Origin of the sequence: Collinsella sp. AF28-5AC, from assembly GCF_003457875.1 — a bacterium.
GTDB lineage: Bacteria > Actinomycetota > Coriobacteriia > Coriobacteriales > Coriobacteriaceae > Collinsella.
Map to the genome: position 1 here is coordinate 1 of NZ_QRTA01000014.1, position 52,674 is coordinate 52,674.

A 52,674-nucleotide genomic window follows, 5' to 3' on the forward strand; every position below is an offset into this window, starting at 1 on the left:
GCGAAAAGCTCATTTGTGCCGCAAGTGTACGGCTAACAACGAAAATCAACCATCGATGTTTTGGCATTGCAGCTCTAAAACGTTTGCAGCGCTTGGCAAACCGCGTAACTACAAAAGCTCGATTTTGCCGTCCTTCACAGTGAGTCCCATGTTGCCCGAGAGCAGATCGTCCAGGCGCGAGCCCACAAGCTCAAAGCGCCAGCCTTCGCGCAAGGGGCTCTGCTCGGGATGCTCAATATAGTCGGCCAGGTCATCGCGCGAGGCAATGACCGAGGTCGCCACTCCCGAGCGTTCGGCAACCAGGCGGATAAGCGCGTACATGAGATCCGTCACGCTCTCCAGCTCCGGAGAGATCTGGCGATGCCCGCGCACCATGAGCGGCAGGCGATCGTGCGGGCAGCTTGCGCCGCGCTTGATGGCCATGAGCGCACCGTCCACGTCGCGCTCCCCCAACTGATCGGTACCGCGAATGCTACGGAACTCCTCAACGCGCACGGGATTGCGCTTGACGAGCGCAAGCAGCGTGTCGTCGGACATGACCCACTTGCGCGGGATGTTACGGCGCTCGGCGCGGTCCTCGCGCCAGGCGGCGAGCTCGCGCGCGATGCCCAGCTGGTGGCGGCTGCACGAGTTGATGCGCTTGACCTTGCGGAATGCCTCGTGACGGTCGGCGCGATAGTGCGACTCGTCAGCCAGCGGGCGTAGCTCGTCGAGCACCCAGTCCACACGGCCCAGCTCGCGCAGGCGACTCATCATCTCGGTATAGGCGACGATCAGGTACTTGACGTCATCAATCGCGTACTCAATCTGCTTATCGGTCAGCGGGCGACGCGACCAGTCGGTCAGCGACTCGGTCTTGGGCAGCGAGACGCCGCAAAACGTCTGAACAAGCGCGCCATACGAAATCTGCTGGCGCTCGCCCAAAAAGGCAGCGGCGACCTGCGTATCGAAAATCGGTCGTGGCAGCACGCCCACGGTATGGAGCATAACCTCCATATCCTGCGAGCAGGCGTGGAAGACCTTAGTCACGCTCTCGTCTGCCATAAGCTCGGCCAGCGGCGATAGGTCGTCGATCACCAGGGGATCGACCGCGACGCTCTCGGCAGGGGTGGCAATCTGAACCAAGCACAGGCGCGGATGGAACGTGCGCTCGCGCAAAAACTCGGTATCGACGGCAATCGCGTCGAACTCACGGGCGCGCTGGCAAAAGTCGAGTAGAGCCTGATGTGTGGAAATGTACATATCAACCCATCGAATAAGGTTAGGCCCGAAAAACACGGGTAGGATATCGGCATTGCCTTACAACTATACTCGGTTAGTCACAGAACGGGAACGTAAGTATGCGCTGCCTTATCATCCACAACCCGGCATCGGGCCCCAGCTCAGATGAAATCTTCGCATTCACGCACGCCCTTGCACAGGGCGGCGACGAGGTCGTGATGCGCTTTATCGGCGATGGCATGGAACCCGAGGACGCCGTGGCAGACGTGCGCGAGTTTGATCGCGTGGTCGTTTCGGGCGGTGATGGCACTGTCTCCAACGTGCTCGACCAGATGCGCGGATGCGGTGTCCCCACGCTCGTCTTCCCCTCCGGTACGGCCTGCCTGTTCTTCAACAACATCGGCAATGCCCCCGAGGCGGCGGCGCTTGCCAAGGCTTGCCGCGCCGGTCGCACGGTCAAAGTAGACATGGGCGAGCTCTTTTGGCTCGACGAAGACGGCAACGAGAAGCGCCACGGCTTTATCATCATCGCCGGCTCGGGCTTCGACGCCGAGATCATGATGAAGGCCGCCCCCACCAAAAACGACATCGGCGAGATCGCCTACTTCCTCTCTGCGCTCGCCACGCCCAACCCTACGGTAGCGCACTTTACGATTGAGCATGACGGCATTGTCGAGGAGCTCGATGGCATCTGCTGCATGGCCGGCAACACCTCGGTCATTCAAAACGACATCAACCTGTTCCCCGATTGCCGCATGAACGACGGCATGGTCGACATCGCGGTCATCGAGCCCGTAAAAACCGTCCAGCTGCTCCCGACCGTGATCACCGCCGCGCTCGACCCCGCCGGCAAGTTGCTCGGCCGTCCGCAGTTCAAGATCATCCAGACCAAGGAAGCCAAGATCACCTGCACGCCGTCGCTGGGCATGCAGTTCGATGGCGAGATCATCTCCAGCAACTCGGGCGTCTTTGGTGCCCGCGCGCTTCCGCAATGCCTCGACCTCATCGTCGACGAATTCTCACCGCTCGGAAAATAGGAGGACCCCATGAACGACAATCCCCTGATCGGCTTTATTGTCATCGTCTTGGCCATGCTCGTCGGTTACGCCATCAACGTGATTCACCGCCGAAAGAAGTAAATCTACATTGGTATGATATTCATCCAATTATCGTCTCCCCTGCCGTTTATGCATTTGCCAAACAGCAGGGGATTTTCATTTCGGGCATTCCCAGCTACTTTATTCGACTACAGTAATTACAGGGCGTCTTTATTAAAGTAAAGCTATAAACTGAGTACAATTAACCGCTCATCGCATATTTCATTACGCTTATCGAGTAAGTTTCTTTCATAGATGAATATTGTTTCCAGTTCGTTACGCTAATGGGGTGTCTTTATTGGCTGAAGCCCTCTGGCAACGGAGGGCTTTCGCACGCTGGGAGGGAAAATGAGGAAAACTCACCCCGTCAACGCGCTCAAAAAGCTTGGCATAGGCCTCGCCTTTGGAGCTGCAACCATCATGTCCATGCCGACATCTGCGCTCGCCTGCACGCAGATGTACATGGGCAAGAACCTTACGGCCGACGGTAACACGTACTATGGCCGCACCGAGGACATTGGCACTCGTTACCTCAAACACTATGGCATCGAGCCCTCTTATGGCCCTGGTCATACCTACAGCTCGAACGAGTCCGGATTCTCCTACACCTCGACCAAGACTACGTATCGTTACAGCTACGTGCGCGACCATCCTGCTGAGTGGGACGGACGCTGGGATGCCTACTCCGAGGCCGGCATCAATGAGAAGGGCGTCTCCTGCTCCGCAACACTGAGCACCTCCTACAACGACGATGCCAAGGCAGCGGATCCCACGACCGAGCATGCCCACAAAGCAAATCCCGAGGTCAAAAATACCGGCATCGGCGAGTACAGCTACGCGGGCGTCATCTTGGGCGAGAGCGCAACGGCCCGCGAGGGCGTCGAGCTTATCGGCAGTCTAATTGACGAGCAGGGCGTCTGCTCCAACGACCAGATTGTCATCGCCGACAACACCGAAACTTGGCTGTTCGCCGCGCTTTCCGGCCACCAGTGGATCGCTATGAAGCTGACCGACGACGTCGCTTCGGTCAACCCCAACATTAGTAACCTCAATTTCCAGGTCAATCTTGACGATCCTGAGAACTGCCTCCACTCTGAGGGGATCAAGACTATGCCCGAAGAGAAGGGCTTCGCCAAGTACTTTGAAGACGGACAGTTCGATGTTGCCCAGACCTACGGTGTATCTATCAACAATACGGGCATGGGCTCTTGGGCGCGTTATATCCAGGGCCGTGACTACTTTATGGCTCCGCTGACCGAGGGCACCGACTACGAGATCGTCAAGGACAAGGACAAGAATGACGTCACGCTCGGTGCCATGGTTCATGAGATGCAGCCGCTGTTCTTCCAGCCCAGCAAGTCCGACTGGAACACGTTTGAGCTGATTCGCGCCTTCGGCAACCGCGGTGAAAAAGTCCCCGGCCTTAATGCCAATACTGACGGTGTCAGCAGCATCGGTTCCGACCGCAACGCCGAGGCCAACCTCTTCCAGATTCGAAAGGGCTATGACCCCGAGGTTGCAACCATCCAGTGGGAGATGCTCTCCTGCGCCGAGTTCTCCGTCGCTATCCCGCTATACTCCGCTCTGATGACCGAAGTCAGCCCCTACTTCAGCGACCAGACCGTTGATTATGGTCACTGCAGCGAGACGGACATCGTGAACAACGAGGAGCCCGAGAACTCCATTAACTACGTCCTGATGGACATCAACTCGCTTTGCTTCGCGAACCGCGCACAATTCGCCACCAGCGTCCGCACCTACCTCGATGCGCTCCAGAACGAGCTCATCGAGCAGAACAAGGAAGTCGACACCGCCATGCTGGCCGAGACGACCACCGAGGGCCGCACTGCCCTGGCCAACAAGGCCGGCAAGGCTGCTACCGAGAACACCTACAAGAAGTGCAAGGCACTGCTCCAGGAGATGCGCGCCTATCAGAAGGCCGAAAACTTCGACCAGCCCTTCACCCCAAGCGACCTGAACACCGAGACCAACGGCCTCAAGGTGTCCATCACCTACGCCAAGGATGCTCTTGCCACCGATCCGGTCACCCCGGATCAGCCCGGCACTCCCGAGCAGCCTGGTACTCCTGAGCAGCCCGGTACCCCCGAGCAGCCCGCTAAGCCCGAGCAGCCAGCCGCCAAGCCTGAGAAGCCTAGCAAGTCCGACACCACGACCACGGTAACCACTAACAAGACGAACACCAAGGGCGGCCTGCCCACCACTGGCGATCGTTTTGATGGCCGCATGGTGGCCGCATTCGCCATCGCTGGCGTTGCCGTCATCTCCGCGGGCGGTTACTTCCTCTACCGTCGCAATAAGGAGTAACGTCTTAGCTGGGCGGGCAAGGCAGCAATGGCAGCCTCGCCCGCCCAGCCCGCTCTTTTGACCGGCGGGAAACCCGCCTGAAATCTTTTCAAAAAAGATTTCCCCGCACGCACTTCGCTGTGCTATAGTGCAGCGCAACAGCAACTAGGTGCGACCGTGCCACGGTATCACGAAAGGAGCCACCAACATGAAGAACACGATGAAGTCTCTCAACAACTGGTGGTGGCGTGATGCGAATACGATCGGTCGACAGTGAGTCCCTCACGCCTGTTTTTGCGCTCTAGGTGATTGGAAGGCCTCCGGTTTCGACCGGGGGCCTTTTTCTATCTCGAGCCCGATCGCATTCGCATCACGCGCCTCCGCTTTTCTCTTGCACCCCCATTCCGAAAGGATTTTCACCATGTCTCAGAACACCACCGCCGCCCAGCCCCGCACCGTCCAGACCGCCGACCGCGGCAAACTCGACGTCCGTGCTCTCGTCCTGCTCGCCATCCTGCTCGCTGCCGGCTTCATCCTCAACTTCACCGTCGGCAAGGCCATCTCGGGCATCTCGGGCGGCATGATCAGCCCCGAGTTCATCATCTCGGCCTTCTGCCTCACCATCCTGGTCGTTCGCCCCAACATCGGCCAGGCGCTCGTCATTGGCCTCATCTCGGCTGCCGTAATCCAGATCACCACCGCTTCGCCGTTCGTCGATTTTGCCGCTGAGGGCATCGCCGCCATGCTCATGGCCGGCATCGTCAACGCCGCCGGCAAGAACGGTCAGGTCAAGCCCGCGATCGCCATTGTCGCAACCTTCCTGACCACCTTTGTCTCCGGCGTCATCTTCATGGTCATCAAGATGGCCATGCTCGGCGTGGTCGGCGAGCTCGCCGCCGCCATGTTGCCCGTCGTCGCCATGACCGCCGTCTTTAACGCCATTCTGGTCGGCGCCCTCTACTTGCCCATCCAGAAGGCCCTTAGGCTCAACTAACCCACAGTGCCCCATCGGTAAAGACTGTCCCAAACAACGAGCTCTTGGGGACGTTCTTAAACGACTGGTCATTTAAGAACGTCCCCAATGACTATGAAAGGTATCCATGGAAACGATCATCAACGTCGACGATGTCTCGTTCTCCTATGGCACGCAGACCGAGCAGGCGCTCAGCCACATCTCGCTCAGCGTGAACAAGGGAGATTTCATCGGCATCATCGGGCCCTCGGGCGCCGGCAAGTCCACGCTTGCCGCCTGCCTGTCGGGTGCCGTGCCCCACCACTACACCGGCACGTTCTTTGGGTCCGTCATGGTTGACGGCCACGACACCTGCGAGGTCTCGCTGACCGACGTGTCGCAAATCGTCGGCAGTGTGCTGCAGGATATCGACACGCAGATGGTCGCCTCGGTCGTCGAGGACGAGATGCTCTTTGGCCTCGAGAACTTTGGCGTTCCCCACGACCAGATCGAGCGGCGCGTGAGCGAAACGCTCGAGACCGTCGGCATCAGCGACCTGCGCGACCGCGAGATCGCCACCCTCTCGGGCGGACAGAAGCAAAAGGTAGCCATCGCCGCCATCCTCGCCATGCGTCCGCGCGTCTTGGTTCTCGACGAGCCCACCGCGGCACTCGACCCCGCTAGCTCCACGTTGGTCTTCGAGACGCTGCGTGAGGCAAACCGCGCACTTGGAATCACCATCGTCGTCGTTGAGCAAAAGGTCGCCCTGCTCTCGGAGTACTGCAACCGCGTGCTCGTGCTCAACCATGGCGAAATCGCGCTGCAGGGCGAGCCACACGAGGTCTTCGCGCATACCGACGAGCTCCGTGCCATCGGCGTCGACTGCCCTCGCGTCACGCGTATCTTCAATAGCCTCGAGGCCGATGGCCTGGTAAGCGGCACCCCCTGCTTGGATGTCGATGAGGCCGAGCGCCTGATTTCGGGCATCGTCGACCCCGCACACGCGGCTATCGAAGCCCAGGCGCCCGCCGGTTCCCCGCATGCACCGTCGTTGCGTCCTCATGCCAAGGACGCCGAACCCGTACTCACCTTCGACCATGTTGAGTTTGCCTATCCCAATGGCGGAGCCGCCGTACGCGACCTTAGCCTGACGCTCTATCCTGGCGAGCTCGTGGGCATCGTCGGCCAAAACGGCGCCGGCAAGACCACGCTCACCAAACTGCTCATAGGCCTGCTTAAGCCCGCCTCGGGCAGCGTGCGCGTCACGGGACTGGATACCGCAGCCGTTCCCACGAGCCGCATCGCTCGCGAGGTCGCGACCCTCTTCCAAAACCCCGACCGCCAGATCTGCAAGGACACCGTGCTCGACGAGGTCGCCTTTGGCCTGGAGCTTGGCGGCATGGACCGTGCCGAGGCTCTGCGTCGTGCCCAACTCGTCATCGACCGCTTTGGCCTGCCTGCCGATGAGGCGCCGTTCTCGCTTTCGCGTGGCCAGCGACAAATGGTGGCGCTTGCCTCCGTCGTAGTGGTTGAGCCCAAGATCGTCGTACTCGATGAGCCCACGAGCGGCCTTGATTACCGCGAGTGCATGACCGTCATGGAAACGGTGCGCACCATGGCCGAGCGCGGTTGCGCCGTTATCATGGTCTGCCACGATATGGAAGTCGTCTCGGATTTTGCCGAGCGCATTGTGGTGATGGCCGACGGTCGCATCCTCGACCGCGGCCGCACGCACGAGCTATTCTCGAACATCGAACTCATGCAGCATGCCTACGTGGAGCCTCCCCAGGTTATTGAACTCTCGCGCCGTCTGGCATCTTCCGTCTCGCCCGCTTTTGCGCAGGTGAGCGAGGTCACCGATGTCGTTCGAATTACCAAGGAGATGGTCCACCGTGGTTAACGTCATCGACTACATGCCGGGCGATACGCTGCTGCATCGCCTGAACCCCGTCGTCAAACTGGGCCTCGCCGCTGCCATCATCGTCGGCATCTTCTTGTCCGACACCTACGTAGCGCTGCTGGGCTTTTTGGCACTCACCCTTGCACTGGGTGCCTATGCCGGCGTCGTCGACCGTCTGTTCTCGCTGCTCAAGTTGCTGATTCCGCTCGCGCTTATCATGCTGGTGCTCCAGCTGGCCTTTATGCGCGATGGCAACGTGGTGTGGGGTTTTATCACCGACACGGGCCTCATCACAGGATCGAAGGCCTGCCTGCGCCTGCTGGGTGTGGCGTTACCACTCATCCTCATGCTCATGGTGACCAAGCTCAACGACCTTGCCAACGCCTGCGTCGAGGTGCTGCACGTGCCGTATCGCTATGCCTTCACCTTTACCACGGCGCTGCGCTTTGTGCCGGTGTTTGGTCAGGAGATGAATGCCATCATGGAGGCGCAGACCGCACGCGGCGTCGAGTACGACACCAAGAACCCCATCAAGAAGCTTAAGCTCATGTTGCCACTGTGCGTGCCGCTGCTCATCTCAAGCGTGGGCAAGACCGATGCCACAGCCTTGGCGGCAGAACAGCGCGGCTTCTATCTGCGTACGCGCGCCAGCTCGTACAAGCGCTACCCCATCAAGGGCCTGGACATCGCCGTGCTCATCGTCAGCATCGCCCTCATCGCCATCGGCTTCCTGTTCTAGTTCACCACCGACAGCAACCGCCCAACGCAAAAGGCCTCGGCTCGCACCAAACGAGCCGAGGCCTTTACTGTTTCACCAGATAAAACCTACCAAAATTAACCTGTCCCTTTTTGGCGGGTCGGAAGCTAGAGGCGGTAGGGGGCGCCGCTGCGGATGATGGATTCGCGCACCAGGACATCCATGGCGTCGAGGGTGATCTCGGGCATCTCTCGGTACTTTTGCAGCACCGAGAGCTCGGTGCAGGCCAGAATGACGCGGTCGCAGCCGCTACGGGCGAACTCCCACATCACGCGGTCGAACTTATCCATATCGGGCTCACGTCCGGCCTTCACATCATCGTAGATAAGCGACATCACATCGTTCTGACGTTTCTCGCTGGGATAGACGACCTCAACACCCGCAGCCTTACATTCGCGGCCGTAGACGCCCGCGCCCACGGTTCCGTCGGTGCCCATGATGCCAATCTTGTGCACCGGCTCGGCCGGCATACTCAGGTTGGGGTCGAACTCGCACTCCCCCATCACCGCACCGGCCAGAGCATAGCGCACCGACTCACGCGGCATGTGGATAATCGGCACCTTCGTAAACGACTGGATCTGATCGTAGAAGTAGTGTGACGTGTTGCAGGGAATGGCAATGTGCGCGCAGCCCAGCGACTCGAGTGCCTGGGCACACTCTTTCATGGTCGCCAGCAGCTTGGCATGCTCGCCGGTCTTAATGGCCAACGTGCGGTCGGGCATGGTCGACTTGGAGAGCACCACCATGTCGATATGTTCCTGATCGCAGGCAGCAGCCGTGTGGCGCACCACCTGGTCGTAGTAATACGACGTGGCCTCGGCGCCCATGCCGCCGATAACTCCCAGCTTTTCCATCGCCGCCTCCTTGGTGACGCTTGCGCAATTGCGCGTATCATACCCGCGCCCGCCCGATGCAAACCGGACGGGCGCCGCGCTCATCTACTTGTAATACGTCTTGAACAGCTTGAAGTGGCGCAGCTTGGTGTGCCACATGCGCAGCCAGCGGTTAAAGACAAAGTCGCCCTTCATAAACGAAGGGTCGGCGCCCTTGCCCTCCTTGTCCAGACGATGCACCTTAGCGCGCAGCTCGGGATCCTTGACGTACTTGTCGACGACGCCCATGGGGACGACCATCCACAGGGCCTCGTCCTGAGCCGTCACAAACTCCGGCTCAAATGGACGGTTGAACACATACTCGTCCACCACATACTTGGCAACGTTAAAGCCACTGTTAGTGACGTAGTAGTTGCTGCGGCCCTGGCGCGTGTTGAAATCGAAGAACTTAAACGAGCCGTCGCGCTCGTCGTACTTAACGTCAAAGTTGGAATAGCCCACAAAGTGAAGGTCCTCGAGCAACTTGCGCACGCCGTCCATGAGCTCGTCGTTGGGCTCGGTAATGATACAGGCATGGTTGCCGACACCGTGGGGCTGATGCTCCTCGAGCAGCACATGGCCCAGGCACATCATGCGCACCTTGCCGTTGCGGTCGGAATAGCTGGTGAGCACGCGCATGTACTCGTCGTTACCGGGCACGCGGTCCTGCAAGATCAGGTCGTCAGTGTAGCCGCTGGCATACGAATCGCGAATGACCTGTTCCAGCTCGGCGCGGTCGGCAATCTCATAGGCCTTCTTCTGGCCCTCGAACTCGTGCTGCCACCACATGATGCCGTCAGAAGGCTTCAGAATCATCGGGTAAGGAAAATCGATCTGGTCGAGCACCTCGGCAGGTGCCTCGCCTTGGTCGTTCAGCATCGCCATGGTGAAGGTAAAGGTATGCGGATAAGGCACGCCATGCTTCTCGCACAGCTCGTAGAAGATCTCCTTCTTCTGGCACTGCTCGAGCATGCTGTAGGGAGCGTAAGGCGCGACGATGTTATCCGCCAACTCATGGGCATCCTTGGCCTGAGCCACGAGGGCAACATAGTTATCGCCACAGCCCACAAGGACAATCGTCTTATCGGCATGCGCTTGGGCAATGCCGTTGACGGTTTTGAGCATCACGGGCATGGTATCGATATCCACGTTGGGCGTGTAGTCGATAATCTGGCTGCGGTACGCGGGACCCGTCTGGTACTTGCCAAAGACCAGACTCTTGACCTGGTACTCCTCGTAGAAGGCGCGCGCCACCGAATAGGCGTTGATGTCGCCACCGAGCAGCACGGGAATGAACTCGCGCTCTGTAAATTGCAATGCCATGGAAACTTCCTATCATGAACTGCCCACACAACGGGCGGTCTTTGCGCATCTGATTTATTCTAGCGTGCCAAGCCGCCGACGCCCAAAGCTCCACCGTATCTATGGCAATCGACGTAATCGTCCAGCACGAAGGCCAGCACAAAGACGGCGCTCACCGTTGTATGACAATGGGCAATGAACCTACCATTGTTGTAGGATTCAACATGTTGCCCGCCCCGTCGAAAGGTGCACCGTGCCCCAGGCTCATCCGATCAACAACCCCATCATTGACGCCGCCAAGCGCGAACTTGCGGATCGTGCCCAGACGGCAGCTCCCCTACGCACCGCAAACGATGCTTACAACGGGCCTGCCCGTATCGTCTCAATCAACACGTCGGAGCACAAAGGCACTCGCAAGTCGCCCGTCGCCGATGGACGCGACACCGTCATCGAGCAATTTGGCCTCGCTACCGATGCGCACGCCGGACATTGGCACCGCCAGGTCTCTTTTTTAGCCGCGGAGTCCATCCAGACGGCGCAGGCGCGCGGGCTCGATGTGCACGAGGGCGACTTTGGCGAGAACTTCACCACCCAGGGTATCAACCTGCTCTCACTCCCCTTGGGCACGCAGCTCAAGCTCGGCAGCGAAGTACTCGTCGAAATCAGTCAGATCGGCAAAGTCTGCCATACCCGCTGTGCCATCTACTATCTCGCCGGCGACTGCATCTTTCCCCACGAGGGCGTTTTCGGCGTGGTACTAAAGGGCGGAGAGGTCCATACCGGCGACGAAATCCAGGTGGTCAAGCTCGGCGACGGCACTTGCTCGTTCACCCCCGCCGAGGCGCTCGAAGAGATTGAGCAGGCTCGCCAGGAGGGCACGCTGTAGTTGTAAAACCCCACGTTGAGATAGCTTTTACAGCCCAAAGTTCCTCTTAAACAGGCCCCCGTAACGTTAAAGTTGAACTCTATGGTTTCTCAACAATTCATCATAACTGCAGGTCAAAGCCAAAGCCTCAAGTTCAACTTGACCCTTTGGAACCTTTAAGGTTCAAGTTGAGGTCGAAAGCAGTAGTAGAATACCGTTCGAACCATAACCTACGATTGATTGCAGAGGGACTGGATGCAGCATTCGAATCATCGCACCGCAGCGCTCATTGCGTCGAAGCCGGCTCGTATCATCACGAGCGCCGCGCTCGCCGTTGCGCTGACGGCCTCGCCGATGCTCTCCCCCGTTGCGGCGTATGCCGCCTCGCAGGCAACGCAGGACCAGCTTTCCGCAGCCCAGCAGAAGATCGAAGCCGCCACGAGCGCCTACAACGACGCCCGCACCAAACTCGATGACCTGCAAAAGCAGATTGACTCCAATGAGGCAAGCATCGAGGAAATCGAGGCTAAGCTTCCCGAGCAGCAGGCCAAGGCAAGCTCTGCCATGCGCGATCTGTACAAGTATCAGAAGGGCACCAATCCCATCGTGAGCTTCCTGGTCAACGCGCAGAGCCTGGGTGAGTTCATCACGACCTGCAAATACACCAACCAGATCACGAGCTCGAGCGTCGACGAGATCGAAGAGCTCAATAGCATGCAAACCGAACTCGAGCAGAACAAGGCCGAGCTCCAGCAGGCCAAGTCTCAGCTTGAGGCGGAGCAGAAAAACGCCGAGGATGCGCTGGCACAGGCCCAGCAGCTCCGCAGCGAGGCACAGGCAAAAGCCGAGCAGGAAAATGCCGCCGAGCTTGCCAAGCTTGAGGCCGATAAGGCCGCTGCCGCCGAGAAGCTCTCGGGCGAGGGCGTAAGCGGCAGCAATTCCAGCAGCCAGGCCACCAACACCAACACCACCATCGACACCACGGTGAACAACTCCAATACCGGTAGCTCCGATTACGATTCGTTCATTAATGAGTGGACGAGCCGCATCGACAATTATCTCGCCGGCTCCCCTATGGCAGGCCAGGGCTATAACTTTGCCGTCGCCGCTTGGAATACCGGTGTCGACCCCCGTTGGTCCCCCGCCATCGCCTGCATCGAGAGCACCAAGGGTGCTTATTGCGCCAATTCTTATAACGCCTGGGGCTGGAGTGCACGTGGCGGCGGTTGGCGCAGCTTTGGCAGCTGGAGCGAGGGCATCTCCGCTCACGTTGCCTATCTGGGCGCCAACTACGGCTCCACCCTTACCCCGGCTGCGGCCAAAAAGTACTGCCCGCCCACGTGGCAGGACTGGTACAACAAAGTCGCCGCTCAGATGAACCGCATCTAAGTGCAACTGCAAAGGGCCCCAATGGGGCCCTTTTCTTTTAGGTAGCGGAGGTATCGACAACGCCGGTCGCATTGGCAACCGCGACTATGACGATCATGCATAGGAGCAGCACACCCAATGCCTTGAGCCAGAGTTTCGCGAGTTTCTTGCCGCGATAGCTGTCGAGCAGTGCGAATCGCCGACGAAGACGGCGCTTATCGAGCAGCGCAAAATGCATAAGCACCATAAGGCCATCGACAAAGAAAAAATACTCGATTATGAGAAGCCACGTCGGGTAGCTTTGGTTTGCTCCCGTGGGGTGAAAGACGGCAAAGTGACTTCCGGCAAAGAACACAAGCAGCGAGAAGCAGACGAGCGTATTCCAAATACGCCCCAGAGACTCCGGAACGCGAGAGAGCAAACCGCATGCAGCGGAGGCGGCAGGCCTAGGAAGCCCTGTGGGGTTCTGGAGCCCTTGGGGCGTCAACACCGTCTCCGAGGCCGGAGTACGGACAGGCGCAGGCGCAGGAGGCCGCACGGGGCGACTCAGATCGTATGCCGCGCGCGTCGCCCGTCCCAACGCTTCCGCGCTCGCAAAACGCTTGGCCGGGTCGAGCGCCATCGACATGCAGATGACATCGGCAAGTGGGGTGGGAATGCCACGCGCCTCGCATTGCTCGCGCATGTCGAGCCCTGGTTTAGGGTCGACTCCCGTCAAGCAGAAGAACAACAGGGCGCCAAGTGCGTAGACGTCGCTTCGCACGCTCGTCTGCCCAAACCCATACTGCTCGGGCGGCGCATAGGGCCGTGTCCCAAACTTGATGGTGTCGGCATCGGCGCCATCGCGCCATACGCGCGCGATCCCCAAGTCGATAATCACCAGCGACGAAAACGTCAGACCGTCATCAGGCGTATAGTTGGCACCTGTCATGATGATATTCGACGGCTTGAGGTCGCGATGGATCACCGGCGCCGACGTCTCCCCCGCCATCGCAAAACCGGCGTGGAGCTCGCCCACGGCATCGCATAGGGCAGGATACAATTCGTGCGCATAATCGGGGGTGGCTCCCAGACGGTCCACCAGCGCCCCGAGTGTCTCCCCTTCGATGTATTCCATAACCACGTTGAGCTCGTCGCCCGCACGACGACAATCGACGATTCTGGGCAGGTGCTCAAAACGCCTACCTGCCCGCTGAGCGGCAAACAGACGCCCGTATGCCCCACCGATTTGAGCCGAAGCATCGATGCGCTTACGGACAAAGGGGCCGAGCGAACCACCGCCGGTTCCTTCAAAGTACACGAGCTCGGTTGTTTCAACGGACGAGCGCTTAAGTACACGCTCCACGCGATAGCTGTCGTCGCGATCGAGCGACGCCAGGTGCTCGGCAAGCGCTGCGGTCAGCTCGTCATTGGAATATGTTGGGGTCTGAGTATCCATAGCCTCCATCATAGCGCAGGGCGCAGACACCCCATGGCATCCGCGCCCCGTTCGTTTGCATCGTTGTTCGACAGCTCCACCGGCTCAGATATCAGCCGCTAACTCACCGTCTCCTCGCCAAAGCGATACAGCTCCTCGTTGACCTTTTGGAGGCTGCACCCGCGATCGATGCAAAAGATGATAATCGCATCGCGGTGGTCCTTGCAGTTAAGGACGCTTACCCCGGCAGCCGTCAGCGCACGGTTGGTCTCTTTGAGCGTCAGCGCCATCGCAAAGGCAATCTGCAGCACCTTATTGCGACTCGGATGACGCGCGCCGGTAAAGATCTGATAGCCAAAGGTCTCATTGAGATCGGCCATGCGAACCACGCGCGAACGCTCCAAGCCCTTTTCCTGCAGTAGCTGCTTCAGGTAGTCCGAAAGCGACGGGGCGGCAAAGTCGTGCTCCCTGATATAGCCATCGATGTTCGGCGCATCGAGAAGCTCATTGAGCAACTCCTCGGTCAGCTTTTTATCGGGCATACGGCTTCACCTCCCCCAGTGCATGCAACATGCTAGAAACCACTTACGTCCGAACGCTCCCAGCTAGCAACCTGGTCGGGAGACACTGTACCCAGCGCCTCGAACTTCCAGGAGCCGCCCGCCTTCAGATGATTGGTGTTTGCAAGAGCCGTTCCAACCTGGTTGCCATCGGCATCATACAGAACATACTCAATCTGAATGTAGCTCTTTTCCTTGTCCGTGTTATTGGTCAGCGTGCCCGTGATCTTATAGGCAAACTGATTGGAGGTGTCTTCAGCCTCATCAGCAATGGTATACGGTTCTTGCGGTTCTTTTTGCTCCTCAGCCTGCTGTGTCGCCTCGGCAGGTTTTGCCGAATCGCTCGCAGACGAATCGGTTGAATTGCCACCCATAGAGCCCACGGCACCGACGATAACCAGCACCACGATGACGCCTAGGACAATCTTGCCGATCGGCTTCTTTCCCTCTTTTGCCATTATTCATCCTTCCTACGATCCGGCTACCGCGCCGGCACACAGCACATCGTAGAAAGGATTGAACTTGAATTCATTAGCTGAGAGCTAAGGCTGCAGTAAACGGCCAATGCAGTTATCCAAACGCCGAGCAAACGCACTTTGCGCAACCGTCTGCTGGCAGCGCGTCAACCCACCGTTACGGATTCCCCAGTAAAGGCGCTGATCATCAACAGGACAAAGAACACCAGGTAGCTGGCACTCAGCGGGTACGCAATAATCAGGAAGACGACCCAGCCGACAGTGGTTTTACCGTCGGCACGGCGTTGCTCGCGATTGCGGCAAAGCCAAATCGTCACGCCAATGGCCACAATCAGCAACACGAGTGCCGCTGCTGCCAACCCGGCAAGCGCAAACATTACGCCAATGCTCACAGCGATGACCGGGAGCAGCAGCAAGCCGCACCCGCAACCGCCCGGACTATATACAGCAGACTGTCGGCGTCGCTTCATCGCCGCGCCACCCCATCATCTCTGAGCACTACAGTGCGATGGCCTGCTGAACAGGAACGATCTTATCGAGTTCCGGTTCGATCCGCCTTTTCTCGACCTCAAGGTCAAACGCCACCTGAGCGCGCAGCCAATAACCATCCGTCAGGCCAAAATAACGGCAAAGACGGAGGTCGGTGTCGGCCGTCACGCGACGTTTTCCCAAGACAATCTGCCCGATACGCTGAGCCGGAATCCCGGTCTCTTTCGCAAGGCGATATTGAGAAATGCCCATGGGAACAAGAAACTCCTCTTTGAGAAGCTCACCAGGGGTCACCGGCGACAGCAAATCGGCCGAGGTCTCATCACTTGTGATAATCGACGATTTCGACATTCCAAGCCATCTCCTGTCTCCACTCAAAACAGACCCGATAGCGCTCGTTAACACGGATGCTATATTGACCGGCACGATCGCCCTTCAAAGCTTCCAGGCGGTTGCCCGGCGGAACGCGAAGATCATCAAGCGAAGCACAAACCTGCAGTTGGCGAATCTTCCTCAGCGCAACGCGCTCAAAGGGCACGAACCTCCTGACCCGCACACCCATGGCAAAGCGTTCGGTATCCTCATCTTTATACGATGCAATCATAGTATCGCCTTACGTTAGTAACGTCAAACGTTTCTATAGACTTACATCTCTATTATATCGTACGTTTGTTCGTGTTTTCTAGAACAAATAGTCCTTCACGCCTTAGTCAAGCGAAAGTAATCGTTTGTAGACATCGAAGCCTTTGAGAAGAATCTCCTCGTCGAAGAGCATGCTATCGGTATGCAGAGCGCTTGTGGCATAAGCGGGGCAGCCATCCGAATCACTCGGGTTGTCTTGGTCCTCTGGCATACCCGTACCCAGCAGGAAAAACACGCCCGGCAGATGGCGCTGATAGAACGCGAAATCCTCGGCGATCAGCAGCGGCTCGTCCACAAGTTGCAGCTCGGGCAAGGCAGGCATGATGTTGGCAAACAGCTCGGGGTCGTTGTCGACCGGCGGATAGCCCTCGGCAAAATCGAGGTCATATGCGCAGCCCGTTGCGGCGCATGCCTCATCAAGCACGCGGCGCACACCCTCACGCGCACGGTCGAACATGTCGTCCGTAAACACACGCAGGCTGCCGGCAACATGGGCCTCCCCCGCCACCGCGTTGCAGACGGTACCGGCCTGCAGCAGACCAAACTTACCGATACAGGGCTCGTCGGTGCCCAGCTCGTCCATCAGCTCGCGCTCGGCAACCAAAAACTTCGCTGCCGCCAACGCGGCATCGTGCGACTCCCCAACCGGCACACCATAGGTCTTAGCGATGTGGATGCTCGTACCGTGAATATGGATATGCGTCTCGCTCGAACGCGCCAGCAGCGGACCGGAACAACTCGCCAACGTGCCGGCAGGCAGATCGGGCCACACATGGAAGCCAAAAATGCGGTCGGCCCCATAGCGCTCGAACACACCACTCTCGCATACCGTCTTGGCACCACCTGTCGTTTCCTCGGCCGGCTGGAACACAAAGAGTACGTTGCGCCTAATGGCGCCCGGCTGCTCGCGAATCGTACGGTCGACATACGTCGCGGCGGCAAGTGCCATGGCCATGTGTCCGTCATGTCCGCAAGCGTGCATCTTGCCGGGATGTGTCGAGGCGAACGCTGCCCCTGTTGCCTCGGCAATGGGCAGCGCATCCATATCGGCGCGAATCGCCGTGGCATGCGCGGCACCAACGCCGGCGTCGAAGAAAGCGCAGACGCAGCTGGGGCACGGATGGGTCACCTCGCAAGCGAGCGGTGCCAACACGCCCTCGATATAGGCAATGGTTTGCGGAAGATCGAAATCGAGCTCCGGAATGCGATGGAGATCGCGGCGATAGCGACGGAGTTCTTGGAGCTCGGTCATAGAGGATCCCTTCGTGAGGCACATCTGTTGCAACTTATTGTGATACAGGATTGTGGCGCACATGTTTCCAGCATATCCTTGCATTTTTTAAACGTTATATACGAATACTCTTGTTTGGTAAAGTGCAACGTGATAGGGTCTTTACCACTTGATAGAGGCGCGGGCACGAAGAGCCGCGGGCGAGCCAGCAGGCTTTGACCCCGTGGGGAGGCGAAACCCGCCGAACTGGGTTTTTCGGGCACGAACAACCTGGTGGGCCTGTGGGAAACACCCACAGGACTGTCTGCAGCAATGCGGGAGCGCTATCCGGACATTGGGTCCACGCTATGCGGATTCGATGCGCAGATGGCGCCGTCTGGATAGCGAGGTTTACGGGACATGGCATTGACCCCCAACGAGGCATATGCGGCCAAGCAGCCGTTTGTGGACAAGGAGACACTCGAGCATATCGTCGAGCAGTTCCCCACGCCGTTTCATCTATACGACGAGGCGGGCATCCGCCGCAACATGCAAGAAGTGTGCGACGCCTTTGCATGGAACCCGGGCTTTAAGGAATACTTTGCCGTCAAGGCCAACCCCAACCCGGCGCTCATCTCCATTCTCAACAAATACGGCTGCGGCTGCGATTGCTCGAGCTATACCGAGCTCATGATCGCCCGCTCGCTGGGTATCACGGGACACGACATCATGTTCTCGTCCAACGATACGCCGGCTGCCGACTTTGAGCTCGCCGACAAGCTGGGCGCCATCGTCAACTTTGACGACATCAGCCACATCGAGTTCTTTGAGCGCGTTGCGGGGCCCATCCCCAAAACGGTCAGCTGCCGCTTTAATCCAGGCGGTCTGTTCCAGCTCTCCAACGGCATCATGGACAACCCGGGCGACTCCAAATATGGCATGACCACCGAGCAGCTCTTCGAGGCCTTCCGCATGCTCAAGGCCAAGGGCGCCGAAAACTTTGGCATCCACGCATTCCTTGCCAGCAACACCGTCACCAACGACTACTACCCCAAGCTCGCACGCATCCTCTTTGAGCTTGCCGCACGCCTGGAGCGCGAGACCGGCGCGCACGTCGCCTTCATCAATCTGTCCGGCGGCGTCGGCATTCCCTATCAGCCCGAGCAACAGGCCAACAACATTCACGCCATCGGCGAGGGGGTACACGCTGCCTACGACGAGATCCTGGTTCCTGCCGGCATGGGCGATGTGGCCATCTGCACCGAGATGGGTCGCTTTATGATGGGTCCCTACGGCTGCCTGGTCACCAAGGCCATTCACGAGAAGCAGATTTACAAGGACTATATCGGTGTCGATGCAAGCGCCGTCGACCTGATCCGCCCTGCCATGTACGGCGCTTACCACCACATTACGGTGATGGGCCAGCCGGGTGGCGACGACAAGACCACAGCGCCCGTCACAGACACCTACGACATCACGGGCAATCTGTGCGAGAACAATGACAAGTTCGCCATCGACCGCGAGCTGCCGCATATCGAAATGGGCGACCTGCTCGTGATTCACGACACCGGTGCGCATGGCTACTCTATGGGCTACAACTACAACGGCCGCCTGCGCTCCGCCGAGGTCCTGCTGCGCCCCGATGGCTCGGCCGACCTCATTCGACGCTCTGAGCGCCCGGGCGATTACTTTGCCACGCTCGACGTGCTGCCGTGCGGCCGAGAGCTGCTGGCCAAGTCGCGCGCCGAAAGTGCCCGCCGTCGCGCCCAAGACGAGCGCCTAGCAGTCGCAGCTCAATGGAACAAACGCATCCAGATCGCGAAGGCGAAGGAGAAGAACATGGACATCCGCACTCTCGAGGGCTCAATCGTCGCCCTAGTTACGCCGTTTAAAAAGGACGGCAGCGTCGACTTTGACGCGCTCGAGCGCCTTATCGATTTCCACCTGCAAAACGGCACCGACGCCATCCTCACCCTGGGCACCACCGGTGAGAGTGCCACGATGACCGATGACGAGGACAACTCCGTCGTCGCCGCCGTGGTCAAGCATGTTGCAGGACGCGTCCCCGTCATCGCCGGCTCGGGCTCCAACTCCACGCAGACCATGCTCACCAAGTCGCTCACCTATCAGGGCCTGGGCGCCGACGGTCTGCTGCTCATCACCCCCTACTACAACAAGTCCAATGAAGAGGGTATCTATCAGCACTTTAAGACCGTCGCCGATGCCGTTGACATCCCCTGCATCCTGTACAACATCCCCGGCCGCTGCGGCTGCGGTATCAGCGAGCGCAACGTAGAGCGCCTAGCCGCGCACCCCAACATCATGGGCATCAAGGAGGCCTCGGGCAACGTCGCCTACGCGGCCAAGATCGCCCACCTGCTGTCCGATGACTTCCGCATGTACTCGGGCGAGGATGCACTCACAGTGCCGCTCATGAGCCTGGGCGCTTCGGGCACCATCAGCGTGTGGGCCGACGTGCAGCCGCAGCTCGTACACGACATGTGCCGCGCTTATCTGGACGGCGACGTAGCGCGCGCCCGCGATATCCAGATTGCCGGCCAGCCGCTCATCAACGCCCTCTTTAGCGAGGTCAACCCCATCCCCGTCAAGGAAGCGCTCGCCCAGATGGGCATGATCGAGGCAAACTACCGTATGCCGCTGTGCCCCATGGCAGACGACACGCGAGCCGCACTTACCGATGCTCTGAAGGGAGCTGGTCTGCTTGATTAAGACCGTCATTATGGGAACGGGCCGCATGGGCTCGCTCATCCGCACTACCGCCGAAGGCATTGTCGACGCCGGCGGGCAGCCCGTTTTTGATATCGTCGCCCAGATCGGTTTTGATCTGTCCGGGCTCGAGAGCGCCCCGGCAGCCGATGTGATTATCGACTTCTCGAACGTCGTGACCTTCGATGCCGTCGTCGCCTATGTCGAGCGCACGGGCGCGGCGTTGGTCTCAGGCACCACAGGCTACACCCCCGAGCAGATGGACCGCCTGCGCGAGCTGGGTCAGAACGCCCGCGTCATGCACTCGGGCAACTACTCCATCGGCATCGCCGCCCTGCGTCATCTGGTGGCCCAGGCCACACGCGAGCTGCCCGGCTTTGACTGCGAGATCGTCGAGACGCACCACAACCAAAAGGTCGACGCCCCCAGCGGCACTGCCAAGTTGTTGCTCGACGCCGTCGTCGAGGCCGAGCCCGAGGCAGGCTACCACCCCGTCTATGGCCGCGAGGGCATGTGCGGCGCGCGCGACCCCAAGGAAATCGGTATGCACTCGCTGCGCGGCGGCACCGTAGCCGGCGTGCACGAGGTGGGTTTCTTTGGCCAGGACGAGGAAGTCACGCTCACCCACCGCGCCACGAGCCGTCAGATCTTTGTCAACGGCGCCCTGGCAGCCGCGCAGAAGCTCGTCGCCCGCGAACCCGGCTTCTATACGTTCGACCAGGTCATGTTTGCCTAACCAGGTATCAACCGAATCCACCCAAAGGAGAGATAGCAAATGAGCAACGCAGCCGAGATGGATGCACAGGAGATTATCAACTACATCGCCACCGCGCCCAAAAAGACGCCCGTCAAGCTGTACGTGCGCGAGAAGCCGGGCATGAAGGTTGCCTGGGGCGACGCACATGTCTACGGCGGTCGTCGTGGCAAGACCGTCTTTGGCGACTGGGATGAGCTTAAGGCCATCCTGGACGCCAACGCCGACTCCATCGATTACTACGACGTTGAAAACGATTGCCGCAACTCCGCCGTGCCCATGCTCGACCTTAAGGGCATCAACGCCCGCATCGAGCCGGGCGCGATCATCCGCGACCGCGTCGAGATTGGCGACCGTGCCGTCATCATGATGGGCGCCATCATCAACATCGGCTCCGTTATCGGCGAGGGTTCCATGATCGATATGGGCGCCGTGCTGGGCGGTCGCGCCACCGTGGGTAAGAACTGCCACATCGGCGCCGGCACCGTGCTGGCAGGCGTCGTGGAGCCCGCCAGCGCCACGCCCGTCATCATCGAGGACGATGTCATGATCGGCGCCAACGCCGTGGTTCTGGAGGGCGTGCACGTAGGCAAGGGCGCTGTCGTTGCCGCCGGCGCCGTGTGCGTCGAGGACGTCCCCGCCGGTGCGGTCGTGGCCGGTGTCCCCGCCCGCGTCATCAAGATGCGCGACGAGAAGACCGACAGCAAGACCGGCCTGGAAGAGGGCTTACGTCAACTTTAATAGTTACGCGGTTTTGACAAACCGCGTTTTCGCTGACTTATGCTCAACCTGCGGGGCAATTCATCCCCAAACAAGAAGGCCGAAGCCCCAAAGAGCTTCGGCCTTTGCTTTCTCGCTGTAGACGTAACGCAACTTATCGATTCTCGATGCTGCCGATATTCTTGAGTTCGATGGAGATGAGGCCGTTGGGCTCATTGACGAACTCAATGTACTCGGAATTCGAACCCATCTCGGCCGGGAAGCTGATCTCGATGCCCGTATCGGTACGAATCTTGTGATTGCGCACGGCCGCGCGCTCGACCTGCTTGCGCTCCACAGGAACGCGCTCAGGAACCTTCTCCTCGGTCAGTGCCGCGCGCACGCTCTCTTTGATGACCGGCTCGTCCTCAAAGACCTCATCGACGATATCCCAAGGCGGCAGCTCCTCGTCATCCTCGACCTTCTCGGCAACGGCAGCCTTAACCTTAGCGAGCGCTACGGCCGTATTGGCACCGTGTTCCTCGGCGACTTCCTCGACCACACGCGTCACGGTGTCGATGACCTCCTTACCCGATACGCCCGTGTCGCACTGCAGCAGGCCATCGGGGATAAGCATACGATCCTCGCCGGCAATCTTGCGCTTCTTGTCCACGTAGCCGATCTCCATGGTGCTCGCGCGCACGATGGCATAGCTTGGCACCTTTTGCGAGGGATTCGGCAGAATAGCGTAGTGGCGCGCGATGTCGTTGCGTACCTCCCCTTCCTCGCGGCCCACCTCGTGCATAAAAGCCTGCTTGGAGCCCAGCAGCATCACGGCAAACCAGCGGGCATCCTCATCGTCGTCAAAATCAGCCACGAGCACATCGGTAGACTCGGCTTTCTCGGCTTTGGTGAGCTCGGAGGAGATAAACTCCGCAATCTGCTGCGACAGGTCCACGAATTCGCGCTCGCCAAAGAAATAGCCCTTGAGCTCGCCGCCGAACGCAGAGTTCTCGGCAAACGTGGCGCGTTTATTGTCGGCCGAGGTGCGTGCGCGGCGCAGATGCGTGGTTACGAAATTGCGCACGGTACGACTTTCGATATCGAGCTCGCGCTGGCTCATGACGTTGACGGCAGAGTCAAAGTCCAGGATATGCAGAATCGCGTGATTGATTTTCATATACGGCATTCCGTTCTAGATCGATTTCGGCACGAACCAGTATAGCGGTCGATCCCGCCCCAGGCGCATCGAAGATTGGTGCATCGGGGACAGGTTGCTTTGCACCAATGGTTAGCGCAGGAGCTCGGACTGCCAAGCCTCGAGCTGTTCTGCCAAGCTCTTGCCGGCAGCGGGCATGTCGATCTGGGGACGTTTGGGCAGAAGCGCACACTTAAGAATCGCAACGATAGTCTGCGAGACAAAGCGTCGTGTATCCTTGTCAAAGCCTTGCGCAGCCTGGAGCATCACGGGCAGGCTCTCGCGCAGATTCCCAGCGATATCCGCAAACCGCTCAGCACCCGTAGCCTCAAGCACGGAGAACAACGCATCTACAAAACGCTCGCGCTCGCTAGGCGACACCGCAAGCAGCATCTCGCGAATGGAGCCATCAACGTATCGAGCACCGGCGGACAGGCGCTCACAGTACACGAAGTCGCGACCATCAACCACCCAGCTAAAGGGATTATGCTGAAGCAGGCTGAACTCGGTGCTCTCAACGATGGCATAGTCCTCCTGTGTCTCGAAAATCATGCCAAAGATCGACGACCGAGGTAGCATCTTGTCGATTCGACCGGATAGGTCGGCGAAGGCGTTGCCGCTCAGAAACTCCTCGACGAAGCCCGGACCATCATGGGAATACGCCCGTTCGATTCGCTCACGGGCGACATCGGGGCACATCGCCGCACCGTACACCGCAAGGTTTCCACCCTTGGAATGACCTCCGCACAAAAGCGGCCCGTCAATCGCATCCGCCGCCTCGTCCACATAACGCGTCGCGGATTCCTGGGCCGGCACAGGACACCGGAACGCCATGTTAAAGTCCTCTTTCCAGCCCACAATCGTGCTGTCGGTCCCCCGGAAGGAAAGATAGCTAAACCCCGCCGGAAACCGGAACGCCATGGCTGCAAACTGCTCTGTCGCCACCACATCGCTCACGGCACGATAGCCGCAAACGTGCACGCCACGGTAGCGAGGGCTTGCTGCCACGGCCTCCAACAAGGCCCTGCTCCCCTCTGGGTCCCACAAGTCGTCAATCATGTCCCGGTAGCACTCGGCACGCAGCAGCTCGCGTACGTCTAGGCCCTGCCAGTCCGTCAGCTCCGCCATATCACCCGGCAAACGCAAATAGGACAGCCACGCAAAGACCAGGCTATCCACCGCGCAGAACGGCCGCTCCTCAAACGGATCAAACGCCGTCTGGGCATAGGTCAAAAAATTAGGCGAATCCGACATGGCCCTCCCATCAACTATGGTGCATTGAGGTCAGGTTACTTTGCACCAAAAAGGCGCCCGGGCCGTGTGGACCCGGACGCCTTCATTGTAGCTTTTCGCTCTGGCGAGCTTGATTTAGCAGGAGAAGTCGACGCTGTCGATGATGTCCTTGAGGGCCTTGGCGGAAGCGGTGAGCTCATGCTGCTCGTCATCGTCCAGCGGGACGGGGACGCGGCAGACAACGCCGTCGCGGCCAACGACAGTCGGCATGGAGATGGCGAGATCGGACAGGCCATACTCGCCCACCATGAGCGAGGAGACGGGCAGAACGGTCTGCTCATCGCGCATGACGGCGGTGCAGATGCGCTTGACGGCCATGGCGACGCCATAGTAGGTGGCGTGCTTCTTCTCGATGATGGTGTAGGCGGAGTTCTTGACGTCCTCGGCGATACGCTTCTCGGCAGCCTCATGCTCCAGGTGGCCGTGAAGCTCACAGAAGGTGTTCAGCGGAACGCCGGCAACCTGAGCGCTGGACCAAGCGACGAACTCGGAGTCGCCGTGCTCACCCATGACATAGGCCTGGACATCGCGCGGGTCAACCTCGACGTGGGCACCAAGCATCTGCTGCAGGCGGCCGGTGTCGAGCACGGTACCGGAACCGATGACGTGGCCCTCGGGCAGGCCGGACATCTTGATGGCGGCGTAGGTCAGAACATCGACCGGGTTGGAGACGATTAACAGAATGCCGTCGAAGCCGGACTTCTTAATCTCGGGAATAATGGACTTGAAGATGCTGACGTTCTTGTTGACCAGGTCCAGGCGGGTCTCACCGGGCTTCTGGGCAGCGCCAGCAGTGACGACGATCATGGCGGCGTCGGCGACATCGGAATAATCGCCGGCGTAGATCTTCATCGGCTCGGCAAACGTCATGCCGTGCGCGATATCCAGGGCCTCACCCTCGGCACGGTTCTTGTCCACGTCGATGAGGACCATCTCGGAGAACAGACCACTCTGCATCAGTGCGAACGCCGAAGACGAACCGACGAAACCGCAGCCGACAATAGCGACCTTCTTCTCGTTAACCATTAGAAACTCCCATCTCTCTCCACAAACAAGCCGCCCGGGAACGACCCGAGCGGCTTGTCGTAATCCCAATACATCCAATCGGGACTTTGATTATGCCCCTATTCGCAGCCAAAAATCGACCGTTTACCGAAATTGTTTGCAGAATTCGTAAAATAACTGCACGAAATCGGTTTCGAGCTATTGACGGGTCGAAATAGGTTTCTAATACAGGCCAGCCTCGCGAATGGCCTCGACAGCCAAAGCGATCTGATCGGGCGGCAAGACCAGTGCCATACGCACGTGCCCCTCGCCCGAAGGGCCAAAGCTCGCGCCCGGCGTCACCACAACGCCGGCCTTCTCCATAAGCTCCTCGCAAAACGCCATGGAATCGGTGCGACCACCGGGAAGCTTGGCCCACACAAACATAGAGCCATGCGCGTTGGGACGCTCCCAGCCCAGGCCCTCAAGACCGTCGCACAGGGCATCGCGGCGTTCCTGGTACTTCAGACGCTGCGCCTCGACCTCATCGCGCGGACCGTTCAGGCAGGCGATAGCAGCCTTCTGGATCGGGAAGAACATACCAAAGTCGATCTGGCCGCGCAGCTTGGCAAAGGCAGAGACCACGTCCTCGCGGCCGACCAAAAAGCCGATACGCGCACCGGTGACGTTAAACGACTTGGAGAGCGAGAAGAACTCCACGCCCACCTCGAGCGCGCCGGGATACTGCAAGAAGCTGCCACCCGGCTCGCCGTCGAACACGATGTCGGAGTACGCGTTGTCATGGACGATGAGCAGATCGTGCTCGCGGGCGAAAGCGATGATCTCCTCGTAGACCTCGGGCGTGCCCACCGAGCCGACCGGGTTCGCGGGCAGCGACACGATCATATACTTGGCACGGTCGGCAACCTCGGGATCGATACCCGCCACATAGGGCAGGTAATTATGCTCGGCAACCAACGGATAGTACTCGAGCTTGGCATCGGCGATCTTGGCACCTGCCTCAAAGACCGGGTAGCACGGATCGGGAACCAGAATGGTGTCACCCGGATCGAGCAGGGCCAGGCCCAAATGGCCCACGCCCTCCTGTGTGCCGTTGCACGACTGCACCATGGACGGCGTAATGCCCGAAACGCCAAAGCGGCGCTCATAGTAATCGCACACGGCTTGCTTGAGTTCGGGCAGGTCGCGCAGGGCATACTTCCACATCTCGGGATCTTGGGCTGCCTGCGTGAGCGCCTCGACCACGTGGTCGTACGGCTTAAAGTCGGGCGTGCCCACGCTCATGTTGTAAATGGTCTTGCCCTGAGCCTTCAGCGCGAGAAGCTTATTGTTGAGCGAGGCGAAGACCTCCGCGCCAAAGCGGTCGAGACGCTGCGATGCCTGCATGGTGCCACCTTTCGATATAAAAAACGCGGCGCTCCGACAAGAGCGCCGCGCGATACGGGCCATCAGATTTCAAAAGTGTAACGCTTACAACCCCCGTATTGGTTCAATTTAGCCAACCTTAGTCAATTGGATTGAGGGCGTCGATCTGCGCGAGCCACAGACGTGAGCTTGCGTCACTCGGCATACGCCAATCGCCGCGCGGGCTGAGCGTCACCGAACCCACCTTGGGACCATCGGGCAGGCAGCTGCGCTTAAACTGCTGGGCAAAGAAGCGACGGTAGAACGTACGTAGCCATGTGTGGACGGTCTTGACATCGTAGACGCCCTCAAAGCTCTTGAGCGCCATGCGGTAGATCTTGGCCGGCTCAAAGCCAAAACGCAGCAGGTAGTAGAGGAAGTAGTCGTGCAACTCGTATGGGCCCACCAAATCCTCGGTCTTCTGCGCAATCTCGCCGTCGCCCGTGGGCGGCAGAAGCTCGGGGGACACCGGCGTATCGAGGATATCGAGCAAGACCTCGGCAATGCGCCCGCCAAAGACATCGGCGGCATAGCGCACCAGATGGCGCACAAGCGTCTTGGGCACGCTCGCGTTGACGGCGTACATGCTCATGTGGTCGCCGTTATAGGTAGCCCAGCCGAGCGCCAGCTCCGACAGGTCGCCCGTGCCAATGACAAAACCGCCAGCCTGGTTGGCCAGGTCCATCAGAATCTGCGTACGTTCGCGCGCCTGGCTGTTCTCGTAGGTTACGTCCTGCACGGCCGGATCGTGCTCAATGTCCTTGAAGTGCTGCTCCACAGCCGCGTGGATCGAAACCTCGCGGAAGCTCACACCCAAGTCGCGGGCGAGCGACTCGGCATTCGACTTAGTGCGGTGCGTCGTGCCAAAGCCGGGCATGGAGACTGCCGTGATGCCCGTGCGCGGCAGCCCCAGTGCATCGAAGGCACGCACGGCTACAAGCAGTGCCAGCGTGGAGTCCAGGCCGCCCGAAAGACCGATGACTGCAGCCTTGGTACCCGTATGGGCAAGGCGGGTCTTGAGGCCGGCAGTCTGCAGGTCGAGGATGGTCTCGCAGCGCTCGGCCAGGTCGCCGTGGTCGGCCGGCACAAAAGGCGCGCGAGGGAAAACGCGGTCGATATCGCAGGCATCGCGCAGAACAGGCTCTTTGGCCAGCACGCCCTCAAACGAAAACTCAACGGTCGTGGCCTCCGGCGCATCGTCCGCGCGCGCCCACGTCGTCGAGCGACGGCGCTCGGCAACCAGGCGGTCAAGGTCAACGTCGGCGATGGCCATATCGCAGGTAAGCAGTTTGGTCGCGGCGAGCTTGGAGCCGTTTTCGTAGACGAGGTTCTCGCCCGCAAAGACCATATCGGTCGTGGACTCGCCCTCACTCGCGTCCGCATAGGCATAGGCGCAGTACAGGCGCGCGCTCTGGTTGGATATGAGGCTGCGTCGGTAATCCGCCTTACCGATAATCTCGTCCGAAGCCGACGGATTGAGGATCACCGTCGCACCGGCAAGCGCCATCTCGGTCGAAGGGGGCGCCGGCACCCACAGGTCCTCGCAGACCTCAACGCCCAGCACCATATCCTCGGCACCTTCATCACAGCAGCGGTAGACAAGCCCCGAACCCAGCGGAACCGGACCCTGACCGGCAAACTCGACCCACACAGAATCTACGGGCGCCGGAGCAAACCAGCGGCGCTCATAAAACTCACCGTAATTGGGCAGATACTTTTTGGCCGTGAGGCCCAAAAGCTCGCCCGCGCAGCACACGGCGGCGCAGTTGTAGATACTCTCGGCAACTGCAACGGGAAGACCGATGGTAAAGACAATCGGCAGCCCGCGGGTTTCATCGAGAATATGTGCCAGTGCGGTCTCGCAGGCATGCAGTAATGTGCGGTTATGGAACAGATCGGCCGCGGTATAGCCAGTCAGATTAAGCTCGGGCAAAACCAGAGCACGAACGCCGCGCTCGGCAGCCTCGCGAACGGCCGCCAGCGCAACCTCGGCATTGCCCTCGACATCGGCCACGCGAATCCGCGGCGACGCCGCCGCCACACGCAAAAAGCCATCGTTCTTATTAGCCGAAACGCAGCATTGCTTTGTTGATCTGGACACTGGAGGCCCCTTCTACCCTGAGATTCAGTCTAACGGACGTTCACATATCTCTAACTAGCCAAAGCAACCTCCCAGTTTACTGAGAGGCCAACCTGTGCTAAGAGCATGTATTTCAAAATTAAGGCATATCAACGTCACATCTGCATATCAACGTCACATCTTTCGCAAATAATTCAATTGAAACACAACTACCATCATAATTGAAAATACACCAAGTCCTGTAACGAGAATTGAGAACATCGCGATGCTCGTGAACAGCGAAACAAGGAGTGTTGAAATAACAACAGCAACCGATTGCAAAGACTCCCTAATTGAAAACAGGCCTATCGATTCAGATCCGTCTCTCGCCAAATCCTGCAGCGATGTTATGAGAAGCACATCTTGAATGGCGTTTCCGGCACCGACGATAAAAAGGAAAATAAACGATATCCCAGACGCATAGCGATAGCCAAACGCCAGATACGCACCGAGCGCAAGATACGTCACAAAACAATATGATTTAACGCAATCGGAACCACTGATTAAACGACCATATATTGTATTTCCGAACAACAGTCCGATTGTAAGACTGCTCTGAAGGAATCCGTATTGTATCGATGACGAGTCAAATTGCAATTGCGCTATAGCTGGCAAAAGAGAATTCAGAGAGCCGAATGCCACGCCACTAGAAATATCGATTAATAGGAAACCAATTGCCAAGTGCTTCGCGCTAAGATCACTAAATTCAGTCCTGTATTTTTCATTTTTGCTTATCCCCTCTTTATCATTAACCTCGATAACCGACGGAACATCTCGCAGCAACCAGAACGACGCGGCAAAAGATAGCGCGTCTAATGCAAGAACAGCCTCCGCCCCAAATTGAGCGACAACAAAACCGCCGGCAACTGGCCCCAGAACCATCATCAAATTCTGCAGAAACCCAAACGAATTATTAATTACGTCGCGATTGATACTATTCGTATTGGCTCTTAACAACGAGTAAAAGCAGGGCATTTCAACCGTTCGGCAAAGCGATACCGCGCACGTAATAGCAAACATACTCCATTTACTATCAACAAAAATATAGCAAATGAATAATCCCGCGCGAATTAAGTCTGCCAATCTCATGGCCTGCAGTGTCCCGATACCCATCTTCTGAGGCAGCTGCGCGAGCGCAACTGAAAACAGAGAGGGGGCAAATCTGCAGCAGACCATCAAAGCAGTTGCAGAAACATCGTGAGTTACCTCGTAAATCAGCATTGGCAAAGCAATATTCGCACACCAATTGCCTATTTCGCTTATCCCTCTAGCAATATATAGGACCCGAACCGGACGGCTAGCTCTCAATACCGTGAACATCACGATTAACCTCGTATTTCAGGCCTCGTTCATCCCTTAATAGGAATCCATAATCAACCAAATACCGCCTCAACACGGCATAATCAGGATAGAGCTGTGAAAGCACACGATTAACCTGAAGCTCCGTATAACTTGTATTTAATTCAAAGAAAGAGACGGCCCATAGCAGCATGATTCTTTTATAGCTTTCCTTTTTTGGAATTGAAACCAGCTCGCCATTCTTGAGAAATCGTTTTTTAAAGTCTATTAGCTCATCCATTCACATCCTCCATTTCATACGCATCTAATACTAAAAATGCATACGCTTTAGGTCATCGCATTCAGCTTCTTTATTCGAACTAATCTAAATAATTTGCTCAAACACTCTTCGAAAGCTCGTTTTTCACTCTGAGTAAAATGCCCTTCCCAGTCAGTCCACGAACAGGAAGGCAACTCACAACGAGCGGAGTCGAAGCCCTCTGCCGTCGGTCGTTCAAAATGCACGATAACCTTTTCGACATCGACATCTGTAATCAGGTCAGAATGAATGACCTCGGTACCGTCTTCGAATGTCATATACGGGTACATCACGTAAACCACCTCGCAATCGTAAGTCCAGTTTAGCATCAAGCTATTTCGCCAAAGACAGCAAGCCCCCCTTGATGAGTTGATGGTATCTGTTAAACGTCACGCACGATTCACATCTGGTGGGTACCCTGATGGCTACACGAAACGAAGCAGATTTACACCGGGAGGACCCCGTATGACAACCAAGTACACTGACGCGCCGCGCACGCGCGTTATGACGCCGGCATCGCTCAACAACGGCGTGCACGAGAACCACTCCATCGGACAGACCATGGCCATCGCGCCCAAAAAGGGCCTGTTCGACGACATTTCCATTCCTCAGATCATTGCCGGCGCCGCAGCCGCCGCCACGAGCGTCGCGCTTGCCTCCAAGATCGGTATCGCCGGATCGGTAATCGGCGCCGCCGTGAGCTCGGTCATCACCGTTGTGTCTTCGCAGGTCTACCGCCACTTTATCTCTGCCAGCGCCGAAGCCCTCAAAGGTACACACACCGCCGACGACTACCCTGCCGGCGCCTATGAACCCGTTGAGCTTGATGCCGAGGAGCACCTGGGCGGCGCCGCGACTACGCAGGAGATGCGCCAGATTGCGGGGCGCGCGACCACGGCGCGCGTCGCTCCCGACAGTCTGCGCGCCAAGGCGGCGGCAGAGCGCAGCCAGACGCAAAAGAAGGTCATCGTCTTCTCGATCGCCATCGCCATCGTCGCGGTCATCGCCTGCGCCGGCGCCATCCTTATAACCACCGCCGGTGAGGGTCTGGGCGAGCGCCCCGAGCCAATCCTTTCGTCGCGCACGACCGAGAGCGATGCAAATGGCAACACCCAGTCGCAGGATCAGCAGGCACAGGCGGACGGCACGCAAGACAGTTCTACCTCTGCCGATTCGTCCTCGAACACCCAAAACCAATCGCAGGGCACCGATTCCTCTACGGCCAACAGTGGCACGCCGTCCGGCACGACCGACTCAAGCCAAACGACTGACGGTTCACAGCCGAACACGGGCGACCAAACGAGCGACACCACGTCGGGAACGGGCGCAGCAGACAGTAGCAACACCAACAGCTCGAGCGGAACCGCTTCCGGCACGGCATCTGACAACTCGAGCCAAGGCACGGCATCGGGCAACTAGGCACTGCATCCCCAGATAGGCAACCTGTACAACGGGCGCGAATCGAAAGCGGTTCGCGCCCGTTTGCCTTGGGCGCCGAGGCGGCACGCCCCGTGCGATGGTAAGATGCTTTGGTGTGTAAAGAGGAGATTTGCCATGAGCAAGACAATAGTTAGGCCCACGCTTTCGCTGGGCAACCACATCTATCTGTATCGCCTGCTGCGCGATGCAATCGGATGCGGCAAGCAAACGTTTATGACGCAGGTCGAGGAGGCACTCGCCGCTGGTGACATGGCCGCTTATGACCTCGGCTTTGAGTCCACGCGCGAGCTGCTCGAGGAGCTCGACGACTGCATTAAGCTGACCGTCTTTAAGGGCGGTCGCCTGTATGCCACCGTCATCGCCAACGATGCCTGGGATGCCGCCCTTGCCAAGGGCGAGGACAAGCCCAAGGCAGCCAAGGGCGCTAAACAGTCCTACAAAAAGAAAAAACGCGGTGAGAAGGACCTCAAGGCCGTGCGTCCCAAGCACGTTAAGCGTCCCGAGCCCGTAGTTGAAGCTGTGCCCGAGCCCGAGCCCGAGATCGAAGTCGCTATTGAGGTAACGGCAGAAGCCGAAACCGAAATCGCCACCACGGCCGATCCCAAAGTCATATCCGAGCAGGAAGCCACTGCGGAGCTCAACGAAGCTCCCAAGTCGACAACCGAAGAAGCCGCCAACCAGCCCGAGACGTCTGCGTTCCAAAACAGCGATGTCTTTGGCGACGAGGCCGAGGACGATCAGCCTTGCGAGCCCGCAGAACAGGACGCTACCGAGGTGGCATCGGAGCCCGAGGCACCGCAGCCTGCCATCTCGCTCACGGTCGTCTATGACCCCGAGAACGCCAACGCCGGCATCACCACCATGGCCTCCACGCCCATCGAGGCAAAGTCGAGCGTCGAGAATCAGAGCGCTCCGCAAGTCGAGTTCGACACCGCGACCGCAGACGCACCCGCCATCGTCGAGCCCGCAGATTCCGCGGCGATGCCGAAAGCGGACACCGAATCAGTACTCGGCGCCGAACCCGCGCCCGTCATCGAGGTGACGCCCGTCAATGAGCAGGCCTTCGCACCGACGATGGTACCGGCCCCCGCACCCGTAGCGCCCGCCATCCCCGAGGACTTCCCCATCGATTTCGCAACCGAGGTCTTCTGCCCCGGTCCATTGCTACACCAGCTGTCGACCTATCTCCCCTACGGCGCCGATACCCTCGGCATTGTCGGCGAGTACTACTGGATCGCCCGCGAGCGCGGTACCATCGAGGCCGCGCGAAACCGCGCAAGCTTCCCCCTGCGTTACACGCAGGCAGGCGAGCGCCACGAAGTCACCGTGCGCATCCGCCGCAACACCACCGGCGGCCTCGGAGCCGCCTGGACCATCGACAAGGTCAACGCCCCGGTCGAGTAAAAAACGGCCTCGGATAGCCAATTGACCATCCGAGGCCGTTTAAATTCAGGCCTTTTAGTTGTCATCGGCGCATATAGACACCAGAGAAGCAAGCTCCTCCTCAAGTTGCGGAGCAAAATACCTAAAAGAAACTTGTGCTCCAATCGGTATCGACTCAATCATATTCGCAGCATTATCTGAAACACGGTACGATGCAGTTTCACCTGTCTTTAATTCCTCTATTGAGCAGACAGCGTCTTCAGCATCAATCGACCTAAGCATGCCTTTACCTTGCAACATCACATCGGCATGCCCACCAGCTATTTCCAATGAATCTGAGTTTGTCACAGACATTTCTCCGGAATCTCCGCGCGGCATCTCTTCTTTTGTTGAACAGCTCACCAATAAAGCCATCAACACCAAAGACAGGACTAAACGAATCGTCCTACTTCGAAAAAGTCGTTCCATAAGTCCACGCATAATAACTCTGATCATACTTCAGGAAGGATAAGGATGAATTCCAGCCGTCCGCTATGCCAATCATCTGCCTTGTCTCTCCAGTTTTCTTACCAGTAAGTGTGGCGTAAGCCTCCGCTGTTACAGAATGGGCTGATCCGTTGTACAAACTCGCATGTAAAACATTCGGTCTATTAGAGTTAATCTCATTTTGAATGTTCACGATAGCCGGGGAGGAGACAGTGCGAGCGATAAGATTACTCCCTCTGCTTGCGCAGTAATTTGTAAACCCCGTTGCACAGGTTGAAATCGGCGTTCCGCCCAAAACAACACCGGGAACAGTCTGTTCTTCATCGGAAAGAGCATGGGTATTGGTGTAATTCCATATCTGCATATATTGCGAAGGGTCGCTATATAAATTGGCAATGCCATACAGTTCCGCAACGTTCGAAAAAGCTGTCACCATACAAGCATAGTGGGCGGTAAGCCTCTTAATCTCGCTTTCATCATATGACATAAACTGAGAAATGGAACGAAATCCAGATACTGTGTAATCCTGCATTTGAGTTGCGTAAATTACAACATCGTTCCAGCTTGAAGGTTTATTCGATAAAACGACAGGCCGTCCTTCTATGGAAACAGCCGGGATTGTTCTTCCGCAATTTGTTGTTATTGAACCGTCCAAAGATTGCACGCCGAATTCGAATGGATTGATCATTACGACTGGGTTATTGAAAGAATAAGGCTCGACACCAAGATCTCCTCCCCGATCCATAGGGCTGACTAAGCCGTCTCCAAAACGATATCCCGTAAGTATTTCATCATCTGAAGCATCTAAAACCAAATAGCCCGCGGCTCTATTGGATGTCACAACCGGAACAATGTAACCAAGCGGGGACCCATCAACGTCTACAAAAGGAATAGGGTCAGAAGGCGTATACGAAGAGCCGAGGAGTCCCTTTATATATTTATCGGCAAGCTCTTGCGCAATTTCAGAAGTAAATTGTATCTGCTCACCATCAATATTGCCCGTCGAAGCAAAAACCTCTTTCGGACGTGCGGCTAAGGCGACAATTGAAGACGCGACAAGTTGCAGAAAACGACGACGCGAAAGCATATGTTCTTCTTTCTAGAGGAGCGACTTATAAGATACTCCTATTCTATAACCTTTTTTGTAACGTTACAGCACTGGTTATATTTCAATTCGATTCGCTTATGTCCTTGTAACCCAATACGTCTTTACGTTTTAAACGGAATTAGAAAATCACTCATAGCAAAAACGGGCTTTAATCCCAAAGAGATGACTTTGATTATGAATCAAACCAGCAGCCAGGGCATAGCTGCAGTGCAATTGCTACAAGAAAGGCCGCCCTTGCTGGCGGCCTTTCTACTTGCTACTAGTCACGCGTCAGCTTGCGGTGAATACGATGCGGCTGGGCTGCGTCCTCGCCCAGGCGCTCGATGCGGTTGGCTTGATAGGCCTCGAAGTTGCCCTCGAACCAATACCAGTTGCCCGGATTATCGTCGGTGCCCTCCCACGCCAGAATGTGCGTGGCGACGCGGTCCAGGAACATACGGTCGTGGCTAATGACCACCGAGCAGCCCGGGAACTCGAGCAGCGCCGCTTCGAGCGAGGACAGCGTCTCGACATCGAGGTCGTTCGTGGGCTCGTCGAGGAGCAGCAGGTTGCCGCCCTGCTTGAGCGTAAGCGCCAGGTTCAGACGGTTGCGCTCGCCACCGGAGAGTACGCCAGCGCGTTTCTGCTGGTCCTGGCCCTTAAAGCCAAAGCTCGCCACATAAGCACGGCTCGGAACCTCGGTCTCGCCGACCATCATGTGGTCCAGGCCGTCCGAGACGACCTCCCACAGGTTCTTGTCGGGGTCGATGCCGGAACGGTTCTGATCGACATAGGAGATCTTGACGGTCTCGCCCACCTCGAGCTCGCCCGAAGTCAGCGGCTCCAGGCCCACGATGGTCTTGAAGAGCGTAGTCTTGCCCACACCGTTGGGGCCGATGACGCCCACGATGCCGTTACGCGGCAGGGTGAAAGAAAGGTCGTCGATGAGCACGCGGCCATCGAACTCCTTGTGCAGATGATGGGCCTCGAGCACCTTGTTGCCCAAACGCGGGCCCACAGGGATGCGGATGTCGGTCCAGTCGAGCTTCTGGCTTGCGCGGGCCTCGGCCTCCATCTCCTCGTAGCGAGCCAGACGGGCCTTGTTCTTTGCCTGGCGAGCTTTGGGCGAGCTGCGTACCCACTCGAGCTCGGCCTCCATGCGCTTGGCAAGCTTGGCATCGCGGTTGCCCTGCGCCTCGATACGGGCGGCCTTGGTCTCCAGATACGTGGAGTAGTTGCCCTTGTAGGGATAAAGGTGACCGCGGTCGACCTCGCAGATCCACTCGGCAACGTTATCCAGGAAGTAGCGATCGTGCGTGACGGCCAGCACCGCGCCCTGGTAGTTGTGCAGGAAATGCTCAAGCCACAGGATCGACTCGGCGTCCAGGTGGTTCGTGGGCTCGTCGAGCAGCAGCAGGTCGGGAGCCTCGAGCAGCAGCTTGCACAGGGCCACGCGGCGGCGCTCGCCGCCGGAAAGCACGTTAACCGGCATGTCGGAATCGGGCAGCTGCAGGGCGTCCATGGCCTGGCCGAGCTTGGAATCGATATCCCAGCCGTCAGCGGCGTCGATCTCGTCCTGGAGCTTGCCCATCTCGGCCATGAGGGCGTCCATGTCGCAGTCCGGGTCGCACATCTCCTCGCCGATCTTGTTGAAGCGATCGACCTTGGCAATCATGTCGCCAAACGCCATGCGCACGTTCTCGATGACGGTCTTGTCGTCGTCGAGCGGCGGCTCCTGCTGCAGGATACCCACGGTGTAGCCGGGGGTGAGCCTGGCATCGCCGTTGGAGACCTCCTCGATGCCGGCCATGATCTTGAGCAGGGTCGACTTGCCCATACCGTTGGGGCCCACGACGCCGATCTTGGCACCGGGGTAGAAGCTCAGGGTCACGTCGTCAAGGATTACCTTGTCGCCATGGGCCTTGCGAGCCTGATACATCTGGTAGATAAACTCCGCCATTTGTCTGTTTTATCCTTTCTACCTGCTGTTTCCATATTCTTGTTTCGCTTTAGTGGAAACGAAATGAGGAAACCGGCTCTGAAACTTAGCGAAAAAGGGGCATGGTTGCCCACACCCCCTAATACTACCTGGGAAAAGTCCCCCGGGACACACTATGAACTGCGTACGCTAGTTTTCCGCAACCTTAACGAACAGCCCGCTGAGATTTGCGCCACAGCAGATACGAGTAGACGTAGACGGCTCCGACCGAACCAAACGCCAGAACCGCAATCACCGCGGCGACGACTTCACTCGAAAGCACCGCACCTGCCACGCCCATCGCAATCAGGCCAACACCCAGCACCATAAAGCAGGCACCGCCAAAGCGCTGCGTACGGCGCCAGTTCTCGGGATCGGCAAGCGCCCAAGGCGTCTTGATACCGAGCGTATAGTTCTGCTTCACACGCGGCAAGTAGTTGCCTACGCCGATGAACAGCAAACCGATAGCACCGGAAATCAGCACGTTGACCGAACCGACCGCCGGCACCACGCCCCAGACCGTAAGCTCACCCAACCAGCTTACGGCGCACATGAACAAGGTGAAGGCGATTACGAAGCCCTGATAGAACTTGCCCGAGGTTCGATATGCCTCACCTTTGGGATCGATGCGCGGCACCACGCAGAACATTGCGAGAAGCACCAGAGGCAGCACGCCGAGCGCGGAGGCCATCCAGCTGGGACCCCAACCGTCGACGGCGCCGTTCGCGCCCCAGTGCGTGGGAATCTGCCCAGGCAAGCTCGGCATCACCATGAGGTGCGCTACGACATTGGCGACGCACAGAGCGATCAGCGCAATCCACACACGCCGCGATACCCCCGTGGCGTGAATGCCCTTGTTTTCGTTATTCATCCTTATCACCTTCCGTGTTTGTAAAGCCCATAAACCAACCAATCAAATCCTGCATGACGGTGGTATTTAAGCTGTATACGATGTTTTGGCCATGGCGCTCGTCGGTCACCAACCCGGCGTTTTTGAGCGTCGCCAAGTGATGGCTCAACGACGGCTTGCTGATGTCAAAATGCTCGGCAAGCTCCCCGGCCGTGCGATTGCCCTCGCGCAGCAGTTCCAAAATGTGACGCCGTGTAGGATCGGCCAGCGCCTTAAAACCCTCTCCCGGCATAAGACCTCCTCTCATCATTTCGTTCGACGCGCACACTATACTCGATATTTAGATGTTTGTCTAACTATCTAACCGCAATGCTTCAAACCACATCAAAGCAAACGCCATCGCAGCCTATGGGCGATTACCTATAATGGCGATAGCTAGAACACGATTCACTTCCCCATCGGAGGATGTCTATGACTGAAACCACAGCCGCAACTCCCAACGAGACACGCGACACCAAGCTCGAGATCATCATGGGCCGCGAGGCACTCGATAAGCTCGCTGATGCCACGGTGCTGGTGCTCGGCTGCGGAGGCGTGGGATCTAACTGCTGCGAGGCACTTGCCCGCGGCGGCATCGGTCATTTCGTCATTCTGGACAAGGACATCGTCGCGCCCAGCAATATCAATCGCCAGGCTATCGCCTTTCACAGCACCGTCGGCAAACGCAAGGTCGATGTTATGGAAGCCATGATTCGCGATATCAATCCCGCCGCCACCGTTATCAAGCGCACCGAATACCTGCTGAGCGACAACATCGACGAGTTCTTCGCGAGCGTTTTGGAGCAAACAGACGGCAAGCTCGACTACGTCGTCGACGCCATCGACACCATCTCGGCCAAGCTCACCATTGCCAAATATGCTCAGGACCACGGCATTCGTTTGGTTAGCTCCATGGGCGGGGCCAACAAGCTCCATCCCGAGTGCCTCCGCTTTGCCGACATTTTCGATACGGTACGTGACCCCATGAGCCGCATCATGCGCAAAGAATGCAAGAAGCGCGGCATCAAGAGCCTACATGTACTGTTTAGCTGCGAGGAATCGGTTAAGACACAGCCCCGCGACCCTTCCAATATCCACGAGCGCACCGAGTTGGGCACCGCCAGCTTTATGCCGCCCATCATGGGCCAGATGATTGCCGGCGAGGTTATCCGCCAGATCAGCGGGCGCGGCACTGAGCGCGTACGCTCCGATGGCCAGCGCCTGGACTAGCAGGATGCCCTGCGATGGAACCGCGATTCTTTGACACGCATTGTCACCTTGATTTGATGCTCAGCCCCGATGCTGCAGCCAGTGAGTCGGCGGCGTTGGATCTGGGGCTCTTTGACTGCGGGGTCGACCCACGCGACTTCGCGGCAGCAAAAAAGCGGGCCAGCCGCTACCCAAACATTATCGCGGGCGCTGGCCTCCATCCCTGGTGGCTCGCCGACGGCCGTTGCGGTCCTGCCGAAGTCAATCTGCTTTGCGAAGTTGCTGACCAAGAGCGCTATATCGGCGAGGTAGGACTCGACTTTTCCGCGCGCTTTGCCGGAAGCGAACCGCTACAAATACAGGCATTTGACCGGCTCTGCAATGCCCTCGTGCAGCATCCTCTTGCAGGTCGCGTGATATCAATTCACGCCGTTCGTTCAGCAGGAGCCGTACTGGACGTCCTCGAATCGCATGGGCTACTCATCCCAAACCCCGACTCCCCCGCTATCATCTTCCACTGGTTTAGCGGCACTTCGGACGAACTCGCCCGCGCGCGTAATGCGGGCTGCTATTTTTCCGTCAACGAACGCATGCTCGCGACCAAGCGCGGTCGCGAATACGCACGACAGATTCCACTCGACCGCCTGCTGCTCGAGACCGATGCGCCGGCCGAGCCAAACACAGAAACAAGCGCGCAGTCGCTCATCAGATCGCTCGCAAGGACCTCGATGCGCATTGCCTCACTCAAAAACTGTGACGCAAAGCGCATCGAGTCGGTAGTTTTAGCAAATGCGCACTCTGTTTTTGACCTTCGCTAACCCCTGTGGGCAAAAATGCCAAGGGGCATGCGAATCGCACAACGCAGTCCCTATTGGTAGGCAGTACAATTCGGCAGCATTACACCAATTCGTGCATGAGATCACGGTTGCGTGCATACAATTCGTCAAAGATATGACGGCGCGACGCATATAACTCGTGGGCAGCCATATCGGGCACGATTGTTTGCGCAACGCCAAGGACTTGGGCGAGCTCATCCCATGATGCATAGGCGCCACCTGCGAGAGCTGCCATGATGGCATCACCGAAGCATGCACCCACCGTAACCTTGGCAACCGAGACCTCGCGCCCGCATACGTCGGCGATAGCCTGCATCCAAACTGGATTCTTGGTTCCACCTCCGACAAGCATAATGCGCCCAATTGGCAGTCCATGCTCTCGCTCGATAATGTCGACATGGGATGCAACGGTATACGCGACGCCTTCCAAGGCGGCGCGAACCATATGGGCTCGCGTATGCCTTCCGGTCAGGCCAAAGAAGACGCCACGCGCCTCGGGATCGTTGAGCGGAGTACGCTCCCCCGCAAAGTACGGCAGACACAGGAGCCCATCGGCACCCGGCGCCACATCGGCGGCATCATGCGCCATAACCGAATATGCATCGGGGCCACCGTGGTCCTCGGCCTCTACGGCGTCGCGATACAGCTCTTGGCGCAGCCACGATGTGAGTGCACCCGCCGTATTGGTCCCCGCGCAGATCCCGTAAGTTCCGGGAATGATAAACGTCCCCGGCCACAGGCGGGCATCATCGATCATATGATCGGCTAGGTAGATGAAATACGCCGTACTCCCCAACTGAATCATCATATCGCCGGGACGGAATACACCCGTCGAAATGGCCTCGGCACCAGAGTCGCCCGTTCCCACTAAGACAGGTGTCCCTGCCGCGAGCCCCGTCGCCTCAGCCGCACGCTGCGACGCTCGCGGACCTCATCGGCAAGCTCGCCCGAAGCACCACGACCGGCAGCCGAACTGCCGATGACCATCGCATCTGGAAGACAATTAAAGAGAAGTGAATCGGCAATGTCCGCAGTCGTGCGGTCGTCGAGATAAACCTCCCCCCCCTCGCTCGTGATGAAGTGAAAAAGCTTGAGGTCGTCCAGGCGCAGCGCCGTCTTGCGACGCATGGTGTGAGTGAAATCTCGGTCAATCAGCCCGAGATCACCGGCCCAGGCACCGCAAAAAATGCAGCGCGTGAACTGCGCTTGGCGGCTTCCACGACTTGCGACACGCTTCCGCCCGGATAATACAACGGATCACCTGGCAGAGGACGCAGACTAAACTGAAGGGACTGACCCCGGAGGAGTTCCGGAGCCAGTCCCTTGCGGCGTAGTTCTTATTTAAGCCGTCCAAGTTTTGGGGTGCAGCTCATTATTGCAGGAACGTTATTCCCCCAGCACCTCGACGTACACTTTTCGCTTCTGCGGACCGTCAAACTCCGCAAGATAGATGTTCTGGGCACCTCCGCACACGATGTGGCCATCTTGGACGGGAAAGAAGCAACTGTTTCCACAAATCATGCTCTTGATATGCCCACAGGAGTTGTTGCCGGTGGCTCCATAGCTCGGCAGGAAGTGTGCATGCGCATAGGGAGCATCGAGTGGGGCGATGCGATCAAGCGTCTCCATAAGATCCGTCTCCACGCAGGGCAGCCCCTCGTTTACCACGATTCCACAGGTCGTATGCGACAAAATAATCGCTGCCAAGCCATTCGTCACCGAGCTGCGTTCGATGGCAGCGTGCACGTCTTCGGTAATATCGATGAACTGGTCCGGAGCAGTCGATAGATAGCTCAATGTCTCGAGCGTCACCATGTTCACTCATCCCCTTCAAGAAAACGCAGGGCATTACCCCAGTAGAGCCTTTCTCGCGCATCATCGCGCATGGACACGGTATCGAGCGCCCGCTTGAGTTTGAACGCACGGAAGCGCGGCGTATTGCTGGCGAACATCACTTGATGCGATAGCGCACGCTCATACCACAGCGGCCCCATATCGACCGTGAAAAGACGCTGCATCATCTCCTCGGGCGAATCGATGTAAGTGATAGAGGTGTCCGTGTAGCAGTTGGGATACTTGAGCAGCATCGCCACGGTCTCGCGCACCCAGGGCCAGCCAAAGTGAGTCAAACTAAAGCGCACATTTGGATGCGTTGCGATTGTGTGCTCAAATGCAAGCGGGTTACTGCGCGAGAGCTCTGCGCCAGGCTCCCAAGACATACCGGCATGGAAAACCACCGGCTTGTTATAGCGCTCGCACAGCTCGTAAAGCGGCTCGGCCACAGCATCATCGGGGGCAAAACCCTGCTTTGCAGGATGCAGGCAAAGCCCCTTTGCCCCCAACTCGGTAAAGGCGCGCTCCAATTCGTCTGCGGCACCGCTCACCTGCGGGTCTACGCTCGCAAATCCCCACAGACGATCGGGATGCGCGGCAACCAGCATGGCAATCTGGTCGTTGGTGCCAAAGTGTCCTCCGCATGCCGTGGTTACATCGAGCGGCATGAGCACGCTCTTCTGCACATCGCAGACGTCCATCTCGACTTGAAGCTCATCCCAATCCATGGGGCCCATATGCCCCATACCAAATTCTCGTGACCAAAAGCCGAATCCATCAGGCTCATCACCCGGCTTACAGATCTCGCCGTAGAGCATAGGATGGACCAACATGTCGATAACCATTTCGTACTCCTTTCCAGGCATTTGACCCTAGTACGGCTCAAACGAACCAATCACTCGGGACGACAGCTCAGCGCCCGCTTTCATACACGCCGGAATATCAAGGCCATCGATCACGCCCTTGGTAAACCCGGCAATATACGAGTCGCCGGCACCCACGGTATTAACGACCTTCTCCGCCGGTACGATCCCGCACTCATAGAAGCGCTCACCGTCATAGGCAATGCTTCCCTTCTCGCCAAGCGTGGCAACCGCAACGCGCGGTCCCAATTCCTGCACGTGGCGTACCCAGTCTCGCAGCTCCGGAGTGTCCTCTTCAAACGACATGAACGCATAGTCTACGTAAGGAAAATGAGCCTCGCATGCATATTCGGGATCCTGGCTGAACACCGAGAAGTCCATAACCACCGTCCTGCCCGCATCATGCCATTCGGGCAGGAGGTCCAAACAATTGCCAAACAGGTCGGTATGAATGATGTCATGCTCTAGGATAAACGCCCGGTCATCTTCATTCGGACGATATGTCTCCATTACGCCATCGATTGCCTCGAGATGCACGCGATCGACGCCGTCTTTCAATGCCATGAGCATCACCGAGGTGTCGCCATCCTCCACCCGCAGATGTGAGATATCGAACCCCTCAGCGGCCAGCGCCTCTCTCATCTTGTCTCCGTACTCGTCCTTGCCGACAACCGACACGGCGGATACCGAAACGCCCATTCGTGCAAGATGGATACCCCAGTCAATGCCGTTACCAGTCGGATAGAACACGCCGATGTTCTGATAGACGTCCGCGCAGCAAAAACCAGCCGCGCACGCTTTAATACCCATGGTCTTCTCCAATGTTCAAAAGGGGACCCACCACATGGCGAGCCCCCTTTTCGCGTTTTGCTTATTGTTTTGCATCGGCTGTCCAAGACCTCATAGCCAGACCGCCGTACGCTTTCTTAAGCTATTCGACGATTGGCGCTCCGTGGCCCCAAGAACCTTCCATGCCGCACACGGTCGAGGCAAACCCGGCAGCAAAGTCGAGCGCGCGCTCGATGGCCTCGGCGCCATCCTCACCACGCTTGGCGGAATCGAGATAGCACATCAAAAACGAGGTGAGGAACGAGTCGCCCGCCCCCATGGTGTCCTTCATGTCCGTTACCGGTTTAGCCAGCTGGCGGTAATAACGCTCGCCGTCGTAAGCAATGCAGCCCTCGGCGCCCGCCGTAGCCGACACAAAACGCGGACCCAGGCCCTTCACCCATGCCAGACGCTCGCGAATCTCGTCCTCACTCGCGGCATCCGCCGCACTAAAGAAAGCGAAATCGACGTAGGGCGCAATCTGCTCGTAGTACTCGTCGGTGGAGTCGTCCGAAAAGTCAAAAGAGACCGTGACGCCCGCAGCCTTCAACTTGGGCAGCTCGCGCTCGGTAAAGCAGTAGTTGCCCGAATGAACCACATCGAACTGCTTCATGTACGCAAGGTCAAAGCGATCAAGGACATAGCGCACATCGCCACGGATACCGCCCTCGTTGGAGCCAAGGAAGACACGGTCACCGTCAACGACGGTCACGCGAGCCGCCCCGTTCTCGCCAATCATCTGCTCGCACTTGTCAAGCTCGATACCCTCATCCTCGAGGCTTGCAATGACATGCTCGGCAGCGGCGTCATTGCCAAAAATGCCCATGTATGCAGAGCGTGCGGCACCGCATTTCTTGGCATAAACGGCGAAGTTCACCGCATTGCCGCCGGGATACATGGTGTGGATATGCTCGTAGCGATCGACGACGTTGTCGCCAAATCCGAGCGCGTTAACGTTAAATGCCATGGCCTTTGCTCCTTCTAGTACTCGACAACACCCATATAGCGACGGAAATCGGGATCGTGATCAAACACCTTGCCGCGTGCGGCACGCAGCTCGCAGTTCATGGCATAGAACAGCACCGGGTCCAGATAGGCACGGACGCTCGCCGGCACGGCTTCCATACCGTACTCCTTGGCATCGAGCACCATCAGCGTATCGGTATGCGTCTTAAGGAACGCCAGGGCGCGCTCGTCCATAGCACGGCACTCGCTGGAGCCCATCTGCAGGAAGTAAAAAACGCCATCCTGAGTAGCCTCGAAGGGGCCATGGAAGTACTCGGCAGAGTGGATGTAGCTGCAGTGCTGCCACTGCATCTCCATAAGAGAGCAGATAGCGAAACCGTAGGTCTGGCTAAAGTTGGGACCGCTGCCCAGAATATAGAAGAACTCGTGCTCCTGGCAAAGCTTGGCAAAGCGATCGCCCAGCTCGGCATTTACCTTCTCGCGTGCCGGGGGAAGAATCTTATCCATCTCGGCGATACCGGCATACATATCGGCAAGATCGGCGTAACCCTCCTGCTGATCGAGCAGCTCTGCCGCAAGCGACAGCGAAATGCCAGCGGGGACCTCGGCCTGCGGCACGCCCTCGCCCCACGGGTAGACCCACGTGGTCCATTTACCGGTGTCGATCTTAGATCCAGCGTTGTCGGTCTGGGCGATCACCGTAGCGCCGGCAGCAAGGGCAATCTCGCAGCCCTCGACGACCTCAGGGGTGTTGCCACTGTGGCTACAAGCGATGACCAGGGACTTCTCGCCCAGACGACGCGGACGCATGATATCGAACTCGCGAGCCGTATAGATATACGAAGTGAAGGTGGTTGCCTCGCGCTGCAGAAGCTCATGGGCCGGGATCAAATCAATCATGGAGCCACCGCAAGCAATCCAGTAGACGCTGTCGAACTTGCCCTTCTCGGCAATTGCCTCTTTGATCAGATCGTGTGCGTTCATATCCAGTTCCTTTCTTGTTTGGCCGCAATCAATGACGTTGGCTGCGTGGCCGATAGTTGTTTTAGTCAATCAGATATTTCTCGAATGCGGCCATGTTCTTGGCATCTGCCGCCGCCGGATCATCGTAGTAACGACCGTCCGTGATTTCCTGGCCCAGCATGCCGTCGAAACCATGGGCGTTGAGCGTGGCGACGAAGGCGTCCATATCGTGCTTGCCATCGCCCCACACCAGATGGCCATACGGGTCACCGTCGATAAAGTGCATCTCGTGAATTGCCCCATCACCAAAGGCGGCAAACCAGTCCTCGAGCGTCTCGCCTGCAACGCCCATCGCGGTTGTATCAACCATAGGCTGTAAGTACGGGCTCGCGACCTCGTCAATCATGCGCTTCGCATCGGAAACCGTCGTCACAAGGTTGCTCTCCTCGGGACGCAGACTTTCCATCGTAAGCACCAGACCGTGCTCGCCGGCATATTCCGCCAGAATGGACAAGTGCTCGCGGCTGCGCTTCCAGGCTTCCTCGCGGTCCTCGTCCCAGTCGCCCCAGCCCGAGTTGACGGACATACGGTCGCACCCAAGTACCTCGGCAAGCTCAATGCCGTGCTTAAAGTACGCCAGGCTGCGCTGTTCATGCAGCGGTTTGCGTGCGCAGTACTGCCAAGGATAGACAACATTCTCGGGGCACAGAGTACGATACCTAAGCCCACGGTCTGCAGCCTTTTTCGCCAGGACCTCAGCCTCAAAGTAGCCCGTGTGGTCGAGCGTCACATGCGGCTCCGCACACCACAGCTCAATGGACTCAAAGCCCAAGCGCTGCTGCACATCAAGGAAGTAATCGAGCGACCACATGATGTAGTGGATATTCATGCCCGCAATCTGCTCGCGGCGCAGCGTCGGTTTGGATTCAGGCATCTTATGCCTCCTTATTTCGATCGAACACGATTTGTCCGTCCGACATCGTCATGTCAACCGCAAGATCGCGTGCGTCGCGATAATCGAGGTCGAACACATCCCGATCGAGCACGCAGATATCGGCAAGCTTGCCAACCTCAAGCGTACCCAGCTCGTCTTCGCGCATCAGGTCGTACGCGCCCCCGGCAGTCCAAGCGCACAAGAGCTCGACAAGCGTCAGCGTGTTGACCTCATTCACGGGCAGTCCGTCGTCGAAGTATCCGCCGCACGCACTGTAGATTGACTCGCCCAAGCTCGGAATCAACAGCGGCAAATCCGTGCCACAGCACACTGTGCATCCGGAATCTTCCATGCCGCGGCGATTCCAGCTGTGCAAAAGTCGCGTCTCGCCAATTTGTCGACGCATCATCGACAGGCAATCCTCGCGCCGGTCCAGCGTCAGAATCTGCGGATAGACCTCGCAAATTCCACCTAACTTGCCAAACTCGACAAGATCGGTCGGGTCAGAGTTCTCGAGATCGGTAATCGCATGACGGCGAAGCATCCGTCCATGCTCGTCTCGAGGCAGCGAGGCATAGAGCGCCACGGTGCGACGAACGGCGCCATCGCCCTGGCAATGCAAGGAATATCGGAAGCCGTCAGCATCAATTGCACGCAGCTCGTTCTCAATCAGATCCCACTCTGGCTCCTCGACGACCGTCTTGCCGGCAGCGCCCGCATCGGCCGAGTCCTCATAGGGGTCAATCATCTCGGCAAGCCCCGCCCATACGCCGCGATCGGTCATACGGTTGAAGCCAGAAAAACGAACGAACGGTCCCCGGAAGCGCGCTCGTGCCTCGCGGGCATATGCCAGATTTGCACCGGCACCCACCGGCTGCGACATCATAGAGACGCGAACCGTCAGCTCACCAGATTCCTCACGGCGAGCCATTTCGTCGGCAAAACCGTAGTAGTCATCAAACGCCATCTCCTTGATGGCGGTAACGCCGCGCTCGTTAAGCATGCTCATGTAGTCCGAATACCCCGCACGTACCTCGGGCAGCGCGAGGAAATCGCTCATCATGCGCCAGATCTTCTCGGCATAGCACGCCTGGGGTGTAAAGCCGTATCGTGCACTGGCGGCAGCATTGAGAACGCAGGTCTCCGCACCCGGTGTAAAGCAGACGACAGGAATATCGCCAAAACAATCGTCAAACACAGCTGCCGTATTTGCGTTCTCGGCATCCGATGCCAACGTTTCGGGTAGGCTGTGGCCAAAAGCCGCCGCGCAATCCGGATGATCTTCTTTCCATGCACGCAAGAGCGACACGGCCTCTTTGGCATCAGCGATGCCGGACAGATCAGACCCCAACGTCCGCAGCGCCCAGCCCGTATAGAAGGTATGCACATCGATCAGGCCAGGCATGACGGTGCGGTCGCCCAGGTCAACTACCTCGTCCGCTTGGGTCAAATACGAAGCTACCTCACACTTGGTGCCAACAGCCTCAATTCGATTGCCACGGACCGCTACGAAACCTTCAAACGGCAGGTCACCCGTACCGGTAAAGACGCTCTTAGACGTCAGGACCGTCAAACGATCAGACATCACAACCACCTACACCGGAAGCATGCCAGAGATTGCCGTTACGATCAGGCCAAAGACGACCATGAAAATGAAGAACTTCCAAATGGTCTTCCACCATTGGCCAAACGAAATCTTAGCCACGGCAAGGCCGGCGACCGTCATGCCCGCCACGGGACTGATAGTGTTGATGGTCTGATTAGCAAACTGGAGCGCGGTAACGGCAGCCTCGGGATTGAGGCCCATAAGCTCGGTCAGCGGACCCATGACGGGCATGGTGAGCGCCGCAAGTCCAGAACTCGAGGGAACCAGCAAAGAGAGCAGGCCAAGGACGATATACATAAACGTGGTGTAGACGGCGGCGGGTGCACCGGCGAGCGCAGTAGCGAGCGCCTGGAGGATGGTGTCGATGATCATGCCGCCCTCGGCGATGACCAGAATACCGCGAGCGATACCGATAACGATGGCAGCGTACGCAAAGTCGGCAAGACCCTTAACGAACTCCTCTGCGATCGTCTGCTGGTCAAGACCGCCCAGGATACCGGCAAGCAGGCCCATGCCAAGGAACACGGCGGAAATCTCATTCATGTACCAACCCTGGGTAACAAGACCCCAGACGATAATGCCCATACCGCAAGCAAAATCGATAAGCACGAGCTTCTGACGGATAGTGAACTCTTCCTCGATGGAGGCATCGGTCACGGAAAACTCAATACGCTTGAGCTTATCGTCCTCGTACGTAATGGACGACTCGGGGTTTTTCTTGACGCGCATGGCATAGCGCATGGCCCATGCGATACCGACGGCAGTGAAGATGACCCAAGAAACGGCGCGCAGCCACAGTTGCGGATTGCCCTCGATGCCAATGATGCCTTGGGCGATCAAAACATTAAACGGGTCGATGGTCGAAGCACAATATCCCAGGTTGGGACCAAGGAAGCAGATGATGAATGCCGTCATCGAGTCATAGCCGATACCCATCATGATGGGAATGAAGATGGCATAGAACGGCAGGGCTTCCTCAGACATACCAAACGTAGTGCCGCAAATGGACAGCAACGTCATCGTGATGGGAATGATGAGGATGTCCTTGTTCTTGAGCTTTTTAACCACACGGCTCATGCCGGCATTCAAAGCATTGGTCTTGGTGATGATTGCGAACGATCCGCCAATCAATAAGACGAACGCAACGACGTCGGCAGCTTCTTGGATACCCTTGGTGGGCGCTTGCAGGACCGCGAAGATATCCTGGCCCAGATTGATGGTCTCGCCGGTCTCGGAATCGGTGTAGTTCTTATCGACCTGTTCATAGGTTCCAGCAACGGCGACTTCACGCTCGCCCGCCGCTGTCGAAATCGTCTTGCGCTGATACTGACCAGAGGGAACGATCCAAGTCAGGACCGCAAAGACAACGATCAGCAAGAACATGATCGTATAGACATGCGGTAATTTGAACTTAAAACGTCTGTTTGTCTTCTTCGCCTTCGTATCTGACATAGATACCTCCAAAGAACTCGAGACTGCATCGCATCTCGCTTCAACGTTTGCACAATGCAAACGTTCTATGACGTCCCATAGATTACCAGCAGCTTTTCTCGTCATCAAGATAATTTCAAACTGATTGCCGCGACACGGTTGAACGGTTGCGTTCGCGCCGTGAACGGTATGGTGACGCCCGGTGAGATGATCCACCGGGCGTCTCCATTCGCAATGTCCTAGATGTCAAAAACGTAGCGAGACCCAACGATCCGCTGACGACCGATGATAAACGGCCGCCGCTGCTCATCGAAAAAGAAGGCATCCATGTAAAACAAGGGTTCGCCAACGGAAACCGCCAACAGCCGAGCGACCTCGGGCGAGGCGCACGCGATCTCGAGCGTGCACGGGTCGGTAAACGCGGGCGTACGGCCCGTCCGGTTGCGCACGAACTCAAAAATGGATTGGTTAGATAGAGGTGCCGTTGATAGATAAGCGTTGTCCTCGTAAACGTATATGTTGTTCTCAAGCATGACGGGGACCCCATCGGCAGTACGCACACGCTCAACGCAAATCAAATCAGTTCCAACGGGAACACCAAAGAACTGCGCTTCGGTGGAATCCGCCGGCAGTATCTTTCTCGAAATGACGCGCGCCCCCGGTTCCATTCCGTTAACGCGGCATGCGTCCGAAAAACTCTGGACGTCATCCTTCTGGCGAATCTTGCGCTTAAGCTTGGGGGCATTGACAAACGTGCCTTTCCCCTGTCGCTTCGTTAGATAGCCCTGCTGGACAAGCTCCTCAATAGCGCGCCGCACGGTAACACGGCCAACTTTATAGCTTTCAGCTAATTCAAATTCGTTGGGAATCCGCTCGCCCGCCTTGTAGGCACCGGAGTTGATTTCGTTTTTGATGATATCGATAACCTGTTGGTACAGCGGTATCGCAGCTTTACCGTCAGTTAGCCCTTCAGTCGGTGGCATATACCCTCTCCCAGCGCAATTAAGTCTAAAGCGGGCTCAAGGACATTCAACAAGCCCTTGAGCCCGCATTAGCATAAAGTATGCTTGCTATCGCACCAAAATGTCGGGTATTTACTCATCTGACCCGAAAAACGCGCAACTACCGCGCTCCTAAGAAAGCGTGAGCAGCTCCGGCAACTGGTCGATAATCTTGTCCGCGGCATCCTGGCTAAAGCCGAAGCGCTCCTCGCGCTTGGCAATGACCGTCAGGCCGGCTCGCTTGCCGGCAGTGATGCCGGGCACCGAATCCTCAACGCAGCAGCAGCGATTCGCGGGCAGCCCCAGCAGGTCCAGCGCATGCAGGTAGATGTCGGGCTCGGGCTTGCTCTCCTTAAACTGCTCGCCGCTCACCACATACTCAAAGGCATCCGACAGCCCGCACGCATTGAGCACTTCCTCGATGCTATCCATGGGAGACGAGCTGGCAAGCGCCACGCGAACGCCCCGGCGCGGCAGCTCTCGAATCGTATCCACGGCGCCTGGGTTAATCAAAGTCTGATAGTCGCGCGGACGCTCATGCGCCCACTCATCCCAACGGGCCAACGCTTCCTCGCCAGTAAAATGCCCCTTACCGGCGCGCTCAAACCAATCGACCAGCATATGCAGGAAGAACTGATGCGAGGTACCAACCTGCCCATTCAACTCCTCTTGAGTCAGGTTAAGCCCAAGCTCCTTGGCAAACGCGGCAGTCTCGCCCAGGTAGTAATACTCGGTATCGACAATGACGCCGTCCATGTCAAAGATAACGGCGTCGAACGGAAATGCGGACACGGCACCCTCCCTAACAAAAGGGCGCCTGTAAGCAGGCGCCCGAACCATGCATTATCGGCGATTCTAACCCAGCAGCTTATCCAACGCCACCGCAATACCGTCTTCGTTGTTATTGGCGGTCACCATCTGGGCTACCGCCTTAACCTCATCGACTGCGTTGCCCATGGCAACACCGGTGCCGGCCCACTCAATCATGGACTTGTCGTTCTGGCCGTCACCAAACGATACGACCTCGCTGGCATCGATACCGAGCTTGGGCAGGGCGCCCTCGAGCGCGCGGGCCTTGTCGATACCAGGCGCCGTGTACTCAAAGTACCAGTCGGCCGTAAACATGCCCGAAAGCGTCTGGGTAAAGGGCGCATACATCTCCTCGTAATGCGCCTGCAGGTAGGCCGGATCGCCCGCCGTCAGCAGCTTGTCCACGGGATAAGCGTCCGCGACCTCATGCAAGCTCTCGACCTCGCGGATCTTAAGGTCGCACGCATCGCGCTCGTATTTGACGATGTTTTTCTGCGAGCCATCCGGCAGCGTAATCATGCAGCGATACGAATCCTCGACATGCAGATCGCGACCGAGCGAAATCATAGGGATCACGTCGAAATTGCGCAGATGATCAATCAGACGGTGCAGCTCGTCAGCCGGCATGGCCTGGTCAAAAAGGACCTCATCGGTCTGAGCGTCGACCACATGCGCACCATTAAAGGCAACTAGCAGACCGTCATGGTTTTGAAGGTCGAGCTCCTGCGCCAAGGCGTGCAGCCCCCATGCGGGACGGCCCGAAGCCAAGATGAGCTTAATGCCCGACTCCTGCGCCGCGAGCAGCTTCTCGCGCGTACGCGGGCTGATGACCTTTTGGTCGTTGGTGAGCGTACCGTCGATATCCATTGCGATGGCTTTGATTGCCATATATGCCTCCCTGTCATTGAATAACCTTGTCTGAGTCATCATACAGAACAGCCACCGCGACTCCGTTTGCAACGGGAAAAATGTCATATTGTCCCGAACATGAACGGCGTGTGGTCGTGAAGCTTTATCGCTCAGGTCAAATACGTCTGCTAGCGACGCTCATCCGTCGGTGCGCCCTCGACGATCGCGATGCCCGCCGATGCACCTAACGCGCTGGCGCCGGCCTCGATGAATGCGCAAGCCTCTTCGTAATTATGGATACCGCCCGCCGCCTTGATTGCCACGGCATCGCCGAGCACCTCGTGCATCAGCCGCACGTCCTCGAGCTTAGCACCGCCAAAGCTTCTGCCGGTCGATGTCTTAAGGAATCCCGGCTTGGCCTCCAGCGCGATCTCGCATACACGGCGCTTGGCGGCGTCGTCGCCGTCCAGCTTGCACATCTCGACGATTACCTTGTCAGTGATGCCATGCGCGCGACAAAAATCAGCAATGGTAGTCATCTCGCGCTCGATGGCATCAAAATCGCGGTTCTCGATCGACCCCTGATTCAAAACGTAGTCAATCTCGGTAAAGCCACACGCAGCGTATTCCTCAAACCTCGCAAGCTTCTCCTCAAGCGTCATAGTGCCCTGGGGAAAGTCGATGGCGCCGGCAAGGATGATGTCAGAGCCCTCGAGCATGGCGCGGCCCGTCTCGTACTCCTGAAGGTTCGCAAATACGCAGCGAAAGTTGTACTTTAACGCCTTCTCGACATACTGCTCAAACGTGTCCTCGGGGGCATCGATATAGTCGATGTATTTATTGATGGGTTTGGCAAGCGTCATGCTGGGCCTCCTTGTTCAGGACTGACAACCGATTCGTGGTTTCACGCGAAAAACCACGTTCAATGTACGCCCGACATGCAAGGACAGCGTCCGCATTCCGACAAGTGGTATGAAATTAGCTGTAAACGTATATTTACAGACAGACACTATGACCCAATCCGAGGGCACTAAAAAGATAGGAGCCCCCGCTC

51 protein-coding genes and 1 riboswitch are annotated in these 52,674 nt (G+C 57.9%); of the genes, 15 read left to right on the plus strand and 36 right to left on the minus strand.

Annotated elements, in window-relative coordinates:
- Nucleotides 1-108: 108 nt before the first annotated feature.
- A complete protein-coding gene (gene rnd / locus DWZ01_RS08555; protein ID WP_006234315.1) occupies nucleotides 109-1,242 on the minus strand; it encodes a ribonuclease D in 1,134 nt (377 codons plus the stop codon).
- Nucleotides 1,243-1,340: 98 nt separating this feature from the next.
- On the opposite strand from rnd, the gene DWZ01_RS08560 reads away from it, so the two are divergent.
- The 5 genes from DWZ01_RS08560 (at nucleotide 1,341) to DWZ01_RS08580 (ending at nucleotide 8,213) form a co-directional block, all read left to right on the plus strand.
- On the plus strand, nucleotides 1,341-2,258 hold the full coding sequence (locus DWZ01_RS08560; RefSeq protein WP_117759024.1) for a diacylglycerol kinase family protein: 918 nt from the start codon (nucleotides 1,341-1,343) through the stop codon (nucleotides 2,256-2,258).
- Between the two features lie 408 nt (nucleotides 2,259-2,666).
- Nucleotides 2,667-4,643: a C69 family dipeptidase gene (locus DWZ01_RS08565; protein WP_117848671.1), complete on the plus strand. Its 1,977-nt coding sequence runs from the start codon at nucleotides 2,667-2,669 to the stop codon at nucleotides 4,641-4,643.
- A gap of 400 nt (nucleotides 4,644-5,043) precedes the next feature.
- Nucleotides 5,044-5,616: a hypothetical protein gene (locus DWZ01_RS08570; protein ID WP_117759028.1), complete on the plus strand. Its 573-nt coding sequence runs from the start codon at nucleotides 5,044-5,046 to the stop codon at nucleotides 5,614-5,616.
- A gap of 106 nt (nucleotides 5,617-5,722) precedes the next feature.
- Complete coding sequence (locus DWZ01_RS08575) at nucleotides 5,723-7,474, plus strand: ABC transporter ATP-binding protein (RefSeq protein WP_117759030.1); 1,752 nt, start codon at nucleotides 5,723-5,725, stop codon at nucleotides 7,472-7,474.
- Nucleotides 7,467-8,213 (plus strand): energy-coupling factor transporter transmembrane protein EcfT, encoded by a 747-nt coding sequence (locus DWZ01_RS08580; RefSeq protein ID WP_022094111.1) that lies wholly within the window; start codon nucleotides 7,467-7,469, stop codon nucleotides 8,211-8,213. Before DWZ01_RS08575 ends, DWZ01_RS08580 begins: the two co-directional genes overlap by 8 nt.
- A 125-nt stretch (nucleotides 8,214-8,338) precedes the next feature.
- Here DWZ01_RS08580 and DWZ01_RS08585 read toward each other — a convergent pair whose 3' ends face one another.
- The gene (locus DWZ01_RS08585) at nucleotides 8,339-9,085 is read right to left on the minus strand and encodes an aspartate/glutamate racemase family protein (RefSeq protein ID WP_040358337.1); all 747 of its coding nucleotides are present in this window, start codon (nucleotides 9,083-9,085) and stop codon (nucleotides 8,339-8,341) included.
- 84 nt (nucleotides 9,086-9,169) lie between these two features.
- Nucleotides 9,170-10,426, minus strand: coding sequence for an ATP-grasp domain-containing protein (locus tag DWZ01_RS08590; protein WP_117759032.1), 1,257 nt, complete (start codon nucleotides 10,424-10,426; stop codon nucleotides 9,170-9,172).
- A gap of 232 nt (nucleotides 10,427-10,658) precedes the next feature.
- Between DWZ01_RS08590 and DWZ01_RS08595 the strand changes: the two genes are divergently transcribed.
- Together DWZ01_RS08595 and DWZ01_RS08600 are read left to right on the plus strand one after the other, a co-directional pair.
- Complete coding sequence (locus DWZ01_RS08595; protein ID WP_199411461.1) at nucleotides 10,659-11,291, plus strand: MOSC domain-containing protein; 633 nt, start codon at nucleotides 10,659-10,661, stop codon at nucleotides 11,289-11,291.
- A 234-nt stretch (nucleotides 11,292-11,525) separates the two neighbouring features.
- On the plus strand, nucleotides 11,526-12,659 hold the full coding sequence (locus tag DWZ01_RS08600; protein ID WP_117759034.1) for a glucosaminidase domain-containing protein: 1,134 nt from the start codon (nucleotides 11,526-11,528) through the stop codon (nucleotides 12,657-12,659).
- 37 nt (nucleotides 12,660-12,696) lie between these two features.
- Here DWZ01_RS08600 and DWZ01_RS08605 read toward each other — a convergent pair whose 3' ends face one another.
- The 7 genes from DWZ01_RS08605 to DWZ01_RS08635 form a co-directional block, all read right to left on the minus strand.
- Nucleotides 12,697-14,076, minus strand: a complete 1,380-nt coding sequence (locus tag DWZ01_RS08605; RefSeq protein ID WP_117833482.1) for a protein kinase — start codon at nucleotides 14,074-14,076, stop codon at nucleotides 12,697-12,699.
- A gap of 98 nt (nucleotides 14,077-14,174) precedes the next feature.
- Complete coding sequence (locus tag DWZ01_RS08610) at nucleotides 14,175-14,597, minus strand: XRE family transcriptional regulator (RefSeq protein ID WP_117759040.1); 423 nt, start codon at nucleotides 14,595-14,597, stop codon at nucleotides 14,175-14,177.
- Nucleotides 14,598-14,629: 32 nt separating this feature from the next.
- Nucleotides 14,630-15,073 (minus strand): FxLYD domain-containing protein, encoded by a 444-nt coding sequence (locus DWZ01_RS08615; RefSeq protein WP_055309781.1) that lies wholly within the window; start codon nucleotides 15,071-15,073, stop codon nucleotides 14,630-14,632.
- 164 nt (nucleotides 15,074-15,237) lie between these two features.
- On the minus strand, nucleotides 15,238-15,561 hold the full coding sequence (locus DWZ01_RS08620; RefSeq protein ID WP_117759042.1) for a hypothetical protein: 324 nt from the start codon (nucleotides 15,559-15,561) through the stop codon (nucleotides 15,238-15,240).
- A 28-nt stretch (nucleotides 15,562-15,589) separates the two neighbouring features.
- A complete protein-coding gene (locus DWZ01_RS08625) occupies nucleotides 15,590-15,931 on the minus strand; it encodes a HigA family addiction module antitoxin (RefSeq protein WP_117759044.1) in 342 nt (113 codons plus the stop codon).
- The gene (locus DWZ01_RS08630; protein ID WP_006234335.1) at nucleotides 15,903-16,184 is read right to left on the minus strand and encodes a type II toxin-antitoxin system RelE/ParE family toxin; all 282 of its coding nucleotides are present in this window, start codon (nucleotides 16,182-16,184) and stop codon (nucleotides 15,903-15,905) included. The genes DWZ01_RS08625 and DWZ01_RS08630 overlap by 29 nt, the downstream gene beginning before the upstream one ends.
- 102 nt (nucleotides 16,185-16,286) lie before the next feature.
- On the minus strand, nucleotides 16,287-17,474 hold the full coding sequence (locus DWZ01_RS08635; RefSeq protein ID WP_233506200.1) for an N-acetyldiaminopimelate deacetylase: 1,188 nt from the start codon (nucleotides 17,472-17,474) through the stop codon (nucleotides 16,287-16,289).
- Between the two features lie 144 nt (nucleotides 17,475-17,618).
- Nucleotides 17,619-17,787: riboswitch (Lysine riboswitch) on the plus strand.
- Between the two features lie 65 nt (nucleotides 17,788-17,852).
- On the opposite strand from DWZ01_RS08635, the gene dapA reads away from it, so the two are divergent.
- From dapA to dapD, 3 genes are read left to right on the plus strand one after another with little or no spacing between them, the layout of a single operon-like run.
- Nucleotides 17,853-20,162: a 4-hydroxy-tetrahydrodipicolinate synthase gene (gene dapA, locus DWZ01_RS10950; protein WP_117840192.1), complete on the plus strand. Its 2,310-nt coding sequence runs from the start codon at nucleotides 17,853-17,855 to the stop codon at nucleotides 20,160-20,162.
- Nucleotides 20,155-20,895 (plus strand): 4-hydroxy-tetrahydrodipicolinate reductase, encoded by a 741-nt coding sequence (gene dapB, locus DWZ01_RS08645; RefSeq protein ID WP_197032804.1) that lies wholly within the window; start codon nucleotides 20,155-20,157, stop codon nucleotides 20,893-20,895. Before dapA ends, dapB begins: the two co-directional genes overlap by 8 nt.
- 39 nt (nucleotides 20,896-20,934) lie before the next feature.
- Nucleotides 20,935-21,654: a 2,3,4,5-tetrahydropyridine-2,6-dicarboxylate N-acetyltransferase gene (dapD, locus tag DWZ01_RS08650; protein WP_099431491.1), complete on the plus strand. Its 720-nt coding sequence runs from the start codon at nucleotides 20,935-20,937 to the stop codon at nucleotides 21,652-21,654.
- A gap of 133 nt (nucleotides 21,655-21,787) precedes the next feature.
- Here dapD and DWZ01_RS08655 read toward each other — a convergent pair whose 3' ends face one another.
- From DWZ01_RS08655 to DWZ01_RS08685, 7 genes are all read right to left on the minus strand, one after another.
- Nucleotides 21,788-22,792, minus strand: coding sequence for a nucleoid-associated protein (locus tag DWZ01_RS08655; RefSeq protein WP_022094136.1), 1,005 nt, complete (start codon nucleotides 22,790-22,792; stop codon nucleotides 21,788-21,790).
- Nucleotides 22,793-22,903: 111 nt separating this feature from the next.
- Nucleotides 22,904-24,064, minus strand: a complete 1,161-nt coding sequence (locus tag DWZ01_RS08660; protein WP_117848673.1) for an Mbeg1-like protein — start codon at nucleotides 24,062-24,064, stop codon at nucleotides 22,904-22,906.
- 114 nt (nucleotides 24,065-24,178) lie between these two features.
- Nucleotides 24,179-25,129 carry an L-lactate dehydrogenase gene (locus DWZ01_RS08665; RefSeq protein WP_117564413.1) on the minus strand — a complete coding sequence of 317 codons (951 nt, stop codon included), beginning with the start codon at nucleotides 25,127-25,129 and terminating at the stop codon, nucleotides 24,179-24,181.
- Nucleotides 25,130-25,330: 201 nt separating this feature from the next.
- Nucleotides 25,331-26,494 carry a pyridoxal phosphate-dependent aminotransferase gene (locus DWZ01_RS08670; RefSeq protein WP_006234344.1) on the minus strand — a complete coding sequence of 388 codons (1,164 nt, stop codon included), beginning with the start codon at nucleotides 26,492-26,494 and terminating at the stop codon, nucleotides 25,331-25,333.
- 118 nt (nucleotides 26,495-26,612) lie between these two features.
- A complete protein-coding gene (locus DWZ01_RS08675; protein WP_117840190.1) occupies nucleotides 26,613-28,613 on the minus strand; it encodes an NAD(+) synthase in 2,001 nt (666 codons plus the stop codon).
- 153 nt (nucleotides 28,614-28,766) lie between these two features.
- Nucleotides 28,767-29,951, minus strand: a complete 1,185-nt coding sequence (locus DWZ01_RS08680) for an MFS transporter (protein ID WP_117840189.1) — start codon at nucleotides 29,949-29,951, stop codon at nucleotides 28,767-28,769.
- Nucleotides 29,929-30,210, minus strand: coding sequence for a DUF2087 domain-containing protein (locus DWZ01_RS08685; RefSeq protein WP_055251466.1), 282 nt, complete (start codon nucleotides 30,208-30,210; stop codon nucleotides 29,929-29,931). The genes DWZ01_RS08680 and DWZ01_RS08685 overlap by 23 nt, the downstream gene beginning before the upstream one ends.
- Nucleotides 30,211-30,693: 483 nt before the next feature.
- Between DWZ01_RS08685 and DWZ01_RS08695 the strand changes: the two genes are divergently transcribed.
- Nucleotides 30,694-31,647, plus strand: a complete 954-nt coding sequence (locus DWZ01_RS08695; RefSeq protein WP_117840188.1) for a hypothetical protein — start codon at nucleotides 30,694-30,696, stop codon at nucleotides 31,645-31,647.
- Nucleotides 31,648-31,782: 135 nt separating this feature from the next.
- The gene (locus DWZ01_RS08700) at nucleotides 31,783-33,072 is read left to right on the plus strand and encodes a hypothetical protein (protein WP_117848675.1); all 1,290 of its coding nucleotides are present in this window, start codon (nucleotides 31,783-31,785) and stop codon (nucleotides 33,070-33,072) included.
- Between the two features lie 54 nt (nucleotides 33,073-33,126).
- On the opposite strand, the gene DWZ01_RS10640 is transcribed toward DWZ01_RS08700, so the two are convergent.
- The 5 genes from DWZ01_RS10640 to DWZ01_RS08715 form a co-directional block, all read right to left on the minus strand.
- Nucleotides 33,127-33,519 (minus strand): hypothetical protein, encoded by a 393-nt coding sequence (locus DWZ01_RS10640; RefSeq protein ID WP_147332644.1) that lies wholly within the window; start codon nucleotides 33,517-33,519, stop codon nucleotides 33,127-33,129.
- The gene (locus tag DWZ01_RS10645; protein ID WP_147332645.1) at nucleotides 33,497-34,624 is read right to left on the minus strand and encodes a hypothetical protein; all 1,128 of its coding nucleotides are present in this window, start codon (nucleotides 34,622-34,624) and stop codon (nucleotides 33,497-33,499) included. Before DWZ01_RS10645 ends, DWZ01_RS10640 begins: the two co-directional genes overlap by 23 nt.
- Nucleotides 34,625-34,904: 280 nt before the next feature.
- On the minus strand, nucleotides 34,905-36,584 hold the full coding sequence (gene ettA, locus DWZ01_RS08705; RefSeq protein ID WP_117840185.1) for an energy-dependent translational throttle protein EttA: 1,680 nt from the start codon (nucleotides 36,582-36,584) through the stop codon (nucleotides 34,905-34,907).
- A 184-nt stretch (nucleotides 36,585-36,768) separates the two neighbouring features.
- Nucleotides 36,769-37,473, minus strand: a complete 705-nt coding sequence (locus tag DWZ01_RS08710) for an SdpI family protein (protein WP_117840184.1) — start codon at nucleotides 37,471-37,473, stop codon at nucleotides 36,769-36,771.
- Nucleotides 37,466-37,744, minus strand: a complete 279-nt coding sequence (locus tag DWZ01_RS08715) for an autorepressor SdpR family transcription factor (protein ID WP_147332646.1) — start codon at nucleotides 37,742-37,744, stop codon at nucleotides 37,466-37,468. Before DWZ01_RS08715 ends, DWZ01_RS08710 begins: the two co-directional genes overlap by 8 nt.
- A 179-nt stretch (nucleotides 37,745-37,923) precedes the next feature.
- On the opposite strand from DWZ01_RS08715, the gene DWZ01_RS08720 reads away from it, so the two are divergent.
- Together DWZ01_RS08720 and DWZ01_RS08725 are read left to right on the plus strand one after the other, a co-directional pair.
- Nucleotides 37,924-38,721, plus strand: a complete 798-nt coding sequence (locus tag DWZ01_RS08720; protein WP_117840182.1) for a ThiF family adenylyltransferase — start codon at nucleotides 37,924-37,926, stop codon at nucleotides 38,719-38,721.
- Between the two features lie 14 nt (nucleotides 38,722-38,735).
- Entirely contained in the window at nucleotides 38,736-39,518 is a 783-nt protein-coding gene (locus DWZ01_RS08725) for a TatD family hydrolase (protein ID WP_117840181.1), read from the plus strand.
- Nucleotides 39,519-39,597: 79 nt separating this feature from the next.
- Here DWZ01_RS08725 and DWZ01_RS08730 read toward each other — a convergent pair whose 3' ends face one another.
- Both DWZ01_RS08730 and DWZ01_RS10955 read right to left on the minus strand, forming a co-directional pair.
- Nucleotides 39,598-40,404 carry an FGGY-family carbohydrate kinase gene (locus tag DWZ01_RS08730; RefSeq protein WP_231500795.1) on the minus strand — a complete coding sequence of 269 codons (807 nt, stop codon included), beginning with the start codon at nucleotides 40,402-40,404 and terminating at the stop codon, nucleotides 39,598-39,600.
- Complete coding sequence (locus DWZ01_RS10955) at nucleotides 40,404-40,664, minus strand: hypothetical protein (protein WP_369832491.1); 261 nt, start codon at nucleotides 40,662-40,664, stop codon at nucleotides 40,404-40,406. The genes DWZ01_RS08730 and DWZ01_RS10955 overlap by 1 nt, the downstream gene beginning before the upstream one ends.
- A 95-nt stretch (nucleotides 40,665-40,759) precedes the next feature.
- On the opposite strand from DWZ01_RS10955, the gene DWZ01_RS11070 reads away from it, so the two are divergent.
- On the plus strand, nucleotides 40,760-40,870 hold the full coding sequence (locus tag DWZ01_RS11070; protein WP_368131375.1) for an IS3 family transposase: 111 nt from the start codon (nucleotides 40,760-40,762) through the stop codon (nucleotides 40,868-40,870).
- A gap of 52 nt (nucleotides 40,871-40,922) precedes the next feature.
- Here the strand turns inward: DWZ01_RS11070 and DWZ01_RS08740 are convergent, their stop codons facing one another.
- The 12 genes from DWZ01_RS08740 to deoC all read right to left on the minus strand — a co-directional run bounded on the left by DWZ01_RS08740 (nucleotide 40,923) and on the right by deoC (nucleotide 52,483).
- A complete protein-coding gene (locus tag DWZ01_RS08740) occupies nucleotides 40,923-41,351 on the minus strand; it encodes a secondary thiamine-phosphate synthase enzyme YjbQ (protein ID WP_117735290.1) in 429 nt (142 codons plus the stop codon).
- A gap of 2 nt (nucleotides 41,352-41,353) precedes the next feature.
- A complete protein-coding gene (locus DWZ01_RS08745; protein ID WP_231500796.1) occupies nucleotides 41,354-42,214 on the minus strand; it encodes an amidohydrolase family protein in 861 nt (286 codons plus the stop codon).
- A gap of 27 nt (nucleotides 42,215-42,241) precedes the next feature.
- Nucleotides 42,242-43,042 carry a fructoselysine 6-kinase gene (gene frlD, locus DWZ01_RS08750; protein WP_117840179.1) on the minus strand — a complete coding sequence of 267 codons (801 nt, stop codon included), beginning with the start codon at nucleotides 43,040-43,042 and terminating at the stop codon, nucleotides 42,242-42,244.
- Between the two features lie 121 nt (nucleotides 43,043-43,163).
- On the minus strand, nucleotides 43,164-44,027 hold the full coding sequence (locus DWZ01_RS08755) for a PfkB family carbohydrate kinase (RefSeq protein WP_117840178.1): 864 nt from the start codon (nucleotides 44,025-44,027) through the stop codon (nucleotides 43,164-43,166).
- Nucleotides 44,028-44,041: 14 nt separating this feature from the next.
- On the minus strand, nucleotides 44,042-45,010 hold the full coding sequence (locus DWZ01_RS08760) for an SIS domain-containing protein (RefSeq protein ID WP_117800382.1): 969 nt from the start codon (nucleotides 45,008-45,010) through the stop codon (nucleotides 44,042-44,044).
- A gap of 61 nt (nucleotides 45,011-45,071) precedes the next feature.
- Nucleotides 45,072-45,923 (minus strand): sugar phosphate isomerase/epimerase, encoded by an 852-nt coding sequence (locus tag DWZ01_RS08765; RefSeq protein ID WP_117840177.1) that lies wholly within the window; start codon nucleotides 45,921-45,923, stop codon nucleotides 45,072-45,074.
- A 1-nt stretch (nucleotide 45,924) separates the two neighbouring features.
- Nucleotides 45,925-47,508, minus strand: a complete 1,584-nt coding sequence (locus DWZ01_RS08770; protein WP_117848677.1) for an amidohydrolase — start codon at nucleotides 47,506-47,508, stop codon at nucleotides 45,925-45,927.
- Nucleotides 47,509-47,517: 9 nt separating this feature from the next.
- Complete coding sequence (locus DWZ01_RS08775; RefSeq protein ID WP_117840175.1) at nucleotides 47,518-48,981, minus strand: YfcC family protein; 1,464 nt, start codon at nucleotides 48,979-48,981, stop codon at nucleotides 47,518-47,520.
- A 218-nt stretch (nucleotides 48,982-49,199) separates the two neighbouring features.
- Nucleotides 49,200-49,943, minus strand: coding sequence for a GntR family transcriptional regulator (locus tag DWZ01_RS08780; RefSeq protein WP_117840174.1), 744 nt, complete (start codon nucleotides 49,941-49,943; stop codon nucleotides 49,200-49,202).
- Between the two features lie 150 nt (nucleotides 49,944-50,093).
- On the minus strand, nucleotides 50,094-50,753 hold the full coding sequence (locus tag DWZ01_RS08785; protein WP_334199550.1) for an HAD family phosphatase: 660 nt from the start codon (nucleotides 50,751-50,753) through the stop codon (nucleotides 50,094-50,096).
- Nucleotides 50,754-50,816: 63 nt separating this feature from the next.
- Nucleotides 50,817-51,659 (minus strand): Cof-type HAD-IIB family hydrolase, encoded by an 843-nt coding sequence (locus tag DWZ01_RS08790; protein ID WP_197032805.1) that lies wholly within the window; start codon nucleotides 51,657-51,659, stop codon nucleotides 50,817-50,819.
- A gap of 149 nt (nucleotides 51,660-51,808) precedes the next feature.
- Nucleotides 51,809-52,483 (minus strand): deoxyribose-phosphate aldolase, encoded by a 675-nt coding sequence (deoC, locus tag DWZ01_RS08795; protein WP_022094433.1) that lies wholly within the window; start codon nucleotides 52,481-52,483, stop codon nucleotides 51,809-51,811.
- Between the last annotated feature and the right edge of the window lie 191 nt (nucleotides 52,484-52,674).

Bases quoted from the DNA above. Each gene is read 5' to 3' on its own strand.
- DWZ01_RS08775 (WP_117840175.1), bottom strand. From the start codon at position 48,981: ATGTCAGATACGAAGGCGAAGAAGACAAACAGACGTTTTAAGTTCAAA.
- DWZ01_RS08560 (WP_117759024.1), top strand. From the start codon at position 1,341: ATGCGCTGCCTTATCATCCACAACCCGGCATCGGGCCCCAGCTCAGAT.
- rnd (WP_006234315.1), bottom strand. From the start codon at position 1,242: ATGTACATTTCCACACATCAGGCTCTACTCGACTTTTGCCAGCGCGCC.
- DWZ01_RS08670 (WP_006234344.1), bottom strand. From the start codon at position 26,494: ATGCAGGCATCGCAGCGTCTCGACCGCTTTGGCGCGGAGGTCTTCGCC.
- DWZ01_RS08720 (WP_117840182.1), top strand. From the start codon at position 37,924: ATGACTGAAACCACAGCCGCAACTCCCAACGAGACACGCGACACCAAG.
- DWZ01_RS08600 (WP_117759034.1), top strand. From the start codon at position 11,526: ATGCAGCATTCGAATCATCGCACCGCAGCGCTCATTGCGTCGAAGCCG.
- DWZ01_RS08655 (WP_022094136.1), bottom strand. From the start codon at position 22,792: ATGAAAATCAATCACGCGATTCTGCATATCCTGGACTTTGACTCTGCC.
- deoC (WP_022094433.1), bottom strand. From the start codon at position 52,483: ATGACGCTTGCCAAACCCATCAATAAATACATCGACTATATCGATGCC.
- DWZ01_RS08575 (WP_117759030.1), top strand. From the start codon at position 5,723: ATGGAAACGATCATCAACGTCGACGATGTCTCGTTCTCCTATGGCACG.
- DWZ01_RS08790 (WP_197032805.1), bottom strand. From the start codon at position 51,659: ATGGCAATCAAAGCCATCGCAATGGATATCGACGGTACGCTCACCAAC.
- DWZ01_RS08710 (WP_117840184.1), bottom strand. From the start codon at position 37,473: ATGAATAACGAAAACAAGGGCATTCACGCCACGGGGGTATCGCGGCGT.
- DWZ01_RS08780 (WP_117840174.1), bottom strand. From the start codon at position 49,943: ATGCCACCGACTGAAGGGCTAACTGACGGTAAAGCTGCGATACCGCTG.
- DWZ01_RS08570 (WP_117759028.1), top strand. From the start codon at position 5,044: ATGTCTCAGAACACCACCGCCGCCCAGCCCCGCACCGTCCAGACCGCC.
- DWZ01_RS08615 (WP_055309781.1), bottom strand. From the start codon at position 15,073: ATGGCAAAAGAGGGAAAGAAGCCGATCGGCAAGATTGTCCTAGGCGTC.
- DWZ01_RS08665 (WP_117564413.1), bottom strand. From the start codon at position 25,129: ATGGTTAACGAGAAGAAGGTCGCTATTGTCGGCTGCGGTTTCGTCGGT.
- DWZ01_RS08565 (WP_117848671.1), top strand. From the start codon at position 2,667: ATGAGGAAAACTCACCCCGTCAACGCGCTCAAAAAGCTTGGCATAGGC.
- DWZ01_RS08755 (WP_117840178.1), bottom strand. From the start codon at position 44,027: ATGGCATTTAACGTTAACGCGCTCGGATTTGGCGACAACGTCGTCGAT.
- DWZ01_RS08765 (WP_117840177.1), bottom strand. From the start codon at position 45,923: ATGCCTGAATCCAAACCGACGCTGCGCCGCGAGCAGATTGCGGGCATG.
- DWZ01_RS10955 (WP_369832491.1), bottom strand. From the start codon at position 40,664: ATGCGTCGCAAGACGGCGCTGCGCCTGGACGACCTCAAGCTTTTTCAC.
- DWZ01_RS08625 (WP_117759044.1), bottom strand. From the start codon at position 15,931: ATGTCGAAATCGTCGATTATCACAAGTGATGAGACCTCGGCCGATTTG.
- ettA (WP_117840185.1), bottom strand. From the start codon at position 36,584: ATGGCGGAGTTTATCTACCAGATGTATCAGGCTCGCAAGGCCCATGGC.
- frlD (WP_117840179.1), bottom strand. From the start codon at position 43,042: ATGGGTATTAAAGCGTGCGCGGCTGGTTTTTGCTGCGCGGACGTCTAT.
- DWZ01_RS08760 (WP_117800382.1), bottom strand. From the start codon at position 45,010: ATGAACGCACACGATCTGATCAAAGAGGCAATTGCCGAGAAGGGCAAG.
- DWZ01_RS08635 (WP_233506200.1), bottom strand. From the start codon at position 17,474: ATGACCGAGCTCCAAGAACTCCGTCGCTATCGCCGCGATCTCCATCGC.
- DWZ01_RS08610 (WP_117759040.1), bottom strand. From the start codon at position 14,597: ATGCCCGATAAAAAGCTGACCGAGGAGTTGCTCAATGAGCTTCTCGAT.
- DWZ01_RS08745 (WP_231500796.1), bottom strand. From the start codon at position 42,214: ATGGTTATCGACATGTTGGTCCATCCTATGCTCTACGGCGAGATCTGT.
- DWZ01_RS08680 (WP_117840189.1), bottom strand. From the start codon at position 29,951: ATGTTCACGGTATTGAGAGCTAGCCGTCCGGTTCGGGTCCTATATATT.
- DWZ01_RS08590 (WP_117759032.1), bottom strand. From the start codon at position 10,426: ATGGCATTGCAATTTACAGAGCGCGAGTTCATTCCCGTGCTGCTCGGT.
- DWZ01_RS08660 (WP_117848673.1), bottom strand. From the start codon at position 24,064: ATGTCGGATTCGCCTAATTTTTTGACCTATGCCCAGACGGCGTTTGAT.
- DWZ01_RS08685 (WP_055251466.1), bottom strand. From the start codon at position 30,210: ATGGATGAGCTAATAGACTTTAAAAAACGATTTCTCAAGAATGGCGAG.
- DWZ01_RS08740 (WP_117735290.1), bottom strand. From the start codon at position 41,351: ATGGTGACGCTCGAGACATTGAGCTATCTATCGACTGCTCCGGACCAG.
- DWZ01_RS08630 (WP_006234335.1), bottom strand. From the start codon at position 16,184: ATGATTGCATCGTATAAAGATGAGGATACCGAACGCTTTGCCATGGGT.
- DWZ01_RS08585 (WP_040358337.1), bottom strand. From the start codon at position 9,085: ATGGAAAAGCTGGGAGTTATCGGCGGCATGGGCGCCGAGGCCACGTCG.
- DWZ01_RS08770 (WP_117848677.1), bottom strand. From the start codon at position 47,508: ATGTCTGATCGTTTGACGGTCCTGACGTCTAAGAGCGTCTTTACCGGT.
- DWZ01_RS08715 (WP_147332646.1), bottom strand. From the start codon at position 37,744: ATGCCGGGAGAGGGTTTTAAGGCGCTGGCCGATCCTACACGGCGTCAC.
- DWZ01_RS08695 (WP_117840188.1), top strand. From the start codon at position 30,694: ATGACAACCAAGTACACTGACGCGCCGCGCACGCGCGTTATGACGCCG.
- DWZ01_RS10640 (WP_147332644.1), bottom strand. From the start codon at position 33,519: ATGGAACGACTTTTTCGAAGTAGGACGATTCGTTTAGTCCTGTCTTTG.
- DWZ01_RS08620 (WP_117759042.1), bottom strand. From the start codon at position 15,561: ATGAAGCGACGCCGACAGTCTGCTGTATATAGTCCGGGCGGTTGCGGG.
- DWZ01_RS10645 (WP_147332645.1), bottom strand. From the start codon at position 34,624: ATGCTTTCGCGTCGTCGTTTTCTGCAACTTGTCGCGTCTTCAATTGTC.
- DWZ01_RS08725 (WP_117840181.1), top strand. From the start codon at position 38,736: ATGGAACCGCGATTCTTTGACACGCATTGTCACCTTGATTTGATGCTC.
- DWZ01_RS08700 (WP_117848675.1), top strand. From the start codon at position 31,783: ATGAGCAAGACAATAGTTAGGCCCACGCTTTCGCTGGGCAACCACATC.
- dapD (WP_099431491.1), top strand. From the start codon at position 20,935: ATGAGCAACGCAGCCGAGATGGATGCACAGGAGATTATCAACTACATC.
- DWZ01_RS08605 (WP_117833482.1), bottom strand. From the start codon at position 14,076: ATGGATACTCAGACCCCAACATATTCCAATGACGAGCTGACCGCAGCG.
- dapA (WP_117840192.1), top strand. From the start codon at position 17,853: ATGGCATTGACCCCCAACGAGGCATATGCGGCCAAGCAGCCGTTTGTG.